Here is a 57671-nt window from a genome sequence, read left to right on the forward strand (position 1 = left end):
CGAATGCGGTGTGTCAGGCAATGCAAATGTTGTCTGGCACACCGCTTTCGCGAGCAAGCCCGCTCCCACATTTTGACCGCACACAGCCATGGTTCAGCTAACCTGTCTGTCTGCTGAACACACCTGCGAAACACTACGTCGCAGAAAATGACCGTTGAAACCACCGCCAACCTGCCCCATCTAAGACCCATACCCATTGCGCAGGTGCCCCCATGAGCGACCAGCAGGAATTCCCCGAAGACCCGAGCGAATACGCCGATCCGGAAAACGCCCAGCAGCACAAACCTGGCAAAGGCCTGGCCCTGCCTGGCCAGAACCTGCCGGACAAGGTCTACGTCATCCCGATCCATAACCGACCGTTCTTCCCGGCCCAGGTGCTGCCGGTCATCGTCAACGAAGAACCGTGGGCCGAAACCCTCGATCTGGTCAGCAAATCCGATCACCACTCCCTGGCCCTGTTCTACATGGACACGCCCCAGGAAGACCCGCGCCACTTCGACACATCGGCCCTGCCGCTCTACGGCACGCTGGTCAAGGTGCACCACGCCAGCCGCGAAAACGGCAAGCTGCAGTTCGTCGCCCAGGGCCTGACCCGCGTACGCCTCAAGACCTGGCTCAAGCACCACCGCCCGCCGTACCTGGTGGAAGTCGAATACCCGCACCAGCCCACCGAGCCGACCGACGAGGTCAAGGCCTACGGCATGGCACTGATCAATGCGATCAAGGAACTGCTGCCGCTCAACCCGCTGTACAGCGAAGAGCTGAAGAACTACCTCAACCGCTTCAGTCCCAACGATCCGTCGCCGCTGACCGACTTCGCCGCCGCGCTCACCTCGGCCACCGGCAGCGAGTTGCAGGAAGTGCTCGACTGCGTGCCGATGCTCAAGCGCATGGAAAAAGTCCTGCCGATGCTGCGCAAGGAAGTCGAAGTCGCGCGCCTGCAAAAAGAGATTTCCGCCGAAGTTAACCGCAAGATCGGTGAACATCAGCGCGAGTTCTTCCTCAAGGAACAACTCAAGGTTATTCAGCAGGAGCTGGGGTTGACCAAGGACGACCGCAGCGCCGACCTCGAACAGTTCGAGCAGCGGCTGGTGGGAAAAGTCCTGCCGGCGCAGGTGCAGAAACGCCTCGAAGAGGAAATGAACAAGCTGTCGATCCTCGAGACCGGCTCGCCGGAATATGCGGTGACCCGCAATTACATCGACTGGGCGACCTCGGTGCCGTGGGGCGTGTACGGCGAGGACAAACTCGACCTCAAGCACGCGCGCAAGGTGCTGGACAAACACCACGCCGGCCTCGATGACATCAAGGACCGTATCCTCGAATTTCTCGCGGTCGGCGCCTACAAAGGCGAGATCAGCGGCTCCATCGTATTGCTGGTGGGCCCGCCGGGCGTGGGCAAGACCAGCGTCGGCAAATCCATCGCCGAATCCCTGGGCCGGCCGTTCTATCGCTTCAGCCTCGGCGGCATGCGCGACGAAGCCGAGATCAAGGGCCATCGCCGCACCTACATCGGCGCGCAGCCGGGCAAACTGGTGCAGGCGTTGAAAGACGTCGAAGTGATGAACCCGGTGATCATGCTCGACGAAATCGACAAGATGGGCCAGAGCTACCAGGGCGACCCGGCCTCGGCGCTGCTGGAAACCCTCGATCCGGAACAGAACGTCGAGTTCCTCGACCACTACCTCGATCTGCGGATGGACCTGTCGAAAGTGCTGTTCATCTGCACCGCCAATACCCTGGATTCGATCCCCGGCCCGCTGCTGGACCGGATGGAAGTGATTCGCCTGTCGGGCTACATCACCGAAGAAAAAGTCGCCATCGCCAAGCGTCACCTGTGGCCCAAGCAGCTTGAGAAAGCCGGTGTATCCAAGGGCAGCCTGAGCATCAGCGACAGCGCGCTCAAGGCGCTGGTCGACGGTTATGCCCGTGAAGCCGGCGTGCGCCAGCTGGAAAAAAACCTCGGCAAACTGGTGCGCAAAGCGGTGATGAAACTGCTCGACGAACCGAAAGCCGTGATCAAGCTCGGGCCGAAAGACCTGGAGGCTTCACTCGGCAAGCCGGTGTTCCGCAACGAGCAGGTGCTGGCGGGGGTCGGCGTGATCACCGGGCTGGCCTGGACCAGCATGGGCGGTGCAACCCTGCCGATCGAAGCCACGCGCATCCACACCCTCAACCGTGGGTTCAAGCTCACCGGGCAATTGGGTGATGTGATGAAAGAGTCAGCGGAAATCGCCTATAGCTATGTCAGCTCGCACCTGAAGTCCTATGGCGGCGATCCGAAATTCTTCGACGAAGCTTTCGTCCATCTGCACGTGCCGGAAGGTGCAACGCCAAAAGACGGCCCGAGCGCCGGCGTGACCATGGCCAGCGCCCTGCTGTCGCTGGCACGCAATCAGCCACCGAAAAAAGGCGTGGCCATGACCGGCGAACTGACGTTGACCGGGCATGTGCTGCCGATTGGCGGGGTGCGGGAAAAGGTGATCGCAGCGCGACGGCAGAAGATTTTCGAGCTGATTCTGCCGGAGGCCAACCGCGGGAATTTCGAGGAGTTGCCGGAGTATCTGAAGGAAGGGATTAGCGTGCACTTCGCCAAGCGGTTTGCGGATGTGGCGAAGGTGTTGTTCTGATATATCGCTAGCGCCTGCTCCATCGCCTTCGCGAGCAAGCCCGCTCCCACATTTGATCGCGTAATAAGCAAGTCACTCGGTCTAATGTGGGAGCGGGCTTGCTCGCGAAGGCGTCAGTACTCAATACGCCAATTCCCGTAGCTGTCACACTTTGTCTCATCTCGGTTATGCTCGCCGTTCGTCGTGAACGCCGGAGCCACTGACCTTATGTCCCCCATTCGCCTGTTTGTCCCCCTCGCCCTCGCCCTGCTGGCCGGATGCGCCACGCAACCTGCGCACAACGTGACAGTGGAAAAACAAAGCGAATGTCCGGTGCAGCTCAGCAACGGGCAAAACCTGATCCTGACCCTGCCGAGCAATCCGACCACGGGTTATCGCTGGGCGATCCAGGATTCGGCCGGCGGTGTGTTGCACGCCCTGGGCCCAGAGGTTTATCGAAATCCGGAAGATGCTGGCATCGTCGGCGCGGCCGGGGTCTCGACCTGGCGCTTTCAGGCTTTCGCGCCCGGCACCGGACGCTTGCGCCTGACCTCGCAACAGCCATGGGCGCCGGAAGTGCTGCCGGTGGATTCGTTCGACTGCGCGATCTCGGTCAACTGACCGTGGGCTGGCTGATTCTGGCGCTGATGGGCGCAGTGACCTTCCTTTATGGCCTGAGCGTGCATGCGTCCCTGCTGTGCCTGCTGGTCAAGCCGCTGCCGGTGCTGGCCCTGCTTGGCTGGTTGCATGACGCACCGCCAGGCGAATATCGGCGCTGGATCAGCCTGGGGTTGATTTTCTCCCTGGTCGGCGACGTGTTGCTGGCATGGCCGGGGGATTTGTTCGTGTTCGGCCTTGGGGCGTTTCTGGTTGCGCATCTGGCCTATCTGAAAGCGTATTTGAGCGATTGCCGGCGGCTGGCATTGCTGCCACTGGTGCTGGCCCTCGGTGTCGGCGCCGTCCTGTTGGGAATTCTGATTTCCAACGGCCTCGGGCCATTGTTGGTGCCTGTGATTGTCTATGGCACGGCGATCAGCGCCATGCTCTGGCGCGCCCTGGCCCGACTCGGGACCGACGTGCCCAAACGCTCTGCGCTACTGGCGGCGGCGGGCGCAGTGGCATTCGTGTTCTCCGACAGCGTGATCGGTATCAGCCGGTTTGTGGTGCCGTTCGACGCGGCGCCGTACGTGATCATCCTCAGCTATTGGCTGGGGCAATGGGGCATCACGGCATCGGCGTTCACTCAGAAACCGCGCTGACCCCATCGCGAGCAAGCTCGCTCCCACAGGTATTGCACAGCCCTTGTGGGAGCGAGCTTGCTCGCGATAGCAATATCACTGAACACACAGACTTTGCAGGCTGCTTGGCGGTTTATCAGACAACCCGCGCATCCCCGCGCCAACTTGGCTAAAATGCCGGCCTTTTCCACCTACACCGCTGGAACCGCCGTGAGCAAAGAACCCGATCGCCTTTTCGCCCAGCCTCTGGCCCAGGTGCCTGACTTCGCCTTCAACGAGGACGTGGTGCGGGTGTTCCCGGACATGATCAAGCGCTCGGTGCCGGGTTATCCGACCATCGTCGAAAACCTCGGCGTGCTCGCCGCGCAGTTCGCCCAGCCGGGCAGCGTGCTGTACGACCTGGGCTCGTCGCTGGGTGCCGTGACCCAGGCCTTGCGCCGGCACGTGCGCACCGATGGCTGCCGGGTGATCGCTGTGGATAACTCGGCGGCGATGGTCGAACGCTGCCGCGAGTACCTCAACGGTCAGGACTCGATGTTCCAGGAGTTGCTGCCGGTGGAGGTGATCGAAGGCGACATCCTGGCGCTGGAGTTCCAGCCGGCCTCGGTGGTGGCGCTGAATTTCACCCTGCAATTCATCGCCCCCGACCAACGCACGGCATTGCTGTCGCGCATCCGTCAGTCGCTGTTGCCCGGCGGCGCCCTGATCCTCTCGGAAAAACTGCGTTTCGAAGACGAGCAGGAACACGCGTTGCTCACCGACCTGCATATCGCCTTCAAACGCGCCAACGGCTATAGCGAACTGGAAATCGCCCAGAAGCGCAGCGCCATCGAAAACGTCATGAAGCCCGACAGCCTCGAAGAACACCGCGAACGCCTGCTGGCCGCCGGGTTCTCGAAAGTCGTGCCGTGGTTCCAGTGTCTTAACTTTGCCTCGTTGATTGCCTTGCCATGATTGATCTGTCCCCCCTCGCCCGCCGTCTGGCCGGCACGCCGCTGGCCGAATGGGCCAACACCCTGCAAGCGCAACTCGACAAGAAAATGGAAAAGGGCCATGGCGACCTGGAACGCTGGCAAAGCGCGCTGGACGCCCTGCCGAAGATCCAGCCGAGCGAAGTCGATTTGCTCAATGGCTTGAAGCTCGATACCGATTGCAGCGACGAGACCCGCGCGCAAATGCGCACCGCGCTGATGGGCCTGTCGCCATGGCGCAAAGGGCCGTTCGACCTGTTCGGCGTGCACGTCGACACCGAATGGCGCTCGGACTGGAAGTGGTCACGGGTCGCCCCGCACCTGAACCTGAAAGGCAAGCGCATCCTCGATGTCGGCTGTGGCAACGGTTATTACATGTGGCGCATGCTTGGCGCCGGCGCGGACAGCGTGATCGGTGTCGACCCGAACTGGCTGTTCTTCTGCCAGTTCCAGGCGGTGCAACGCTACCTGTCCGAGCCGAACGCCTGGCACCTGCCCTTCCCGTTCGAAGACCTGCCGCCGAACCTCGAAGGGTTCGACACAGTGTTTTCCATGGGCGTGTTCTACCACCGCCGTTCGCCCATCGAACATTTGCTGGCGCTGAAGGATTGCCTGGTCAAGGGCGGTGAGCTGGTGCTGGAAACCCTGGTGGTCGAAGGCGACAAACATCAGGTGCTGGTGCCGGAGGACCGCTACGCGCAGATGCGCAACGTGTGGTTCCTGCCGTCGGTGCCGGCGCTGGAGTTGTGGTTGCGACGTGCCGGGTTCACGGACGTGAAGTGTGTGGACGTGAGCACCACCACGGTCGAGGAACAGCGCGGGACGGAGTGGATGAAGTATCAGTCGCTCAGTGACTTCCTCGATCCGGAAGATCACAGCAAGACCATTGAAGGGTTGCCGGCGCCGATGCGGGCCGTAATCGTCGCCAGAAAGTAACGCAAGAACCTGTAGGAGCGAGCTTGCTCGCGATGGTGTGTCAGTCGACACCACTTAGCCTGACACGCCATCGCGAGCAAGCTCGCTCCTACAGGGGGCGGTGTTCAGTCTGAAGGTTTTGCGCGCCGGGCCTTGAAGAATTCGCTGAGCACCGCCCCGCATTCCTCCGCCAACACCCCACCTTCATGCAGTACCCGATGATTCAGGAAGCCCTGGGTAAAGAACTGCCCCTGGCTCTGCACGATCCCCGCCTTGGGCTCCAGCGCGCCGTACACCACCCGGGCAATCCGCGAGTGCACGATCAGGCCCGCGCACATGCTGCACGGCTCCAGTGTCACGTAAAGCGTACTGCCGGTTAGCCGGTAATTGCTGACGGCCTGGGCGGCGGCGCGGATCGCGACCATTTCGGCATGGGCGCTGGGGTCGTTGCCACTGATCGGGCAGTTGAAGCCGCGACCGATGATTTCCCCATCCTGGACCAGTACCGCGCCCACCGGCACTTCGCCGAGGGCCGCGCCTTGGGCCGCCAGTGCCAGGGCCTCACGCATGAATTCGCGATCACGACTGCGGTCGATGATGGCGGCGGGACGAATCTGACGCATCACGCCACCTCGATAGCGGCCATCAGGCCGGTTTCCATGTGGTCGATCACATGGCAGTGGAACATCCATACACCCGGATTATCCGCCACCAGCGCTACCTGCGCGCGCTCGTTCTTGCCCAGAAGGTAGGTGTCGGTGAAATACGGAATGACCTTGTGCCGGTTCGAGGCGATGACCTTGAAACTCATGCCGTGCAGGTGAATCGGGTGCTGATACTGGGTCATGTTTTTCAATTCGAAAATGTAGCTCTTGCCCTTTTCCAGTTTGGCGATCGGACGGTCGGCGCAAGTCTTGTCGGTGATGTCCCAGGCCTTGCCATTGATCTGCCACAGGCTTGGCGGCTTGCCATTATCGACGTTCACCGACACCGAACCGACCCATTCGAAATTGAAGTTGAGTTTCTCGGCATTGGCCAGGTCCGGCTCGGCCACCGGGTTGGCGGGCAGCGCGGGCGGCCACACGGTCGGGGCGTCGGTGTTGGCCACCGAACGCAGCGTACCCAGGCGCACCGGGCCGTTGCGCAGGGACAACTCTTCACCGGCCGGCGGAGCCTTGATCGCCAGGCAGATACGCATGCCGGGGCCGAGCCAGTATTCCTTGCCGAGCGGGCGCGGTTCGATGGGGTTGCCATCGAGCGCATAGATCTGCGCTTCGACGCCGGGAATATTCAGGCGATAGGTCAAGGTGTTATCGAGGTTGAGCAAACGTACACGGGTGATCTGCCCGGCCGGCAAATCAATCACCGCTTGCGCGATGCCGTTGATGGTCGACAGACGCCCCGCCGTGCCGCCACGGGCCGCTTCCCGGGGAATACTGAAGTCGACGAAAGCGCCCTGCTCATCGATGTGCCAGTTCTTCAGGCTCAAGGTTTTTTCGTACTTGAAGCCGGTGGGCTCACGCTCCTCGACAATCAGCGGGCCGACCAGGCCGCGACCGAGTTCCTCGCTGCTGCTCACATGGGGGTGATACCAGTAGCTGCCGGCATCGGGCACGCGGAATTTGTAGTCGAAATATTCACCCGGCAACACCGGTAGCTGCGAGACGTAGGGTACGCCGTCCATTTCCAGTGGCAGGCGGATGCCATGCCAGTGAATGGTGGTCGCGACCGGCAGGTGGTTGATGAAGCGCACCCGCAGCCATTCACCCTGGCGCACCCGCAACTCGGTGCCCGGCGCCGACGGGCCGAACGCCCAGGCCTGGGTGTTGTGCCCGGCTACCAGTTCCACGTCCAACGGCGCTGCGATCAGCTCGTAGTCGTGGCCCGCCTCGGCGTCGGCCATCTTGCCCAGCCAGTAGCGCGACGCGCCCCCTGCACCGACACCAACGACAACAAGACCGGCCAGGCCACCGAGGATTTGGCGACGGGTAAACGGCATGAACTCAACTACCTCACGTATCAGCGACAGGCCCGGGGCCTGCAAAAGGCGAATACGATACACCTGCAACTGCGAAACGGTAAGGGTGACCTGTGGCCGCACATCAGCTGTGGGCATAACTATGTAGTGCACTTGCCTTGAAAAAACCGGCCATCCTCGACATCCCGTTTTCTCAAGGAAAGAGAGTGCATGAACCCGAACGAAACACGCCCGCTGCCCAATGCCGCCGACAAGGCCGCGCTCAAGGCGATCGCCACCACCGTCATCCAGACTTGCCCGAGCCTGCAAGACACGGCGCACGAAGTCGCCAGCGACTTACTGAAAAAATCCGGCATTACCGACCTCGATCCGGATCAGGTGTACTTCCACCGCTTCGACACAGCCGAAAGCAGTTCGAAAACGTTCACCGGTTGGGAGCATGTCAAAGCAACGCCGACGTCAACCACGACCCTGACGCAGCTGGTGATCCAGCGCTTTCGCGCCAGCGATCAGGACAACGCCGACCTGCTGGACGTCTATGCAGGCTTTTATACCGCCGGCCCGAACGCCGGGAGGTTCAACGAAACCAACGAAGTACGCCTGCACGGCAACGAGGTGTTGAAGGAGTTCTGGAACATCGATTTCAGCTCGTTCTATACCGACAAGCTGACCGCGTTCTGGAAGCAGTCCGGCACCGACTTCCGAACCCTGGCCAAATGCAATTTTCTGATACAAGCCGTAAAGGCCAGGGACAAACGGCAGTTGAGCGACGATGACTTCCAGTTCGTCACGAATGCCGTAATGGGCCCGATCAACTGGCCCGTCGACCTGCAGATGCTGCGGGCTCAGCACCCTTGCACTGACATTGTTCGAGCTCTGGACGTCGACGGGTACCTTGCCACCAACATCCTGCGTTTCGTCGCACCCAAGGGGCGCCAGATCGTGTACCTGCCCGGTGAAAACGTCGCTTTCAAAGTGCTGGAAACCGCGACGGACATGCACTACTGGATGTTGCAGCAGATGAACGAAGAAGAGGCTCGCCGAGGCTTCATGACGCATTTTTCCTTGGCCGATCGTCAAACCATCGACAAGAACATCACCGATATCATGAACCGGCTGGTCAGCACCTGGGGCAAGTACGACCATCACCTGATCAATCAAAAAAACCAGGTCATCACCGGCGACGCATTCAGTTGGTTGAGCAACTCGACCCAAAACGCAATGTTTGCCGAAGCCGAACTCTCGCTGACGTCCAATGGCGATCTGCGCAAAAAACTCTGGATCGGTTACCTCAGCGCCGGTTTAAAAGTATTCGGCCCCATGGCGGTGGTCGGTTGGCCGATTGCCCTGCCGGTGGTCGGTTGGCCGATTGCCCTGCCGGTGGTCGGCGCCAGTATTGCCAGCCTGGGTTTGAACATCGATCAGGCGGTCAATGGCAAAACCGCCGGGGAGCGCAAAGCCGCCGTTCTTGGCGCCGTGCTCAGCGGTATCGATTTGCTGTTCAACCTCCTGGTGCTCAAAGGTCCGGGATCGCTGGAGGAAATCGGCCCGGACATCGACGCCGCCGAAGCCAAAGAAATGGCCGATCTGATTGAATCAACCACACCCGCCGAAACCGCCGGGTCGAAGGTCGGAACCATCGAAGGAGAATCAGAGGCTGTCACGGGCTCGACTGATGGCAGGCCAGCGTCATCAGTGCCGGACGCCTTCAGGATTAATGATGTGCCCGGCGATGACGCCCTGGTTCGTGAGTCAGGCAAGTTCCAGGGTACATATCGGCTCGCCTCGAATCCTTCGTCCGCGATCAAACTCAACGGCAACGCCTATTACGTGCGTTATGAAAACAGCCTCAACGGGCGTGGGTACTGGGCAATCATCGACCCGGCCAATCCCGACTCTTTCGCGGATTCGATTCCAGTACGGTTTATGAATGATTCGGGAGAATGGGAGGTCGTTCCCAAACTGGGCCTCAGAGGCGGGATGCAAGCAGCGGCCGTCTCCTCCCCCGCCGTCGAGGAGTGGTCACAACGGCCAGGCGTTCATGTGCCGGGCCTTGAGGACCCTGAAATGCGGGCATGGGCGCTGGGTGGACCCGACGTACGCAGCCCGTTCAGACGGATCTGGTCAGTGGCAGGCATCGATGTCCACAGCGTACTCATGTCGGATACCGGCCAAGAGGTCATCACGCTCAGCGAATTCGAGATGGCCCAGGAAGAACCCCGTCGCAACCTGATCAGCGACGCCAGGGCCTGGTACGAGCTTCACCCACCGACGCCGAGCCAACCGGCGTCCTCTGCACAAGCGTTCGCCACGCCAGGCGAGCTGCTTGAAACGGTCTACGCGGAAAAACCGGGCCTGGTTGTCGGCGAGAGCCGGGGCAGCATCGGCAGCAAACAGTTCCTGATCGAAAACATGCCAACGCTCGCGCAACATGGCGTCAAGACCCTGTACTTGCAGGAGCTGCTGGCCAACGTCAATCAACTCGAACTGGACACCTTCGCGCGCACCGGTGAAATGCCCGCCGAGCTGGAAAACTACCTGAACAAACTCGACATCAAGGCCGGCAACGACCCAACAGGCCAATTCAATCTGCTGGCGCTGGTCAAAGCCGCCAATGCCCAACAGATCCGGGTTCAGGCCCTCGACATGTCGACGACCTACAACATCAACAAAGAAGCGACTGACTGGGAATCCAACTACCAGATGGCCAGGAGTTTTTTTGCCAGCGAGGTCATCCGGTTCAACGAAGCATTGAAAGAACCGGGCAAATGGATTGCCTTGGTCAATCAGGAAAACATGGCGACGTTCAGAGGCTATCGCGGCATTAGCGAACAGACCGATGCCCTGAGTATTCGTATCGATGACGTAGCGCCGGGGCAAGCGCAACCCATCGACTCCGATCCAGGGTTGGCCGTGGAGCATGCGGACTATCCGGATTCCCCTGTTTATTACGAATCTGATGGCATGGACTTCGACAGCGTCCATGCACTGATCAAAGGCGACGTGCGCGTGCAGATGGAAACTCCATGGGCATACAGGACCCCGCAACAACTGCGAGCGCTGTTGCCTGAACCGGGGATGTTCACCTTTCAGCGCTACCGCAGCAGCGTCCTTGTGGTTTATCGCAATGCCAACAACGGGATGGCGGACAGCGTCATCAGATCCACGCCGGGTGGACGGCTGAATCTGGATACCCCGCTTCGACCAGCCTACGAGTCCATGACAGTGGACAACCTCGAAGAACTCAAGCAAGCGTTGGTTGCAAAGGGCATGAAGCCCATGGGTTGGCCCGTCGAGCTGGCAAGTGAACTCGATTCCCCTTTGTCGCAAGCCTCTCCACACATCGAAATACCGGACAACTGGCAAGCCAATGAACTGCTCGAGGGGCGGACACCCGCGAGCGAAGCCGGAAAATTCCAGGGCATCTATCAACTCGACTCCAACCCCGCCACCGCGATCTTGCTCGATGACAGGGCCTATTACGTGCGCTACGAAGCCGATCCCAACGGAGGCGGCACCTGGGCCATCATCGATCCTGAAAATCCCAACGCGTTTTCAGGTTCACTCCCTGTGCGTCTCAATGCCGAGGGTGAATGGGAGCTGACACCCAGAGCCGGGCTCAGGGGTGGTGGAAACCGGCATCCGGGCGGGTCCCGCGTTCCGCCGTCTACATCTGCTCCGGCCTCTGCGTCTGCCTCTGTTCATGAGCCAACACAGGCCATCCTGCGCCGCCCTGCTACGCAATACGATGCAACTAACCGATTCAGTATCAGACTACTGGCGATGGGCGAGAGAGAAACCCATATCAAACTGGTCCGTCAGCCAGACGGAAGCTTTCGCGCAGAGACCACTTACGCACGATACGTCGCGGCCCCGCGCGCCACGCTGTCACAAGACGCCCGTCAATTCTTTTCCCGCAGTGGATTTTTCGCTTCATTACCCCCTCGCCCGCTGCTTCCTGTCGTGACGCCATCAACCACTGCCGCAGAACTGCTTCCGAAGATATTTGAAGCGGCACCAGGCCTGGTCATCGGTGAAAGCCAGGACCGCATTGCCAGCATGCGGTTTCTCATCGAGAACATGCCGAGCCTTGCCCAACAGGAAGTCAAGACGATCTATTTCCATCGCCTGCTCAACGATTTCAACCAGGTGGAACTCGATCAATTCTTCAAGACCGGGTCAATGCCTGATGATCTGAAGGAATATTTGCAAAAGCTGAAAAGCGATCCCACCGGGAGATTCACCCCGCTTGAAGTGGTCAAGGCGGCTCAACAAAATGGTATTCGGATTCAGGCAACCGACTGCCTGGCCAGTTATCGTTTCCCCGGCCCATCACTTCCCGACATGCATGAGCAAGCCATCAAGACCTACCTCACCCACACCATCATGGAGGCCGATAGAACACTCAACGGAGCGGGAAGATGGGTGGTGCTGACGGATCAGGAAAACATCAACACCTTTCGTGGAATGTCCGGCATCAGCGAAATGCAGGGCGGTATCGGTTTGCGCATCGAAGAAGTGCTGCCTGAAGAAAGCCTGCTGATTGAAACGGATCGAGGCATTGAGGTAGGCCGCGGATTTATCACCCAACCCGAATCAGCCGACGGAAACTTCGACACCTTGCACGCTGACTTGAGCTTGCAGATGCCATTGCCGTTGCTTGAAAAGACACCGGAAGCACTCGATCGGCTGCTGTATCGGCAAGGCATGTTCACTTTCGAGAAGTCGAACGGAAACTGGACACTGATCCATCGCAGCAGAGTCGGTCAACTGGCAAGAACACCGGTCGAGCGCACGGCTGACGGCAACTACCTGATCAATCGCCCCGCATGGACCGAAGTGCATCAGGTGCCTTACGCCAGCATCGACGAGCTGTCCTGGGGGCTCAGCCGTATGGGCATGAACCTCGAAGGGCGCTTGCCGGTGTAAACAAACCTGCTCGCGACGGCGGCTTGTCAGGCGCGGGAGATGTTGGATGTGCTGGCCTCATCGCGAGCAAGCTCGCTCCCACAGGGGATTTGGGGCGAACACAACTGAAACGCAAGAAGCCCCGGGTCTCACAACCCGGGGCTTCTTTTTGTCGCTATCGTTTTGAGCCTGCGTTCACAGGCTCATACGATCATTCCCACTCAATGGTCGCTGGCGGCTTGCTCGACACGTCGTAGGTGACGCGGGAGATGCCTTCGATTTCATTGATGATGCGGCCGGAAACGGTTTCCAGCAGTTCGTAAGGCAGATGAGCCCAACGCGCGGTCATGAAGTCGATGGTTTCCACGGCACGCAGGGCCACGACCCAGGCGTAACGACGGCCATCACCCACCACGCCAACCGATTTCACCGGCTGGAACACTACGAACGCCTGGCTGACCTTGTGGTACCAGTCGGCCTTGCGCAGTTCTTCGATGAAGATGTGGTCGGCGCGACGCAGCAGGTCGGCGTATTCCTTCTTCACTTCACCGAGGATGCGCACACCCAGGCCAGGGCCCGGGAACGGGTGACGGTAGACCATGTCGTACGGCAGGCCCAGTTCCAGGCCCAGACGACGGACCTCGTCCTTGAACAGCTCGCGCAGGGGTTCAACCAGCTTGAGGTTCATTTCTTCCGGCAGGCCGCCCACGTTGTGGTGCGACTTGATCACGTGGGCCTTGCCGCTTTTCGCGCCAGCCGACTCGATCACGTCCGGATAGATGGTGCCCTGGGCCAGGTACTTGATGTTGTCCAGCTTGCAGGATTCGGCATCGAACACGTCGATGAAGGTACGGCCGATGATCTTGCGCTTCTTCTCCGGGTCGGCTTCACCGGCCAGGTTACCGAGGAACTGCTCTTCGGCGTTGGCGCGGATCACCTTGACACCCATGTTCTCGGCGAACATGGCCATCACTTGCTCGCCTTCGTGCAGGCGCAGCAGGCCGTTGTCGACGAACACGCAGGTCAGTTGGTCGCCGATGGCTTTGTGCAGCAGCGCGGCAACCACGGACGAGTCCACACCGCCGGACAGGCCGAGCAGGACGTTGTCGGTGCCGACCTGGGCGCGAACCTGGGCGATGGCGTCTTCAGCGATTTTCGACGGGGTCCACAGGGCTTCACACTCGCAGATGTCGAGGATGAAGCGCGACAGGATGCGACCGCCCTGCTTGGTGTGGGTCACTTCCGGGTGGAACTGCACGCCGTAGTAACGACGCTCGTCGCTGAACATGCCGGCGATCGGGCAGCTCGGAGTGCTGGCCAGGATGTGGAAGTCTTCCGGCATGCGGGTGACCTTGTCACCGTGGCTCATCCACACGTCGAGGCCGAACAGGCCGTCAGCGTCGATGTGGTCTTCGATGCCGTCCAGCAGGCGGCTCTTGCCGACTACATCAACGCGGGCATAGCCGAACTCACGCAGCTCGGAACCTTCAACCTTGCCGCCCAGTTGCTCGGCCATGGTCTGCATGCCGTAGCAGATACCGAAGACCGGCACGCCCAGGTCGAAAACGGCTTGCGGGCAGCGAGGGCTGTTGGCTTCGTGAACCGACTCTGGGCCGCCGGCGAGGATGACGCCTTTAGGAGCGAATTCGCGGATCGCATCTTCGTCCATGTCGAACGGGTGCAGTTCGCAGTACACGCCGATTTCACGCACGCGGCGGGCGATCAGCTGGGTGTACTGGGAACCGAAGTCGAGGATCAGGATGCGGTGAGCGTGAATGTCGAGGGCCATGATTCAGTCTCGTCTAAAAAATTCGGAAACAGTCGTGATTCAGAAACAACTCGGGGCTGAATAAAACAGCCCCGGTTGCTTAGCTTGTTGCTTGAAGGCTCAACCTACGCGGTAGTTTGGCGCTTCCTTGGTGATCTGCACGTCGTGAACGTGGGATTCGGCCATGCCGGCGCCGGTGATCCGCACGAACTCAGGCTTGGTGCGCATCTCTTCGATGTCGGCACTGCCGGTGTAGCCCATCGAGGAGCGCAGGCCGCCCATCAACTGGTGGATGATCGCGCTCAGGGTGCCCTTGTACGGAACACGCCCTTCGATGCCTTCCGGAACCAGCTTCTCGGCGCCTGCCGAGGAGTCCTGGAAGTAACGGTCGGAGGAACCCTGGGCCTGGGACATGGCGCCCAGCGAACCCATGCCGCGATAAGCCTTGTACGAACGGCCCTGGAACAGTTCGATCTCGCCCGGCGCTTCTTCGGTACCGGCGAACATCGAGCCCATCATCACGCAGGAAGCACCGGCCACGATGGCCTTGGACAGGTCACCGGAGAAACGGATGCCGCCGTCGGCGATCAACGGTACGCCTGTGCCTTCAAGGGCAGCGGCGACGTTGGCGATGGCGCTGATTTGCGGCACGCCGACACCGGCGACGATACGGGTGGTGCAGATCGAGCCAGGGCCGATACCGACCTTGACTGCGTCGGCGCCAGCTTCGGCCAGGGCCTTGGCGGCGGCGCCGGTGGCGATGTTGCCGCCGATGACCTGCACTTCAGGGAAGTTCTGCTTGACCCAGCGAACGCGGTCGATCACGCCCTTGGAGTGACCGTGAGCGGTGTCGACCACCACCACGTCAACGCCGGCGGCGACCAGTGCGGCAACGCGATCACCGGTGTCTTTACCGGTACCGACTGCAGCACCCACGCGCAGACGACCTTGATCGTCCTTGCTGGCCAGCGGGTAAGCCTTGGCTTTTTCGATGTCGTTGACGGTCATCATGCCCTTGAGGGCGAATTTGTCGTCGACGATCAGCACGCGTTCGATGCGGTGCTTGTGCAGCAGTTCACGCACATCGTTCTTGTCGGCGCCTTCCTTGACCGTGACCAGACGCTCTTTAGGCGTCATCACTTCACGGACAGTGGCTTCCAGACGGTTCTCGAAACGCACGTCACGGGAGGTGACAATGCCGACCAGGTCGCCATTGTGCAGCACCGGAACGCCGGAGATGTTGTGCATGCGGGTCAATTCGAACAACTCGCGCACGGTGGCGTCGGCGACGATGGTGATCGGGTCTTTGACCACACCAGCTTCGTAACGCTTGACCTTGCGGACTTCGGCAGCTTGCTGCTCGATGGTCATGTTCTTGTGGATGATGCCGATACCACCTTCCTGAGCCATGGCGATTGCCAGACGGGCTTCAGTGACGGTGTCCATGGCAGCGGAAACCAGTGGAATATTCAGCTCGATGCCACGGGTAAGGCGGGTCTTGAGACTGACTTCGTTAGGAAGCACCTCGGAATAACCGGGTACTAGGAGAATGTCGTCGAATGTCAGAGCTTCTTGGCTGATACGCAGCATCGCGGGGGCTCCCGAGCGGGAAAATGGAAGCGCGCCATTATAGTCAGACACCCCTTCGGGTTCAATGTAAAACTCTGTCTATTATTGGCATTACTGACATACGGGGATTACGGCGTTACGGATTGCTGCTTTTTTGTGGGAGCGAGCTTGCTCGCGATGGTCGTGAACGATGACGCGTGCTTTCTGGAAACCAACGTCGCCTTCAAGTTCATCGCGAGCAAGCTCGCTCCTACAACTCGACTTTCACCCAACTGACCGGCTGATCCAGCCAATCGGCGAATTCATCGATAAAGCTCTGTTTGAACCCGGCTTCGGCCCAGTTATTGAAGATGAAACCGAGATTGGAGAAGCCGCACTCCTGCAGGAACAGGAAGCCATTGATGTCGTCTTCATGCCCGCATTCGGGACAGGTGAAGTTGTCGGTACGCCCCGGCATCCAGTCTTCCAGGCTTTCGAACAAGGCTTCACCCACTTCCTTGCGGCACTCGGCGCAGCCCGCTTCGCCAAGAAAACCCTTGGCCGGCGTATAGATGCAGCGCTTGGTGATGATCTCCAGGCCATTGACCGGCTCGCCGAATGGCAGCGCGTCCGGGTGCAGGACCACCTCACGGGCACCCTCGGCGATCGCATGGCCCATGCGATTGCCGGTGCGGCCGCACGTGGTCAGTTCTTCCTGGATGATGTTCTTGCGCACCAGCCAACGCACGACGGCCCGGGCCCGGGGTTCGTGTACCGGCAGGGTGGAGATTTTCGGGACGATGATGCTTTGGGAATTCATGGGGTACAGGCCTGGAACATTGATAAAGGGTCTTGGGCACCCCCAAATTATAGAGACTGAACACCGGACCTGTGGGAGCGGGCTTGCCCGCGAAGAGGGAGTGTCAGTCAACATTGATGTGTCTGACACACCGCTTTCGCGAGCAAGCTCGCTCCCACAGGGATACGGGCTGGTCCGCGAGGGTGTTTACAGTTCTACGACCACCGCCTGCGAAGCACGGGTCGCCTTGGCGCGGGCGGCTTCGATCGATTCGTCGCGCGCCAGGGCCACGCCCATGCGGCGCTGGCCGTTGACTTCAGGCTTGCCGAACAGGCGCAGCGCGGTATCCGGCTCGCTCAAGGCAGCACCCAGGTTGGCGAAAGCGGTCTGGGTCGACTGCCCTTCCACCAGGATCACCGCCGAGGCCGAAGGTCCGAACTGACGGATCAACGGGATCGGCAGACCGAGAATGGCCCGCGCGTGCAAGGCGAACTGCGACAGGTCCTGAGAAATCAGCGTGACCAGGCCGGTGTCATGCGGGCGCGGCGAGACTTCGCTGAACCACACCTGATCACCCTTGATGAACAGCTCGACACCGAACAGACCACGGCCGCCCAAGGCTTCGGTCACGGCTTTGGCGACACGTTCGGACTCAGCCAGGGCAACCGGGCTCATGGCTTGCGGCTGCCAGGATTCCTGGTAGTCGCCTTTCTCCTGACGGTGACCGACCGGCGCGCAGAAGGTGGTGCCGCCGACGTGGCGCACGGTCAGCAGGGTGATTTCGTAGTCGAAATCGATGAAGCCTTCGATGATCACCCGACCTTTACCGGCACGGCCACCTTCCTGGGCGTAGTCCCAGGCCTTCTGCACGTCATCGACGCTACGCAGCAGGCTCTGGCCCTTGCCCGAAGAACTCATGACCGGCTTGACCACGCACGGGAACCCGAGGTCTTCAACGGCTTTGCTGTAATCCTCGAAGGTGTCGGCGAAGTGGTACGGCGAGGTTGGCAGGTCCAGCTCTTCAGCGGCCAGGCGACGGATGCCTTCACGGTTCATGGTCAGCTGCGCAGCACGGGCGGTCGGGATAACGGTGAAGCCTTCGGCCTCCAGTTCCACCAGGGTCGCGGTGGCGATGGCTTCGATTTCCGGCACGATGAAGTGCGGCTTTTCGGCTTCGATCACGGCACGCAGGGCAGCACCATCTAGCATGTTGATCACGTGGCTGCGGTGCGCCACCTGCATGGCCGGCGCATTCGCGTAGCGGTCCACGGCAATCACTTCAACGCCCAGGCGTTGCAGCTCGATCACCACTTCCTTGCCCAACTCGCCACAGCCACACATCAATACGCGGGTCGCGGTAGGCGACAATGGAGTTCCGATACGGCTCATCTGAAGGTCCTCAAGAAGCGGATCATCGAGGATACGGCGCAATAGGCGCGATCCATGGGGAGAAAGCGCGGCATTTTACATGAACTTCAGCCGACGACAGCCTGTTTGCGCAGGCGCCAGGCCATGATCAGCCACACGGCGGTGACCCCGGCGAATTTCGAGCCCAGGGCGGTGAGGATAACGCCCGGCGTCAGGGCGTCGATCATGCCGAAAAAGATAAAGGTATCGAGGGGAATGCTCAGGGCCGAACTTATCCACAGGCGATCGTGCAGCGGACGCCGGGTGATGCTGAACACCAGCCAGTCGATGCACTCGGAAACCGCGAACGCCGTGGCGCTGGCCAGGGCGATGGACGGATCGGAGGTGACATAGGACAACACCAGCGCCACCAGCATCGCTGCGAGGGCGCCATGCCCGAATCGGGCTTGCACCATGTCGCGCAACACAAACACCAGCCCGCCCCAGGCCGACCAGATGATGTCCAGGTGCGGGGCGGTGGAAAAGGCGTAGTTGATCAGCACGACGCTGCTGATGTAGGCGATCAGGAAGAGCATGGGCGTGGAAGTACCTGTAAGTTTGCCGCACAGGATACTGTAGGAGCGAGCTTGCTCGCGATGGTCGTTAACGATAACGCGGGACGTCTGGCTCCCCGCGGTGCTCTTGAGTCCATCGCGAGCAAGCTCGCTCCCACAATCAAACGCATCCCCATGTAGGAGCGAGCTTGCTCCTACAATCAAACGCATTCCCATGTGGGAGCGAGCTTGCTCGCGATAAAGTGCGAAGCACTTTCTGGGGGCGATTCAGTTATCGGATTTGGAAGGCAACATCCAGATCAACCCACTGGCCTTGGCCCGCTCATGACACAACCCCAACACCGTGCGGCGCTCGTCGTTGGTCATGCGGCTCCAGCGGGTAATCTCCTCCACCGTGCGTTGGCAACCGGTGCAGATGTCATCGTCGTCCAGCGCACAGATATTCACGCAAGGCGATGCAACCGGGCGTTCGCTGGCAGTCATTCTTCCTGCTCGGCCAGGTCGCGGGCATAGCGCTGCGAGTTGTGCACGTAGTGAGCAGCGCTGGCCTCCAGCATCCTGATTTGCGGCTCGGTCAATTCGCGCACCACTTTGCCGGGCGAGCCCATGACCAGCGATCCGTCCGGAATCTCCTTGCCTTCGCCGATCAGCGAGTTGGCGCCGATGATGCAGTTCTTGCCGATCTTCGCACCGTTGAGAATCACCGCGTTGATGCCGATCAGGCTGTAGTCGCCGACGGTGCAGCCGTGGAGCATGGCGTTGTGGCCGATGGTCACGCCGGTACCGATGGTCAGTGGGTAGCCCATGTCGGTGTGCATCACGGTGCCGTCCTGGACGTTGCTGTTCTTGCCGATCAGGATCAATTCATTGTCGCCGCGCAATACGGCGTTGAACCAGACGTTGGCGCCCTCTTCCAGCTTGACCTTGCCCACCAGCACGGCATTGGGTGCGACCCAGCTCTGTGGATGGGTTTCGACGCGGGCGTCGCCCAGGCGGTATTTCATTGTTGTATTCCTCAAGGCTCAGGCAGGCTTTTTTTCAGCAAAACCAGGATTCAGGCCATTCGAACGATGGCTTCAGATATTGATAAAGCTTTTGGGAGGCTGATGCAGGCTGATTTTGGCGTCATACAGCAGGTTGATCAACTCGACGATCATGATCGCCGTCAGCCCCCAGATCTTGTATTCGCCATAGCGATAGCTCGGCACGTACCAGCTGCGGCCCTGATAGTCGATGCGGTGGGTATGTTCGCGAGGGTCTTTACGGAAGAATTCCAGGGGCACGCTGAACACCGCGGCGATCTCGGCGTCGTTGGCCCGGTATTCGACAAAATCCGGGATCACACCGACATAGGGCGTGACCTTGATGCCATGCAGGCTGATCAGCGGGCTGAGCGGTCCGATCACCTCGACCAGCCCCGGCGGCAGGCCGATCTCTTCTTCGGCTTCACGCAGGGCGGTGAAAATCAGGTCGGGGTCTTCGGGGTCACGGCGCCCGCCGGGGAAGGCAACTTCGCCGCCATGGGTCGACAGGCCGCTGGCACGCAGGGTCAACACCAGCTCGGGCTCGTCACTGCGGGTGATGGGCACCAGCACCGCGGCCTCGGGAAAACGACGATCGGTCTCCAGTGTGCGTGGAGTGTGGTTACTAACCCGATGCAGTAGCTCGTCCAGCATGAGTGTTCTCGATTTGTGCCTTACCCGGCATCATGCACCAATCGCTGCGGTCGCCCAACCCCCGTAACCGCCCCATGTCGCGAAACGACAACTTGCCGACCGGCACTGCCGCACGCCAAGATAGGCGCAGCATTCAGGAACCCCAGCATGAAATTTTGCAGCCAGTGCGGTAACCCGGTGACCCAACGCATTCCCGAAGGCGATTCGCGCCTGCGCTTTGTCTGCGACAGTTGTCACGCCATTCACTACCAGAACCCCAACATCGTCGCCGGCTGCGTGGCGACCTGGGGCACCCAGGTATTGCTGTGCCGGCGGGCCATCGAGCCGCGACGCGGTTACTGGACCCTGCCCGCCGGCTTCATGGAGAACGGAGAAACCATCGAACAGGCCGCCATTCGCGAGACGGCCGAGGAAGCCTGCGCCCGGGTGCGCAACCTGAACATCTATACCCTGATCGACGTGCCGCACATCAGCCAGGTGCACGTGTTCTTCCGTGCCGAACTGGTGGACCTGGACTTTTGCGCCGGCCCCGAGAGCCTGGAAGTGCAACTATTCGACGAAGCGGACATTCCATGGGATGAGCTGGCTTTCCGCACGGTGGGCCGTACCTTAGAATGCTTCTTCGCTGACCGGCGGACCGAAATCTATCCCGTTCGGTCTGAATCGATCCCGCCGCTTGCTCAGCCTGCCATTATCTGATGTCATCTCGGCATCACCGGGAGGCGCCGAAAGATTGTCCGAATGCGGCCCGAGCCAGCGGCAGCTCCTGCAAAAACTTCTATACATAAATAGTCGCGACACCTCCTGGGGAATCGTTTCAATGCGCTGGTTGCTTGCCCTGTTCTGTTTGTCGTTTGTCACGGTGTCCCAGGCTTCTGCCGTGGAAACCCTGGACGGCAAGGTCATCGAGAAAATCCTGATTCTCAAGTCTTCCCATCAATTGCAATTGATCAATGACGGCAAGCCGCTCAAAACCTATCGCATTTCCCTGGGCAAGCGTCCCAAGGGGCCGAAGCTGATGGAAGGCGACAAGCGCACTCCGGAAGGCTTCTACTGGGTCGACTGGCGCAAGATCAGCGACCGTTTCAACCTGGCGATGCACATTTCCTACCCGAACATCAGCGACTCTGCACGCGCCCGTCGTGAGGGCGTCGAGCCCGGCGGCATGATCATGATCCACGGCACCCCGGACACCGAGGACACCCCGGAAGACCTGTTCCACACCCTGGACTGGACCGACGGCTGCATCGCCATGCGCAACATGGACATGCGCGAAGTCTGGAACCTGGTGCCGGACGGCACGATGATCGAGATTCGTCCGTAGTCCTTTGGCCGCCTGTTAAAACGCCATTGCTGGCAAGCCAGCTCCTGCATTGAATTGCGTAATGCACAATCTGTAGGAGCTGGCTTGCCAGCGATGAGGTCCTTCCGTGCAAAAAAAACCCACTGACGAATCAGCGGATTTTTAATTGAGCGATGGGAAGATCAGAAATCTTCCAACCGCCACACCTCATAAGCCGGTGTCTCGTAGGGATGGCTGTATTTCAGAGCCGCCACTATCGGGCGAATCAACTCATCCGCTACTACTTGGCTCATACATTACTATTCTACGGTGAACTCAAACACATCACTTGGCTTACTAGTCTTTCCCCCGATGGTTTGCGTTACACGTACATGCTTGGAGCCTTTTGTGAACTCGCGGTAATAAACCCAAGTATTGCCCACAACCACCGCACTTTCTGGATCCGCCTCTCCCATAATCCAAATTTTAACTAGCGCATAATAATCGCAAACTCCTGAAAGATAAATTCCACCTGCGGGATGCGTACTTCCGGCAAGGGGAAAAACAATTTTTGGCGGTACCATTTCAAATGATATACGAACGGGCCGGCTCCATGGAGAAAAGGAATTGCCTATCCATTGCTGCGCATCTAACAAGACAAATTCCGGGTACCTATTCATTCCCAAGATCACCTGCCGGTTCCATTCTGTCCCATCAACTTCAGCACTAGCGGTTGAGCTCCCCGGACCATAACTTTCGAAATAGTATTGAGCTGAAGCGAGAACAGTTGCCCCCTCAAGGCAAGTACCCGATAGCTCAATGGCTTGCCCCAAAAGAAAAGAAGTTCCCTCCTTGGGCCAGGTTACAGTCGGCTCAGGAAGACTCTGAACCGTGCTAATCAAATTATCGCGGGTGCCTCCGAAAACCTCATCAATAAAAAAATTTTCCTGTGTATTTGAGCAACCAGAATCTGAATAATGTACTGCATCACTTGCACCTGAAAAGAACTCACTGTTCTCACTCGAGATTGGCGTTGTCGAGGCTGGCGACGCCTCTACCCCCCCTATTTTCACTGCTTTAACCTGGGCAAGGGAGGAGGGTAGGCCATCGATATACTGACGCACCGCGATGGTTATGATATCCGCGCCACGCCCGATCCACCCGTACCAAGCATTTACGAGCATTCCGGGTGGATATGCTTCTTCACCCCACACTCGACAATAAAACCAATGATCATTGACCACCACAGCATCACCAAGTTTGCCTTTACTAGTCAGCACTACAACAGCGGCTCCCCTTTCACAGGTTCCCGTAATAATTAGATGACCTGCAGGATTGGAAGAATAGGCACGCGGTGCAAGAATTACGGGTGGTGGCGGTAACCGGTCAATTTCGTAATTCGTTTGTTGCTCAGTAAAACTCTCATCCGCCGAAGCAATAAATGGCTTGCCGCCAGACTCTTCAAGATCGTTCGACATTGTTCCATCCTCTATCTTTTTCCAAGCACAATCGCCTGTGACACCAATGTTTTAATGAAAAGTAGCGAGCAAAACACCTGTCATAAATGACAGACCTGATGAACGGCAGACTGAAATGAATTACTAATTGGTCCCGTCACGAGATTCCAGCTAAGCGATAACGACGACGAAGCAACCGACGTTTAACAGCTCATTGAGGATTCTGCGCTCGTAGGAGCTGCCGCAGGGGGAGCGTGAAAGGCAATAAAAAACCCGCTGAAATCTCTTTCAGCGGGTTTTTCATTTCAGCACCGGAGAATCAGAAATCCTCCAGCCGCCACACTTCATAAGCCGGTGTCTCATAGGGATGGCTCTGTTTCAGAGCCGCCACTACCGAGCGAATCAACTCATCGGCCACCACCAGCTCAACCTTCCATTCCTCGACCTGTTCGACCTGCCCTGCCTCGCCAATGAACGGCTGGCTGCCGTCCAGTGGACGAAACTGGCCAGTGCCCAACACTTGCCATGAACAGTGGTCATAAGCACCGATTCGCCCACCACCGGCGGCGAATACGGCGCTTTTGACCACCTCGACATGACTGTCGGGAACAAAAAAGCTGAGCTTGTACACGGCGCTTAGTTTACCCACACACGAGCGTTACGGAACATACGCATCAACGGAGCATCTTCGTTCCAGTCATCCGAGCGCCACGAGTTCTGCACGGCGCGGAACACACGTTCCGGGTGCGGCATCATGATGGTCACGCGACCGTCGCGGCTGGTCAAACCGGTGATCCCGCGCGGCGAGCCGTTCGGGTTGGCCGGGTAGCTCTCGGTGACCTTGCCGTGGTTGTCGACGAAACGCATCGCCACGCAACCCGACAGATCGGCTTCCAGCAGTGCTTCTTCGCTGGCGAACTCGGCATGGCCTTCACCGTGAGCAATGGCGATCGGCATGCGCGAACCGGCCATGCCTTGCAGGAAGATCGAGTTCGACTCCTGGATCTGCACCATGGCAACACGGGCTTCGAACTGCTCGGAGCGGTTGCGCACGAAGTGCGGCCAGAACTCGCTGCCCGGGATCAGCTCGTGCAGGTTGGACATCATCTGGCAACCGTTGCACACGCCGAGGGTGAAGCTGTCGTTGCGTTCGAAGAAGCCCTGGAACGCATCGCGGGCACGGCTGTTGAACAGCGCGGATTTCGCCCAGCCTTCACCGGCACCCAATACGTCGCCGTAAGAGAAGCCGCCGCAAGCGACCATGCCCTTGAACTCGTTCAGGTCGACCCGGCCGGCCAGAATGTCGCTCATGTGCACGTCGATCGCGTTGAAACCGGCGCGGTCGAACGCGGCAGCCATTTCCACCTGACCGTTGACGCCCTGCTCACGCAGTACGGCAACCTGTGGGCGAATGCCTTTCTTGATGTAAGGCGCGGCGATGTCCTGGTTGATGTCGTAGCTCAGCTTGACGCTCAGGCCCGGGTTTTCTTCTTCCAGCAGCACGTCGAACTCTTGCTCGGCGCAGTCGGCGTTGTCACGCAGACGCTGGATCTGGTAGCTGGTCTCGGCCCACTGGCGTTGCAGCAGACGACGCTGGCCTTCGAACACAGTGTCACCGTTGAAGGTGATGCCGATCTCGCCATTGTTGATTGGCTGACCGATCACCGACACGCAGTCACCCAGGCCGGCAGCGCTGAACTGCGCGAGGATGTCCGGGGTGGCGTCCTGGCGAACCTGGATCACAGCACCCAGTTCTTCGTTGAACAGGATGGCGGCGATATCGGCAGAAGTTTCTGCCAGACCGTCGAGGTTCAGGCTCAGGCCACAGTGACCGGCGAACGCCATCTCGACAACGCTGGTCAGCAGACCACCGTCGGAACGGTCGTGGTAAGCCAGCAGGTGGCCGTCGGCGTTGAGGCCCTGGATCACCGCGAAGAAGGCTTTGAGGTCTTCGGCGTCGTCGACGTCCGGAGCCTGCTTGCCGAGCTTGCCGTGAACCTGCGCCAGGATCGAGGCGCCCATGCGGTTCTGGCCGCGGCCCAGGTCGATCAGGATCAGGTCGGTGGTGCCCTTGTCCATGCGCAGTTGCGGGGTCAGGGTCTGACGGATGTCAGTCACTGGCGCGAAACCGGTCACGATCAGGGACATCGGCGAAGTCACGGACTTGTCCACGCCTTCATCGTTCCAGCGCGTAGCCATGGACATCGAGTCCTTGCCCACCGGAATGGTGATGCCCAGCTCAGGGCACAACTCCATGCCGACCGCTTTCACGGTGTCGTACAGGCGTGCATCTTCACCCGGGTGACCGGCAGCCGACATCCAGTTCGCCGACAGTTTGATGTCGGAGATCTTGCCGATGCGCGAGGCCGCGATGTTGGTCAGGGTTTCGCCGATGGCCATGCGGCCCGACGCCGGAGCGTCCAGCAGTGCCAGCGGAGTGCGCTCGCCCATGGCCATGGCTTCACCGGTGTAGACGTCGAAGCTGGTGGCGGTGACGGCAACGTCGGCCACCGGAACCTGCCACGGGCCGACCATCTGGTCACGGGCCACGAGGCCGGTGATGGTGCGGTCGCCGATGGTGATCAGGAAGCTCTTGCTCGCCACGGCCGGGTGATGCAGGACGCGCTCGACGCAATTGGCGATGTCGAGGGTCGACGGATCGAAATCGTCGCCCAGTTCGTTTTCACGAACCACCGAACGGTGCATGCGTGGAGCCTTGCCCAGCAACACTTCCAGCGGCATGTCCACCGGGCTGTTGCCGAAGTGGCTGTCGGTGACGGTCAACTGCGGTTCGGCAGTGGCTTCGCCGACTACGGCAAACGGGCAACGCTCACGCTCGCAGATCGCCTTGAAGCGTTCGAAATCCGCCGGGCCGACGGCCAGAACGTAACGTTCCTGGGATTCGTTGGACCAGATTTCGTGCGGGGCCATGCCCGGCTCGTCGTTTGGAATGTTGCGCAGTTCGAAACGGCCACCGCGGTCGCCGTCGTTGACCAGTTCCGGGAAGGCGTTGGACAGACCGCCCGCACCCACGTCGTGGATGAAGCTGATCGGGTTCTTGTCGCCCAGTTGCCAGCAACGGTCGATGACTTCCTGGCAGCGACGTTCCATTTCCGGGTTTTCGCGCTGTACGGAAGCGAAGTCCAGGTCTGCCGAGCTGGTGCCGGTGGCCATGGAGGAAGCCGCGCCGCCGCCCAGGCCGATCAGCATCGCCGGGCCGCCGAGCACGATCAGCTTGGAGCCGACGACGATCTCGCCTTTCTTGACATGTTCTTCACGGATGTTGCCCATGCCGCCAGCCAGCATGATCGGCTTGTGGTAGCCGCGAACTTCGTCACCGTGCGGGGTGGTGATCGATTGTTCGAAGGTACGGAAGTAGCCGGTCAGTGCCGGACGACCGAATTCGTTGTTGAACGCAGCGCCGCCCAGCGGGCCTTCGATCATGATGTCCAGCGCGGTGACGATGCGCTCGGGCTTGCCGTACGGCACTTCCCACGGCTGTTCGAAGCCCGGGATCTGCAGGTTCGACACGGTGAAACCGGTCAGGCCAGCCTTCGGCTTGGCACCGCGACCGGTGGCGCCTTCGTCACGGATCTCGCCACCGGAACCGGTGGATGCGCCCGGGAACGGGGCAATCGCGGTCGGGTGGTTGTGGGTCTCAACCTTCATCAGGATGTGCACCGGCTCCTGCACCGCGCCGTACTGGCGGGTCTCAGGGTCCGGGAAGAAGCGACCGGCCACGGAGCCAACGATCACCGAAGCGTTGTCCTTATAAGCCGACAGAACGCCTTCGCTGTGCATCACGTAGGTGTTCTTGATCATGCCGAACAGGCTTTTTTCCTGGCTCTGGCCGTCGATGTCCCAACTGGCGTTGAAGATCTTGTGACGGCAGTGCTCGGAGTTCGCCTGGGCGAACATCATCAGTTCGATGTCATGCGGGTTGCGCTTCAAACCGACGAAGGCGTTGACCAGATAGTCGATCTCGTCTTCGGCCAGGGCCAGGCCCAGCTCGGTGTTGGCTTTTTCCAGCGCGGCGCGGCCGCCGCCCAACACGTCGATGGCGGTCAGGGGTTTCGGTTCGGCGTGACTGAACAGGCCGGCGGCCTGCTCGAGGTTGCCAAGGACGATCTGGGTCATGCGGTCGTGCAGACCGTCGGCGATCAGCTGGGCTTCAGCGTCGCTGAACTGGCCGGCCACGTAGAACGCAATGCCGCGCTCCAGGCGCTGGATTTTCGCCAGGCCACAGTTACGGGCGATGTCGCTGGCCTTGCTCGACCACGGCGAGATGGTGCCGAAACGCGGCAGCACCAGAAACAGACGACCGGTCGGTTCCTGTACCGGAACGCTTGGACCGTACTTCAGAAGGCGCGCTAGCACCTGCTGTTCGTCGCCGGTCAGGACGCCGGTAACTTCGGCGAAGTGAGCGAATTCAGCATACAGGCCGCTGACAGCCGGAACCTTCTGGCTCAGTTGCTCAAGGAGCTTGCTGTGGCGAAAGGCAGAAAGGGCAGGAGCGCCGCGCAGGATCAACATCTTCGGGACAGCCTCGGGAAGGGGTGTGCTTTGAGGCCGTGCATTCTAGCCTAAACAGCCCGCGACATCACCCGAAACGCTACGCACGGTTGCACTCGGGCGTCGATCTGTGTTTCTGCCTCGAAAGTCAGGTTAACCGGGCGTGCAGCAACAGCTTATTTTTACTGTAGCAAAATGCAGGCAAGGCCCATTCCTGCGGGGTTTCGGCCGGTTTTGTGATCTCTAGCAGACAAGCCCCTCACTGTCGAGATATGGCGCTCGTGGTCCTTTGCGTATACTGCGCAGATGTTTTTCCCAACGGCTTTGCGTCCGCGGTACGCCAAATGGCTGATCGCAACCGGACTCTTCCTGATGCTCGGTGGCTGTGTTGATAAACCCAACACGCTCGAGCGCGTAAAGGAGGATGGTGTGCTGCGGGTGGTTACCCGAAACAGCCCCGCCACCTACTTTCAGGATCGCAACGGTGAGACCGGCTTCGAATACGAGCTGGTGAAGCGCTTCGCCGACGATCTGGGGGTCGAGCTCAAGATCGAGACCGCCGACAACCTTGATGACCTGTTCAACCAGGTCGGCAAGCCCAATGGCCCGGTGCTGGCGGCTGCCGGCCTGGTCAGCAGCGAAGAGCGCAAGAAGCAGGTGCGCTTCTCCCACTCCTATCTGGAAGTCACCCCGCAGATCATCTATCGCAACGGCCAGTCCCGGCCAACCGATGCGAAGGATCTGGTGGGCAAGAAGATCATGGTGCTCAAGGGCAGCACCCACGCCGAACAACTGGCGCAGCTGAAACAGAAGTTTCCCGGCATCGAATACGAAGAGTCTGACGCGGTCGAGGTCGTCGATCTCCTGCGCATGGTGGATGAAGGTCAGATCGACCTGACCCTGGTCGACTCCAACGAAGTGGCGATGAACCAGGTGTACTTCACCAACATCCGGGTCGCCTTCGACCTCGGCGACGCCAGCAACCAGAGCTGGGCCGTCGCCCCGGGCGACGACAACAGCCTGCTCAACGAAATCAACGATTACCTCGACAAGGTCAAGAAGAACGGCACCCTGCAACGCCTCAAGGACCGCTACTACGGGCATGTCGACGTCCTCGGCTACATGGGCGCCACCACGTTTGCCCAACACTTGCAGCAACGCCTGCCCAAGTACGAACAGCACTTCAAGGCCTACGCCAAGAAGGAGAAAGTCGACTGGCGCCTGCTGGCGGCCATCGGGTACCAGGAGTCGTTGTGGCAACCGACGGTCACGTCCAAGACCGGCGTGCGCGGCCTGATGATGCTGACCCAGAACACCGCGCAGGCCATGGGCGTGTCCAACCGCCTGGACCCCAGGCAGAGCATCATGGGCGGCGCCAAGTACCTGGCCTACATGAAAGACCAGCTCGACGACTCGATTCAGGAGCCGGACCGGACCTGGTTTGCCCTGGCGGCCTACAACGTCGGCAGCGGCCACCTGGATGACGCACGCAAACTGGCGGCCAAGGAAGGGTTGAACCCGGACAAATGGCTGGACGTGAAGAAGATCCTGCCGCGCCTGTCGGAAAAGAAGTGGTACAGCAAAACCCGTTACGGCTACGCCCGTGGCGGCGAACCGGTGCATTTCGTGGCGAACATCCGTCGCTACTACGACATCCTGACCTGGGTCACGCAGCCGCAGCTTGAAGGCGACCAGGTCGCCGAGGGCAAACTGCTTGTTCCGGGGATCGACAAGAGCAAGCCGTCGCAGGAACCTGCACCGCTCTGACAATCACCACCAATCAAATGTGGGAGCGGGCTTGCTCGCGAAGGCAATTTATCATCCAACATCTCTGTTGGCTGATACTCCGCTTTCGCGAGCAAGCCCGCTCCCACATTGGTTTTTGTGTTCGGCTTAGGCTTTTGCGGCAGCCGCCAGAATCAACGCCTTCATCTCCGAAACAGCCGACTTGAAGCCAACGAACAGCGCATGGGCCACCAGCGCATGGCCGATGTTCAGTTCGTTGATGCCCTTGATCGCCGCCACGGCTTCAACGTTGTGATAGTGCAGGCCATGGCCGGCATTGACGATCAGGCCCTGGGCCAGACCGAAGGCCACGCCATCGGCTACACGCTTGAGTTCTTCGGCGACTTCGGTCGGCGTCTCGGCATCGGCATAACGCCCGGTGTGCAACTCGATGGCTGGCGCGCCGACACGACGGGAGGCTTCGATCTGGCGCTCATCGGCGTCAATGAACAGCGACACTTCGGAGCCGATCTTCGACAGACGCTCGACCGCCGCCTTGATCCGCGCCTCCTGCCCCGCCACATCCAGGCCACCTTCGGTGGTCAGCTCCTGACGGGTTTCCGGCACCAGGCAAATGTGCGCCGGGCGGATGCGCTCGGCGAACAACATCATTTCTTCGGTGACCCCCATTTCGAAGTTCATGCGGGTTTGCAGCACGTCCTTGAGCAGCAGAACGTCGCGCTCCTGAATGTGCCGACGGTCTTCGCGCAGGTGCACGGTGATGCCGTCGGCGCCCGCCTCTTCCGCGTCCAGTGCAGCCTTGACCGGGTCCGGGTAACGGGTGCCCCGGGCCTGACGCAGGGTGGCAACGTGGTCGATGTTCACGCCAAGAAGAATACGGGTGCTGGTGGTCACGGAAGCGCTCCAGAAGAAGAGAAAGTTCGGTGCACAGCATACGGTGTGATCAGGGCTTGCGAAACAGCTCGCGACTGACAAGTGGACGGCCGCCCAGGTGAACGGCCAACGCCTGGCGCATCAAGCGCTTGGCGGCAGACAGAGCGCCGGGGGCAGACCAGTCGGCTTCAGCCATGGCCAGCAATTCGGTGCCGTTGAACAGGCCCGGCTGCAGCAGGTAGACCCGCTCCAGCCCGGCATCCACTTGCAAACGGTAGAGACCGTCCGGCGCGATGGGTTGATCATGAATATCAGTCGTCAGGGAAAAACCGTAGCCGAGGTCATCGAGCAAGCGCCACTCGAAGGAACGCAGCAAGGGCTCCAGAGCACGACCTTCAGCCAGCGCCAGCAAAGTCGCAGCATAGTGATCGAATACGCCGGGATGAGGATCTTCGGCGGGCAACAGGCGAATCAGCAATTCATTGAGGTAAAGACCGCTGAACAGCGCCTCGCCATTGAGCCAGGTGGAGATGCCAGCACTCTCCATGCGCCCGACATTCTTCAGCTCGCCCTTGCCCCGGAACTCGACTTCCAATGGCACGAACGGCCGCGCCAGTGTCCCGGCCTTGCCCCGTGCACTGCGCAACACCGCCCGCAGCCGACCTTGCGGCGTAAGGAAGTCCACCAGCGCGCTGTTTTCACGGTAGGCGCGGGAGTGCAGGACATAGGCGGGTTGGGCGGGAGGCGGACTTTGCGACATGAATTTCTCGATGAAAGAGCGCAACTTTACAAACAACCCAAAACCAATGTGGGAGCGGGCTTGCTCGCGAAAGCGGTGTAACAGTCAACATCAAAGCTGAATGTTACATCCTCTTCGCGAGCAAGCCCGCTCCCACAGTAGATCTATGTGCTGCCTGATGTTTTACAGGTCGCCGTAACCCAACGAACGCAATGCACGCTCGTCATCGGACCAGCCACCCTTAACCTTGACCCACAGGTTGAGCATGATCTTGGAGTCGAACAGCAGCTCCATGTCCTTGCGCGCTTCGGTGCCGATGCGCTTGATGCGCTCGCCCTTGTCGCCAATGATGATTTTTTTCTGGCCATCGCGCTCGACGAGGATCAAGGCATGAATGTGCAGGGTCTTGCCCTGCTGCTTGAATTCTTCGATTTCAACGGTGATCTGGTACGGCAGCTCGGCGCCCATCTGGCGCATGATTTTCTCGCGCACCAGTTCGGCGGCGAGGAAACGGCTGCTGCGGTCGGTGATCTGGTCTTCCGGGAAGAAGTGATCGTTTTCCGGCAGGTGCTCGGCAATCACGCGTTCCAGTGCATCGAGGTTATGCCCGTGCTGTGCGGAAATCGGGATGATCTGCGCATTCGGCAACTGCTCCTGCAACCAGCTCAGGTGCGGCATCAGCTCGGCCTTGTCTTCGATGCGGTCGGTCTTGTTCAACGCGACGATCAACGGGCCGGTCACGTACTGCACGCGCTCGAGAACCATCTGGTCTTCTTCGGTCCACTTGGTGCGGTCGACCACGAAGATAACCACGTCGACGTCTTTCAGCGCCGCCGAAGCGGTCTTGTTCATGTAGCGGTTCAGGGCCTTTTCGCCGCCCTTGTGCATACCAGGGGTGTCGACGTAGATCGCCTGCACATCGCCCTCGGTCTTGATACCGAGCATGTTGTGACGGGTGGTTTGCGGTTTGCGCGAGGTGATCGCCAGCTTCTGACCCAGGATGTGGTTCAGCAACGTGGACTTGCCCACGTTCGGACGGCCGACGATGGCAACATAGCCACAGCGAGTTGCATTTGTATCAGTCATTGCCATTCTCCACACCCAGGGCAATCAGTGCTGCGGCGGCCGCTACCTGTTCGGCAATACGACGACTCACACCCTGACCTCGGCTTTTTTCATTCAGTAAGATGATTTCGCATTCGACGAAGAACGTCCGGCAATGCGGCTCACCCTGGATATCCACCACTTCGTAACGCGGCAGCTCACAACCACGGGACTGCAGGAACTCTTGCAGGCGGGTCTTTGGATCTTTGTTGGTGTCGACCAGCGTCAAGCCTTCGAACTCGCCGGCCAGCCAGGCGAGCACACGCTCGCGGGCCATTTCCATGCCAGCATCGAGGTAGATCGCACCGATCAGCGCTTCGAGGGCATCGGCCAGAATCGACTCGCGACGGAAACCGCCGCTTTTCAGCTCGCCCGAGCCCAGGCGCAGGTATTCGCCCAGATCGAAACCACGGGCCAGTACGGCCAGGGTCTCACCTTTGACCAGACGCGCGCGCAAACGCGACAACTGGCCTTCGCGAGCCAGCGGGAAGCGCTCGAACAACGCCTCGCCGGCGACGAAGTTGAGAATGGCGTCACCGAGGAATTCCAGGCGTTCGTTGTTACGCCCGGCAAAGCTGCGGTGAGTCAGGGCCAGGACCATCAGTTCCTGATCCTTGAAGGTGTAGCCGAGCTGACGCTCTAGACGACTTAAGGAGACGCTCACGGTTTACCCACGCTGAGTTCGTGGCTGGATTCCACCGCCATCGCCGTAAGTTGGCGCAGGCTTGGGACAATTAAAGCTGTGTTCAAAAATAACGTCCTGAATATCATTGTTTTCATGCCTCTGGCGCCCATTGTGCCGGCTCCAGAAATGCATTCGGCGCTGTGTTCAACAGCGCCGTGTCTGATTACTTGATCAGGCCAACCCGCGAGAAATTCGGCAGGTGGCTGAGTTTGGGTTCCGGCCAGCTCATCCAGACCGCAAAGGCCTTGCCGACGATATTCTTGTCGGGAACCATGCCCAGCAGATCCTTGGGAATGTTCGGATCATCCCAGTAGCGACTGTCGTTGGAGTTGTCGCGGTTGTCGCCCATCATGAAGTAGTGCCCGGCCGGCACGGTCCACGAATGGTCCGGCATTGCGCGGTAGCGGCTCATTTCCTTGCGGATCATGTGCTCGGCCACACCGAGTTTTTCCTTGTAGAGCTCAGCGCTGCCCAGCGTGCCCGGCTCGGAGCCGACCAGTTGCTCGGCAATCGATTGACCGTTGACGAACAGGCGCTTGTCGGCGGTGTAGCGAACCGTGTCGCCCGGCAATCCAACCACACGCTTGATGTAGTTGACGTTCGGGTCGCTCGGGTAGCGGAACACCATCACATCGCCGCGCTGCGGATCACCGACTTCGATGACTTTCTTGTCGATCACCGGCAAGCGGATCCCGTAGGAAAACTTGCTCACCAGGATGAAGTCGCCGACATCCAGGGTTGGCTTCATCGAACCGGAAGGAATCTGGAACGGTTCCACCAGGAACGAACGCAGCACCAGCACGATGAACAACACCGGGAAGAACGACTTGCCGTATTCAACCAGCAGCGGCTCTTTGTTCAGCTTCTCGACCACGACCATGTCAGGCTGGCTGACGCTGCCCTGATAGGAAGCGATGGCGGCACGCCGACGCGGGGCCAGGATCAACAGATCGAGCAACGCCAACAGGCCGCAGACGAACACGGCGATGACCAGCAACAGCGGGAAATTTAGCGACATAGGACCTAACTATCCAACCTGAGCACTGCAAGGAAGGCTTCCTGTGGAATCTCCACGTTGCCGACCTGCTTCATGCGTTTCTTACCGGCCTTTTGCTTCTCCAGCAGTTTCTTCTTACGGCTGACGTCACCACCGTAGCATTTGGCCAATACGTTCTTTCTGAGCGCCTTGACGGTTGTCCGCGCCACAATCTGCCCGCCAATGGCGGCCTGGATTGCCACGTCGAACATCTGCCGCGGAATCAGTTCTTTCATCTTCTCGGTCAACTGGCGACCTTTGTAGTGCGAGTTGTCACGGTGCACGATCAGCGCCAGAGCGTCGACCTTGTCACCGTTGATCAGCACGTCCAGTTTCACCAGGCTAGCCGATTGATAACGATCGAAATGGTAGTCCAGCGAAGCATAGCCGCGGCTGGTGGATTTCAGGCGGTCGAAGAAGTCCAGCACCACTTCGTTCATCGGCAGGTCGTAGGTCACTTGTACCTGGGAGCCGAGGAACAGCATGTCAACCTGCACACCACGTTTTTCGATGCACAGGGTAATGACGTTGCCCAGATGCTCTTGCGGCACAAGAATATTGGCCCGCACGATCGGCTCACGCATGTCTTCGATCGAGGACAGGTCCGGGAGCTTCGACGGGTTATCGACGTAGATCGTCTCGCCGGTCTTGAGCAGCAGCTCGAAGATTACCGTCGGCGCCGTGGTGATCAGGTCCAGGTTGTACTCGCGCTCCAGGCGCTCCTGGATGATTTCCATGTGCAGCATGCCGAGGAAGCCGCAACGGAAGCCGAAGCCCAGTGCGTCAGAGCTTTCCGGCGTGTATTGCAGCGACGAGTCGTTCAGGGTGAGCTTTTGCAGCGCTTCGCGGAAATCTTCGAAGTCGTCGGAGCTGACCGGGAACAGACCGGCGTAAACCTGCGGCTGAATACGTTTGAAGCCTGGCAGTACATCAACGTCCGGCGTCGAGCTCAAGGTCAGGGTGTCGCCCACTGGCGCACCGTGAATGTCCTTGATGCTGGCGATGATGAAGCCCACTTCACCGGCCTTGAGGTCAGCGGTAGGGGTGTGCTTCGGGTTGAATACACCGACGCTGTCTACCAGATGGATCTTGCCGGTGGACTTGACCAGGATCTTGTCGCCCTTCTTCACACGACCGTGGCGCACGCGCACCAGGGAAACAACACCCAGGTAGTTGTCGAACCAGGAGTCGATGATCAACGCTTGCAGCGGATCTTCGTAGTTGCCGGTCGGTGCAGGAATGGTGGCGACCAGGCGCTCGAGCACTTCGTCGACACCCAGGCCGGTCTTGGCCGAGCACTCGACCGCATCGGTGGCATCGATGCCGATGATTTTTTCGATTTCTTCTTTAACACGGTCCGGATCGGCCTGTGGCAGGTCGATCTTGTTCAGCACGGGCATCACTTCCAGGCCCTGCTCGATCGCGGTGTAGCAGTTGGCAACCGACTGCGCTTCAACGCCTTGACCGGCATCGACCACCAGCAGCGCGCCTTCACAGGCAGCCAACGAACGGCTCACCTCATAGGTAAAGTCAACGTGGCCGGGGGTATCAATGAAGTTCAGCTGGTAGTTGATACCGTCGCGAGCCTTGTAATACAAGGTGACGCTGTGCGCCTTGATGGTGATCCCGCGTTCACGCTCAAGGTCCATGGAGTCCAGGACCTGGGCTTCCATTTCGCGCTCGGCGAGGCCGCCACACATCTGGATGAAGCGATCGGCCAGCGTCGACTTGCCATGGTCAATGTGGGCGATGATGGAGAAATTGCGGATATGACTCAAATCACTCACGGATCAACACTCAAAAAGGCTGCAGGCATAGCCCGCCGAAAAATAGCCGGGAATTGTACCTGATCCACGGCGCAAGCGTCACGTTCGCAGGTCAGACGGCGCCTACAAAAACGCCCCGGTCTTGCGACAAGGGCGTCTTTTAGCGTCAAAGCGGTCGAAAAATGCCCGCCATCAACCTGCTCGACGCAACAGCCAGAGCCCCGCCACGGCACAAACACCCGCCGGCACCAGCACCGAAAGCAACGGCGGGAAGCCGAACACCTGGCTCGAAGGCCCCAGCAGATCCTGAACGATGCGGAAGGTGAAGCCCACCAGCACGCCGGTGAACACCCGCTGACCCAGGGTCACCGAACGCAGCGGACCAAAGATGAAGGAAATCGCCATCAACACCAGAGCGGCAGTCACCAGCGGCTGCAACACCTTGACCCAAAATGCCAGCCAGTAGCGGCCATTGTTCAGCCCCTGGTCCGCCAGATAGTGGATGTAACTCCACAGGCCACTGATCGACAGCGACTCGGGCACCATGACCACGGTGTTCAGCAACTGCGGACTCAACGCAACGTCCCAGCGCTCTTGCGGGGTCGAAACCACTTCGGTGCTGCGCTCGTGGAACAGCGTGGTCGTGACATCCGACAACTGCCAGTGATCGTTTTCGAAGTTGGCACGCTTGGCGAAACTCGCCGACAGCATGTGCCGCTCTTTGTCGAAGCGATAACGGGTCACGCCATACAGGATCCCGTTGGGTTGTACCGAGTTGACGTGAATGAACTCATCGCCCTGGCGGTGCCACAAGCCGTGCCTGGCGCTTTGTGCATCACCGCTGCCCTGGGCCAGCGAGCGATTGGCCTGCGCGGCGGTTTCAGCGGGCGGAGCGACGTACTCGCCGACCAGCACGCCGGCCAGCATCAATACCAGCATCGGCTTCATGACCGCCCAGACGATCCGGCCGATCGACACGCCGGCGGCGCGCATGATGGTCAGCTCACTGTTGCTGGCCAGGCTGCCCAGACCGATCAGGCAGCCGATCAGCGCAGCCATCGGCAGCATTTCGTACATCCGGCGCGGAGCGGTCAACAACACATAACTCAGCACATCGACCAGGGTGTAGGTATCGCTGATGTCCCCCATCTCGTCGATGAAGGCAAACAGTGTCGCCAGACCAAGAATGATCCCGAGCACCGCCAGGATCGCCATGAACACACTGCTACCAATGTAGCGATCAAGCTTAACCACGGGCCACCTCCAGCGCGCTGCGGCGACTCGCCCTCTTCAAGCGCAAGGGCTCCCAGTAGAGCAAGCCCAGGCCGATGGACAGGAAAATCCCGTGCACCCACCACAAGCCAAACACCGCAGGGATCTTGCCCTTGTCGAGGGCACCGCGGGCGGCGATCAAAATGGTCAGGTAAGCCATATAAAGAAGAATCGCCGGCAGTAACTTGAGGAATCGGCCCTGACGCGGGTTGACCCGTGACAGCGGCACCGCCATCAAGGTCACGATGAACACCAGCAACGGCAGAGACATGCGCCATTGCAGCTCGGCGCGCATGCGAATGTCGTCACTGCCGATCAATGTACGGGTCGGCATTGCATCACGGTCGGTGACTTCGTCACTGACTTCCGGTTTTGGCAGCAACACACCGTACTCGTCATACTTGATCGCCCGGTAGTCGGCCTGCCCCGGACTACCGTCATAGCGATAGCCGTTATCAAGGATCAGGTAGCGGTTGCCGTCCGGACGAATTTCCTGGCGGCCCCTTTCCGCCACCAGCACAGAAATCCCGCGATCCTTGTTATTGGAACTGATGTTCTTTTGCGAGATGAACACACCACCCAGATTGACGCGGTCATCGGACATGCTCTCGGTGTAGGTGACCCGGGTGCCGTCACGCAAAGCCTGGAAACGCCCTGGCTCCAGGGTATCGAATTCGGTCAGGGCATCCTGCTTGTTCAGCAGCAACTGAAACTGATTGGCCCCCTGTGGCGCCAGGCTCAGGCTCAGCCACGCCACGACGAGCGCAACCAGGGTGGCCGGGAACAGCGTCATGCAAAACAGCCGCTGTTGGCTCATGCCCGTGGCCGAGAGCACGGTCATTTCGCTTTCGAGGTACAGGCGCCCGTAGGACAACAGGATCCCGAGAAACAGCCCCAGCGGCAGGATCAGCTGGAGGAAGCCCGGCAGGCGATAGCCCATGATCAGGAACAACGACCCCGGATCCAGCAGGCCCGAAGCCGCCTGGGCGAGGTATTTGATGAAGCGACCGCTCATGATGATGACCAGCAGCACGGCACTGACGGCGCTCAAGGTCAACAGGACTTCGCGGGATAGATAGCGGAAGACGATCAAACCAGACACTCCAGGGTTGTCAGGCTAAGGCGGCCAAACAAGCAAACGTATCGGACAGCCCGCAAGGCAGAGCCGCCGAAAAAAGATGGCGCATTATCCTGTGATTGGGTGCGCCTGTCACTGCGCAATGCATCCCCCCCTTGTAGGAGCGAGCCTGCTCGCGATGGTCGTCAACGATAACGCGGGGAGCCTGACACCCTGCGTCACTCTTGGGTTCTTCGCGAGCAGGCTCGCTCCTACATTCGTGCGGCCGAGGGTTGTCAGGCGCAGCTGGCGAGGTTCAAACTGCGGCCTTTGTCGCCGGTCGATCCTGGCGCCTTTCTGTTTATAAGCAATCGACGCACATAAGGTGTCGGGCGCATGCGTGATAACCATCAATTCAGGGACCCGGACATGGAACTGGTTGTAAAAAGCGTCAACCCCGAAACGTTGAAGACCGCCACTCTCGTGGTCTCCGTTGGCGAAGGCCGCAAGCTCGGCGGTGTTGCCAGACAACTCGACGAACTGAGCGGCGGCGCAATCAGCACTGTGCTCAAGCGCGGCGACCTGGCCGGCAAGGTCGGCCAGGGCCTGCTGCTGCACAGCCTGCCGAACCTCAAGGCCGAGCGTGTGCTGCTGGTGGGCGTTGGCAAGGACGACGAACTGGGTGACCGCCCGTTTCGCAAGATCATCGCCGGTATTCTCAATACCCTCAAAAGCCTGGGCGGCAGCGATGCAGTGCTGGCCCTGGATGAAGTGGTCGTCAAAGGCCGCGACAGTTATGGCAAGACCCGCCTGCTGGCCGAAACCCTGGTGGACGGCGAGTACAGCTTCGACCAGTTCAAGAGCCAGAAAGCCGAACCTCGCGCGCTGAAGAAAATCACCCTGCTGACCATCAAGGCCGCCCAGGCTGAAGTGCAACGCGCCGTGACCCACGCCACCGCCATCGCCAACGGCATGGCCTTCACCCGTAACCTGGGTAACCTGCCGCCGAACATCTGTCACCCGACCTTCCTCGGTGAGCAGGCCAAAGACCTGGGCAAAGAATTCAAGGACCTGAAAGTCGAAGTCCTCGACGAGAAGAAGATCAAGGCCCTGGGCATGGGCTCGTTCTACGCCGTCGGCCAGGGCAGCGCCCAGCCTCCGCGCCTGATCGTCATGCAATACAACGGTGGCAAGAAATCCGAGAAGCCGTACGCGCTGGTCGGCAAAGGCATCACCTTCGACACCGGCGGCATCAGCCTCAAGCCGGGCGCCGGCATGGATGAAATGAAGTACGACATGGGCGGCGCCGCCAGCGTGTTCGGCACCCTGCGTGCCGTGCTCGAGCTGAAGCTGCCGATCAACCTGGTGTGCATCCTGGCCTGCGCCGAAAACATGCCGAGCGGCAACGCTTCGCGCCCGGGGGACATCGTCACCACCATGAGCGGCCAGACCGTGGAAATCCTCAACACCGACGCCGAAGGCCGTCTGGTGCTGTGTGACGCCCTGACCTACTCCGAGCGCTTCAAGCCGCAAGCGGTCATCGACATCGCGACCCTGACCGGCGCCTGCGTGGTTGCCCTGGGTTCCCACACCTCGGGCCTGCTGGGCAACAATGACGAACTGATCGGCCAACTGCTGAGCGCCGGCAAAGCTGCCGACGACCGCGCCTGGCAACTGCCGCTGTTCGATGAGTACCAGGAACAGCTGGACAGCCCGTTCGCCGACATCGCCAACATTGGCGGCCCGAAAGCCGGCACCATCACTGCGGCCTGCTTCCTGTCGCGCTTCACCAAGAACCTGAACTGGGCGCACCTGGACATCGCCGGCACGGCCTGGACCAGCGGCGGCAAGGACAAGGGCGCCACTGGCCGTCCGGTTCCCCTGCTGACCCAATACCTGCTGGACCGCGCCAAAGCCTGAAACCGTTGATGGGCGGCGGCGTCACTTTTCGGTGACGCCGCTTGCCGCTCTGGAACTGCAATGACCAAAGTCGACTTCTATATCCTGCCCAGCGCCGATCCTTCGGCACGCCTGGACTTTGCCTGCAAGCTCACCGAGAAAGCCTGGCGCATGGGCCACCGCATCTACCTGCATTGCAGCGACGCGGCCCAGCGTGACGATCTCGATGCGCGGCTGTGGGCGTTCAAGGGCGAAAGCTTCGTGCCCCACGGCCCCGCCGACACCGAGCCTGAGGGTTTGATTGTCCTGGGGTTGGGCGATGACTGCGGTCAACATCAGGATTTGCTGGTCAATCTCGACCTGAAAGTCCCGGCCTTCGCCAACAGGTTCGCCCGGGTGGCGGAAGTGGTGGTGGAGGATCCGACGATCAGAGCGGCCGCGCGGGAGAGTTTCCGTTTCTACCGCGAACAGGGCTATCCTCTGCAAGATCACCGTTTACAGCGACTCTGAGCCTTCCAATGGACACTCCAAAACCGCTGCAACAGTCCGCGCACCTGCTGGACGACCTTGAGTCGATCCGCCAATTGCTCGGCGATGACAACCTGCAACCGCCTCTGCTGACCGACACGGTCGAGGAAGGTGATCAGGAACAGATTCCCATGTTGTTCGACGCCGTGGGCGAGCCTTCGCCACCCGTCGTACCGACAACGCCTGCCCCGATCGTTGAACCCGTCACCGCGGCGACGTCGGCGCCCGCCCCCAGCAAGAACCCGGATGACTTGCTGCACCTGGACAGCGAATTGCGCGCTGCCGCGCAATTGATCATGCAAGACGTGATCGACGATTTCGCCCCGCACATCGAGACCGAAATCAAACGCCGCCTCAGTGCACGACTGGAGCGTTTGTTGAGCCAGTACAACGACTGACCACAACGCATATGGCTCTACTGTAGGAGCGAGCTTGCTCGCGAAGGACGTTAATGATTACGCGCGTTGTCTGGATAAACGCGTCGTCCTCCAGTCTTTCGCGAGCAAGCTCGCTCCTACAGAAGAAGCAGCGTTCAGGTGCTCAAGTAGCGTCCGATCAACGCGATCCCGCTGGCCAGCACCAGCCACGTCACCAGGCGCACAAACGCCTCGCGGGACAAGCGCATGGTCAACCTCCGGCCAACCCACAGCCCCAGCACCATCGCCGGCAACAGACAAACCGCAAGCACCAGCAACGGCAAATCGGCATACACACCGGCGATTGCAAACAGGCTCAAACGCACCACCGTACTGCAACTGATCAGCGCACTCTGGGTGGCCCGGGCCGCCTCCTTGGGCAACCGGCTGTTCAAATAGATCGCATAGAGAAAGCCGCCGCTGCCAAACAACGCGCCAAACATTCCACCCACCGTCCCCATCGGCAGCGCCCACGCGGCAGACAACTGCGCCGGACGGACCTTTATCCACAGGCTGTAAATTGCATAGGCGCTGATAAACAGCCCCATCAGCAGCAGCAACAGGTCGGATTTCAGGTTCAGCAGGAATATCACGCCAAGTGTGCAGCCCACCGCCATGCACGGCAGCAACCGCAACAGCTCCGGCCTCGCCACATCGCGCCGCGAAGGCAACAGATTGCCGAATGCCGCGACAAAATCCAGCAACACCAGTAAAGGCACGATCTTCGACAGCGGCATGAACAGAATCAGAATCGGTCCCGCCACCAGCGCGGTGCCGAAACCGGCGATACCGAACACGATGTAGGCCAGGGCGATGCCCGCACCGATTACCAACCAGTCCAGCGGGCCAAAGGGCCATTGGTTCAACATTTCAAACACATTCATCCGAACATCTTCCTTGATCACATGAGGCGACTTTACCTCTGTGGGAGCGAGCTTGCTCGCGATGGCGCTCTGTCTGGCAAATCAATGCTGAATTTGCGGGCCCCATCGCGAGCAAGCTCGCTCCCACATAAATGCCCTCAATGGATTTGTGAGCAGTCGTGGAGATTGCCAGGCAAATGCCTTTAAACTGCGCCCCATGATTAAAGATCCCTTTGCAAGACTCGGCCTGGACCGCGAAGTCCTGACCGTCAGCCAGCTCAACGGCCGCGCGCGGGTGTTGCTTGAAGACGTGTTCAGCAACATCTGGGTCGAAGGCGAAATCTCCAACCTCGCCCGCCCGGCTTCCGGCCACGTGTATTTCACCCTCAAGGACAGCGGCGCCCAGGTGCGTTGCGCATTGTTCCGGCAGAACGCGGCACGGGTTCGCCAGGCCTTGAAAGACGGCCTGGCGGTCAAGGTCCGTGGCAAGGTCTCGCTGTTCGAGGGACGCGGTGATTATCAGCTGATCCTCGACACCGTGGAGCCGGCCGGCGACGGAGCCTTGCGTCTGGCGTTCGATGCACTCAAGGAAAAGCTCAGCGCCGAAGGCCTGTTCAGTGCCGAGCGCAAGGTGCCGTTGCCGGCGCATCCACAACGCATCGGCATCATCAGTTCGCCCACTGGGGCGGTGATCCGCGACATCATCAGCGTGTTCCGCCGTCGTGCACCGCAGGTGCAATTGACCCTGATCCCTACCGCCGTACAGGGCCGCGAAGCCACAGCGCAGATTGTCCGCGCCTTGAAACTGGCCGATGCCCGCGGTTTCGACGCGCTGATCCTGGCCCGGGGCGGTGGCTCGCTGGAAGATCTCTGGTGCTTCAACGAAGAAGCCGTGGCCCGCGCCGTAGACGCTTGCGTGACGCCGATTGTCAGCGCGGTCGGCCATGAAACCGACGTGTCGATCAGCGACTTCGTGGCCGACGTGCGCGCGCCCACCCCTTCCGCTGCCGCCGAATTGCTGGCACCGGACTCCAGCGACCTGATGCGTCGGGTCGAAAGCCTGCACCGACGGCTGGTGATGCGCATGCGTGACCGCTTGATGCGCGACCGCCTGCGCCTGGAAGGCGTTTCCCGACGTCTGCGCCATCCCGGCGAGCGCCTGCGCCAGCAAGCGCAACGCCTGGATGACCTGGACATGCGCATGCGCCGCGCGTTCGAGCGCAGCCTCAACACCCGCCGCGAACGCTTGATCCGCCTGGAAACCCGTCTGGCTGCACAACATCCGGGCCGGCAACTGGCAATGCTTCGCCAGCGCCTCGACAGCCTGGCCGAACGCCTGCCGCGCGCGATCCGCGAAGGGCTGAAAAACCGTCGCCTGCAGTTGCACAGCCAGATGCAAACACTGCATGTGGTCAGCCCGTTGGCGACCCTCGGCCGTGGCTACAGCATCTTGCTGGACGAGCGCGGCAACGCGATCCGCAACGCCGCGCAAACCCATACCGGCCAGCGCCTGAAGGCCAAACTGGGCGAAGGCGAACTGCAAGTGCGGGTCGAAGACAATCACCTGACGCCCGTCACCCTTTCTTTACTGGATTGATCCATGCCGCGTTTCTTTGCTCCGTTGCTGTTGCTGCTCCTGACCTTCAACGCCCATGCCGACAGCTACATTACTCGCCAGTTGAACAAACCGGTGCCGGGAGGCGTTGCGGTGGTGGACCTTGGCACGTCCGCCCAGGCGCCAAAAGCCACTTATCAAGGCAAACCGGTGCTGGTAGTGAAGGAACAGAACAACTGGCTGGCCATTGTCGGCCTGCCGCTGACGGTCAAGCCGGGGGTTCAATCGGTCAGCAGCGGCGGCCGAAATCTGAATTTTACGGTTGGCAACAAGAAATACCCGGAACAGCGCATCACCCTGAAGAACACCCAACAGGTCAATCCGGACCCGGAAAATCTCAAGCGCATCGAGCGTGAACTGGCTGAGCAGATTACTGCCTACCGCACGTTCAGCCCCAACACCCCGAGCAACCTGCTGCTGGACAAACCGGTGAGCGGGCCGCTGTCGAGCAAGTTCGGCGTGCGGCGCTTTTTCAACGGTGAAGAACGCAACCCCCACTCAGGCCTGGACTTCGCCGTACCCGGCGGTACGCCAATCAAGACCCCGGCCGCCGGCAAGGTGATCCTGATCGGCAACTACTTCTTCAATGGCAACACAGTGTTCGTCGACCATGGCCAGGGCTTTATCAGCATGTTCTGCCACATGTCGAAAATCGACGTGAAGGTGGGGCAGCCACTGGCCCGTGGTGACGTGGTCGGCAAAGTCGGCGCGACCGGCCGCGCGACCGGACCGCACATGCACTGGAACATCAGCCTGAACGATGCGCGGGTCGATCCGGCTATCTTCATTGGTGCGTTTCAGCCCTGAATCCTAGCCGAGGCCGATAGCCTCTTCGCGGGCAAGCCCGCTCCCACAGGGATTGCGCTGTACCTGTGGGAGCGGGCTTGCTCGCGATGGCAATATCACAGACACCGAAAGCAGTCCGGCAGTGTCACATCATCAATTGCGCACCACTCAAACCTCGCGCAAACAACAAAACAATCACTGCCAATCGCAGCAATAAAATCTCGATAAATACCCGCTCACGAGTATTCCTCTCAATTTTTTTCGACTGCTTGCCATCTTTCCCCCCCAAGGTTAGGGTTGAAGGCATGAAAACCTCTCACACCCTCATTCAGCTCCGCCAGCACCGCAGCCTGTGCCTTGTCAGTGCACGACTGCCGGGCTGAATCGTGGTGCCTCGTCCCAAGCGTTAGTCCAAGAACTTTTGATCCACCGGCAGGCCGCCTTTTTTCGGCCAACACAATAAGGATTTCCTGATGAGCATGCTCAAAGACCCGTCTTCGAAATACCGCGCGTTCCCGACCATCGACATTCCGGACCGCACCTGGCCGTCGAAAACCATCACCGCCGCGCCGATCTGGTGCAGCTCCGACCTGCGCGACGGCAACCAGTCGCTGATCGAACCGATGGACGCCGTCAAGAAGCTGCGTTTCTGGAAAACCCTGGTGCAGGTCGGCGTGAAGGAAATCGAAGCGTCGTTCCCGGCCGCCTCGCAAACCGACTTCGACTTCGTCCGCACCCTGATCGAAGGCAACCACATCCCGGACGACACCACCATCCAGGTGCTGACCCAGGGCCGTGAAGACCTGATCGAGCGCACCTTCGAATCCCTGCGCGGCGCGAAGAAAGCCATCGTTCACCTGTACAACGCGACCTCCCCTTCCTTCCGCCGCATTGTCTTCAACCAGGACAAGGACGGGGTCAAGGCCATCGCCGTGAACGCCGCCAAGCTGTTCGTCAAATACGCGGCCATGCAGCCGGACACCGAGTGGACCTTCGAATACTCGCCGGAAACCTTCAGCGCCACCGAAATGGAGTTCGCCAAGGAAGTCTGCGACGCGGTGATCGAAGTCTGGAACCCGACGCCCGAGCACAAGATGATCCTCAACCTGCCGGCCACGGTGGAATGCGCGACGCCGAACATCTATGCCGACCAGATCGAATGGTTTGGCCGTCACATCAACCGTCGTGACAGCGTGATCATCAGCCTGCACACCCACAACGACCGTGGCACCGGCGTTGCCGCCACCGAACTGGGCCTGATGGCTGGCGCCGACCGTGTCGAAGGCTGCCTGTTCGGCAACGGCGAGCGTACCGGTAACGTCGACCTCGTGACCGTGGCGTTGAACCTCTACACCCAGGGCGTGAACCCTGAGCTGGACTTCTCCGACATCGACGGCGTGCGCAAAGTCGTCGAAGAGTGCAACCAGATCCAGGTGCACCCGCGTCACCCGTACGTCGGCGACCTGGTGCATACCGCGTTCTCCGGCTCGCACCAGGATGCGATCCGCAAGGGCTTTGCCCAGCAGAAACCGGACGCACTGTGGGAAGTACCGTACCTGCCGATCGACCCGGCCGACATCGGCCGCAGCTACGAGGCGGTCATCCGCGTCAACAGCCAGTCGGGCAAGGGCGGTATCGCCTACCTGCTGGAACAGGAATACGGCATCAGCCTGCCGCGTCGCATGCAGATCGAGTTCAGCCAGGTCGTGCAGCGTGAAACCGACCGCCTGGGCCTGGAAATGACCGCCCAGCAGATCCACGCATTGCTGCACAGCGAGTACTTGCAGGCCAACACCCCGTACGCGCTGGTCAGCCATCGCCTGCAGGAAGAAAACGGTCACAGCGCCGTCGAAGTGGAAGTGGCCAGCCAAGGCCAGGGCGAGACTAACCTGCACTGGCGCGGCAAGGGCAACGGCGCCCTGGAGGCGCTGGTGGCCGGCTTGCCGGTACCGGTGGAAATCATGGATTACAACGAGCACGCCATCGGCGCTGGCACCAATGCCAAGGCTGCGGCCTACATTGAACTGCGAGTGAACGGCGAACGCGCGGTGCATGGCGTCGGCATCGACGAAAACATCACCACCGCCAGCTTCAAGGCCCTGTTCAGCGCACTGAACCGTTCGCTGAGCCAGCCGGAAGCGAAAGCGGCGTAAGCTGTCAGCCGAAAAGCAAAAGGCCCCGGGGTGTGAACCTCGGGGCCTTTTTGTTTGCCTGCAGATTTTTGTGGTGTCGTTGGGGGCCCTATCGCGAGCAGGCTCGCTCCCACATTGGATCGGTGTGAACACGGAAACTGTGGGAGCGAGCCTGCTCGCGAAGAGGCCAGGTCAGGCGGCGACGATCTCAGGTGAACTCGAAGGTATCGGCATCCAGATTCGCCGGAAACCGCGTGCGATACGCCGCCAGTTCCGCCGCATCCAGCACCACCTTGAACACCCCGTCAGCCTCTCCGGCACTGAGCAGCGTCTCGCCCTGGAAATCCAGGACCTGGCTGTCACCGGTATACGCAAAACCTTTGCCATCCGTGCCAATACGGTTCACCGCCGCCACATAGCACAGGTTCTCGATCGCCCGCGCCGGCAGCAAACGGTTCCAGTGCTGGCGCCGCGCACCAGGCCAGTTGGCGGTGTACAGCAGCAGGTCGGTGTCCTGGGCGTCACGGCTCCACACCGGGAAGCGCAGGTCGTAGCAAATCAACGGCCGTACTCGCCAGCCCTTGAGCTCGAACTGCACCTGGCGCTCGCCGGGGGTGTAGTGGTTATGCTCACCGGCCATGCGGAACAGGTGACGCTTGTCGTAATGCCACACCTCGCCATCCGGGCGTGCCCACAACAGGCGATTGCGATGACTGCCGTCGGCGGCCTGGACGATCACGCTACCGGTGATCACCGCATCAAGCCTCAAAGCCTGAGCCCGCAGCCATTTGCTGGTAGGCCCGTTTTCCGCTTCGGCGAGGGCTTCCGACTCCATGGAGAAACCGGTGGTGAACATCTCCGGCAGAATGATCAGGTCGGCGCCGCGAGCCTGCTCCAGCAACGGTTCGAAATGCTCAAGGTTGGCCTGGCGGTCGTGCCAGGCCAGGGACGTCTGGATCAGCGCAACGGTCAGTTTCGGCAATGCACTCAGATCACGCATAGTTTTTCCGCCGCTTCACGCAGGGTCTCCTCACGCTTGGCGAAGCACAGCCGCACCAGGCGTTGGCCGGCCGGTGGCGTCTGGTAGAACACCGAGATCGGGATACTGGCCACGCCGTGCTCGCGAGTCATCCACAGGGCCATCTCGACGTCATTGAGGTCCGGGCGGATCTGCGAGTAATCGACCAACTGGAAATAGGTGCCGGTCACCCGGGTGAAACTGAAACGCGACGGTGCCAGCAGATCGCAGAACAGATCACGCTTGGCCTGATAGAAAGCAGGCAGCTCTTCGACGTGCTCGGGATGCTCGGCCATAAAATCGGCCAAGGCATATTGCAGCGGCGTCACACCACAGAAATTGACGTACTGGTGCACCTTGCGCAATTCCGCCGTCAGGGCCGGCGGTGCGATCACATAACCGGTTTTCCAGCCGGTGACGTGGTAGGTCTTGCCGAACGAACTGACCACGAATGCACGCTGATACAGCTCTTCATGGGCCAGCACGCTGACGTGAGGCACGCCGTCATACACCAGGTGCTCGTAGACTTCGTCGCTGATCACATAGATATCGCGATCACGGATTAACGTCGCCAACTGGTCGAGTTCGTCACGGCTGATCAACGCACCGCTAGGGTTGTGCGGGGTGTTGAGAATGATCATCCGCGTGCGCGGGCTCAGTGCCTGAGCAAGCTTCTCGAAGTCGATACTGAAATCGTTCAGACCCAGTTGCACATGCACGCAACGGCCGCCTGCCAGCTCCACCGAAGGTTCGTAGCTGTCGTATGCCGGGTCAAACACAATGACTTCGTCACCGCTGTGGATAATCGCCTGAATGGCACAGAAAATCGCCTCGGTCGCGCCGGGGGTAACCGTCACTTCAGTATCCACATCCACCTGCACGCCATAACTGCGGGCGATCTTCGCCGCGATCTGCTGACGCAACACCGGCAGCCCGGTCATTGGCGAATACTGGTTATGGCCGCTGGCGATATGCCGGCCGACCGCATCGCACAGGGCCAGCGGGGCCGCGAAATCGGGAAAGCCCTGGGACAGATTGAGCGCGCCGGTCTGAGCCGCGAGCTGAGACATCTGAGTGAAGATAGTGATGCCGACATTCGGCAGCTTGCTGGTGATCATCGGTGGTTCCCTGCTCTACACCCGGCTCTACGGCGGCGCGGGGGAGTCCGAGGATAGCCCAAACGGCTGGCATGAAAAAGGGCGCCATTGGCGCCCTTTCCATCCCACGGGAAAAACCTCGATCAGCGCTTGTCGCGACGCTTCTTGTCGGCCTTCTTGTGGTGCGACATCAAGCGACGCTTCTTGTTGACCTGACGGTCGGTGAGCGTGTTCTTGTTGCCTTCGTACGGGTTCTCGCCACCCTTGAACTCGATGCGGATCGGCGTACCGACCAGCTTCAGCACACGGCGGTAGGTGTTTTCCAGGTAACGCACGTAGGACTTCGGCACCTTCTCGATCTGGTTGCCGTGGATCACGATGATCGGCGGGTTCGCGCCACCAAGGTGAGCATAACGCAGCTTGATCCGGCGGCTGTTGACCATCGGCGGCTGGTGTTCGCTGACCGCGTCTTCCAGGATCTGGGTCAGGCGGCTGGTCGGCCAACGGGTAACCGCGGACTTGAACGAGTTCTGTACCGACGCGTAGAGGTTGCCCACGCCGGTGCCGTGCAGTGCCGAGATAAAGTGAATATCGGCAAACTCGACGAAAAACAGACGACGCTGCAACTCGATCTTGACGAAGTCGCGCTCGCTCGGCGTCATGCCGTCCCACTTGTTGATCGCGATGACCAATGCACGACCGGCCTCAAGGGCAAAGCCCAGCAGGTTGAGGTCGTGATCCACCACGCCTTCGCGTGCGTCCATCACGAAGATCACCACGTTGGCGTCTTTGATCGCTTGCAGGGTTTTGACCACGGAGAACTTTTCGACTTCTTCGTGGATCTTGCCGCGCTTGCGCACACCGGCGGTGTCGATCAGCGTGTACTTCTCGTCGTTACGCTCGAACGGGATGTAGATACTGTCGCGGGTGGTGCCGGGTTGGTCATAGACGATTACCCGGTCTTCCCCGAGCATGCGGTTGACCAGGGTCGACTTGCCGACGTTCGGACGGCCGATGATGGCGATCTTGATCCCGTCTTTTTCGCTTGGACCAGGAATGCGCTTGGCTTCCTCGCCTTCGGCTACATCTTCTTCCTCGCCTTCTTCCAGCTCGTCTTCGTCTTTCGGGAAGTCACTCAGTGCGATTTCCAGCAACTGGGTGATACCACGGCCGTGGGCACCGGCGATCGGGATCGCGTGGCCCATGCCCAACGGGGCGAATTCGGCGCGGGCCATTTCCGGGTCGATGTTGTCGACCTTGTTGGCCACCACGTGGGAACGCTTGTTACGTTTGCGCAAATGCTCGGCGATCATCTGGTCGGCGGCGGTGAAGCCGGCCTTGGCATCTACCAGGAACAGAACGACATCCGCTTCTTCAATGGCCAGCAGCGACTGCTCGGCCATTTTTTCGTCCATACCGTGCTCGTCACCGGAGATACCGCCGGTGTCGATCAGAATGTAGGAACGCCCTTGCCACTTGGCCTCACCGTACTGGCGATCACGGGTCAGACCGGACAAGTCGCCGACGATGGCGTCACGAGTCCTGGTCAGGCGGTTGAACAAGGTGGACTTGCCGACGTTCGGTCGGCCCACCAGGGCGATTACGGGAACCATGCGGCTCTCCACTTCGTTATTTCAGAAAATACAAAAGCCGCTGCGAGGCAGCGGCTGGTGCTCGGGGCAATCACCGTGTGTTTTTTTGCAGGAGCGAGCTTGCTCGCGAAAAACGCAAAGACACCGCGTTTATCCAGATTGCCAACGTAATCGTTGACGTCCATCGCGAGCAAGCTCGCTCCTACACTCTTACAAACGGTGAAGCAGCCTGGGGGGTTAACCCCAAGCATAGTCAAACCTTTACTTAATGGTCAGGGCTTCCAGTTTGCCGCTGTTGCCATATACATAAATCGTGTCACCCACCACCAGCGGACGGGCACGCAGACCGTCGCTGTCGATGCGCTCGCGGCCGACGAAACGACCGTCCACCTGACTCAGCAGGTGCAGGTAACCTTCCAGGTCACCGACTGCAACGTAGCTCGAGAACACTTCCGGAGCCGACAGTTGACGGCGGGCCAGCGAGTCGTTGCTCCACAAGGCTGTGGTGGAACGCTCGTCGACGCCTTCAACGGTGCCCGAAGACAGGGTCACATAAACGGTACCGAAACCCTGGGCGACACCGGCATAGCTGGAAGCATCACGCTGCCAGAGCTGACGGCCGCTTTGCAGGTCCAGAGCAGCAACGCGCCCCTGATAGCTGGCGACATACAGCGTCTCGCCCGACAGCAGCAAGCCACCGTCGATGTCGACCACGCGCTCCAGCTCCGAACGACCTTGCGGGATCGCTACGCGCTGTTCCCACACCGGTACGCCGTTGGAGATGTCCACGGCAACCACTTTACCGGTCGACAGGCCAGCCACCGCGAGGCGGTTGGTCACGATCGGCGCACTGGTGCCACGCAGGGTCAGTACCGCAGGCGTGCTGTCATAGATCCAGCGACGGTCACCGGTGGAGGCATCCAGGCCGATCAGACGATCGTCCTGGGTCTGAACCACCACGACGTCACCGTTGTTGGCTGGCGGCGCCAGTACTTCGCTGGACACGCGAGCGCGCCACTTTTCTTCACCGTTGATCGCGTCCAGGGCAACGATTTCACCCTTGATCGTACCAATGGTGACCAGACCGTAACCTACGCCAACGGCGCCGGAAACAGGCAACTCGAGTTCTTTCTTCCATTTGACGTCGCCGGTGTTGCGGTCCATCGCCATCAACACGCCAGTGACGTCGGCGGCATAGATGGTATCGCCATCGATGGCCGGAACCAGCATGTTGTAGGTTTCGCCCTGACCGTCACCGATCGAACGACTCCACTGCTTGTGCAGAACCACTTCTTCCTTGAAGTCGACCAGTTCGGCCGGAGGCAGTTCTTTTTTGCTGTTGCTGCTGCAACCCGCGGCCAAAATGGCCAGGGCCAGCAATGCTGCATGTTTCCAACGAATCACGTCACGCATCCCCTTTGGCCAGGTCGTCCAGCTTGATTTGCAGGCCACCGACCGCCGCTTCATCCGACAGTGCCGCCTTGGCTTTTTGATACGCCGCGCTCGCCTCGTCGGTACGACCCAGCTGCACCAGCAGGTCACCCTTGAGCTCTTCGCGAGTGGCCAGGAATGCCTTGTCGGCATCGCCTTCGAGCAGCTTCAGTGCTTCGTCGGCCTTGTTTTGCGCGCCGAGTACCTGGGCCAGACGCTGACGGGCGATTTCGCCCAGCGCCGGGTTGGCCGGTTTGGCGACAATGGCCTTGAGCTCGGTGACCGCGTCGTCCAGCTTGCCGCTGTCGACCGCTACCTTGGCCACGAACAGGCTGCCGTACTGCGCATAGGCGCTGCCGCCGAACTCGCTGTTGAGCTTGCCGGCCAGGTCCGAAACACGGGCCGCATCAGGCTTGCCGTCAGGCGTCAGCGTGGTTTCGAGCAATTGCTGATAGAGAATCGAGGCGCCTTGCGACTGATTGCTCTGATACTTCTGGAACGCCTGCCAGCCGAACACGATGACCAGCGCCAACAGGCCGCCAGTGACCAGGGGCTTACCGTTGCGTGACCACCATTCCTTCAATTCCATCAAATGTTCGTCTTCGGTACTCGACACCCCAATACTCCTTAATCGCTAATTCGGCTGTTTAGACAGCTTCAACCCTGCACGACGCAGGTGGCCAGGTGTGCTGCAAGCGCATCCCAGGCAATGCTTTGTTGTTCGCCCTGGCCACGCAGGGGTTTGAAACCTACCACTTGCTGGGCCATTTCGTCGTCACCGAGGATCAGCGCGTACAGCGCGCCGCTCTTGTCGGCCTTCTTGAACTGGCTTTTGAAACTGCCGGCGCCGGCATTCACTTGCAGGCGCAGGTTGGGCAACTGGTCACGAACGCGCTCTGCGAGGGTCAGACCGGCCAGTTCGGCGGCTTCACCGAAGGCGCAGAGGTAGACGTCGACCTGACGGGAGATCTCTTGCGGGATCTGCTCCAGGGTTTCGAGCAACAGCACCAGGCGTTCGATGCCCATGGCAAAGCCAACGCCGGCGGTCGGCTTGCCGCCCATCTGCTCCACCAGACCGTCGTAGCGACCACCGGCACACACGGTGCCCTGGGCGCCAAGTTTGTCGGTGACCCATTCGAAAACGGTCTTGCTGTAGTAGTCCAGCCCGCGAACCAGCTTCGGGTTGATCACATAAGGAATGCCGGCGGCGTCCAGACGAGCCTTGAGGCCCTCGAAATGCACGCGGGATTCTTCGTCGAGGTAGTCGGCCATTTTCGGCGCATCGACCAGAATCGCCTGCGTCTCGGCGTTCTTGGTGTCCAGGACCCGCAACGGGTTGGTCTTCAGGCGGCGCTGGCTGTCTTCGTCCAACTTGTCCAGATGCCGGGACAGGAACTCGACCAGTGCCTCGCGATAACGACCGCGAGACTCGCTGGTGCCCAGGCTGTTGAGCTCGAGCTTGACCGCATCGCGGATGCCCAGTTCGCCCCACAGGCGCCAGGTCAGCACGATCAACTCGGCGTCGATGTCCGGACCGTCGAGGTTGAACACTTCGACACCGATCTGGTGGAACTGGCGATAACGGCCTTTTTGCGGACGCTCGTGGCGGAACATCGGACCGATGTACCAGAGTTTCTGAACCTGGCCGCCGCCGGTGATGCCGTGCTCCAGCACCGCGCGCACACAGGCCGCCGTGCCTTCAGGGCGCAGGGTCAGGGAGTCGCCATTGCGGTCGTCGAAGGTGTACATCTCTTTTTCGACGATGTCGGTCACTTCACCGATGGAACGCTTGAACAGTTCGGTGAACTCGACGATCGGCATGCGGATCTGCTTGTAACCGTAGTTATCCAGCAGGCGCGAAACGGTGCCTTCAAAATGACGCCACAGGGGAGTCTGTTCGGGCAGGATGTCGTTCATGCCACGAATGGCTTGCAGAGACTTGCTCACTTAAATTCCTTAATTCGTTCGGCTCTTTTTAGCCAGGCTTAGCCGCGCGCAATAACGGCAGCTTCAGCTTCGACCTTTTCGGCCGCTTTCTGGCGGATCAAGCGTTCAAGCTCATCCACCAGATTGTCATTCGTCAGCTTCTGCGACGGCTTGCCGTCGATGTAAATCAGGTTCGGCGTGCCGCCGGTCAAGCCGATATGGGCTTCCTTGGCTTCGCCCGGGCCATTGACCACGCAACCGATAACCGCGACATCCAGTGGCACCAGCAGATCCTCGAGGCGCCCTTCCAGCTCGTTCATGGTCTTGACCACATCGAAGTTCTGCCGCGAGCAGCTCGGGCAGGCGATGAAGTTGATGCCACGGGAACGCAGGTGCAGGGATTTGAGAATGTCGTAGCCGACTTTCACTTCCTCGACCGGGTCGGCCGCCAACGAGATGCGAATAGTATCGCCAATCCCTTCGGCGAGCAGCATACCGAGGCCCACGGCAGATTTCACCGTGCCGGAACGCAATCCACCGGCTTCGGTGATGCCCAGGTGCAGCGGCTGGACGATTTCCTTGGCCAGCAAGCGGTAGGCTTCGACGGCCATGAACACATCGGAGGCTTTCACGCTGACCTTGAAGTCCTGGAAGTTCAGGCGCTCAAGGTGCTCGACGTGGCGCAAGGCAGACTCGACCAGCGCTGCCGGGGTCGGCTCGCCGTATTTCTTTTGCAGGTCTTTTTCCAGGGAACCGGCGTTCACACCGATACGGATCGGGATCCCGCGGTCACGGGCGGCATCCACCACCGCACGCACACGGTCTTCGCGACCGATGTTGCCCGGGTTGATCCGCAGGCAATCGACACCCAGTTCGGCTACGCGCAAAGCGATCCGGTAGTCGAAGTGAATGTCGGCAACCAAGGGTACTTTGACCAGCTGCTTGATCTTGCCGAAGGCTTCGGCGGCGTCCATGTCCGGTACGGAGACCCGCACGATATCGACGCCGGCTGCTTCCAGGCGATTGATCTGCGCGACGGTGGCCGCAACATCGTTGGTGTCGCTGTTGGTCATGCTCTGCACAGCGATAGGCGCATCGCCGCCAACAGGCACGTTACCGACCCAGATTTTGCGGGATTCGCGACGTTTGATTGGAGATTCGCCGTGCATGACTTATTGACCCAACTTCAGGCGAGCAGTCTCGCCACTGGTGAACGGAGCGACATCAACCGGCTGGCCGTTGTAGCTGACCTGAGCGCCACGGGCAAAGCCCAGACGCACGGCAAACGGTGGTTTGCCATTTATTGCCAGGCTGTCGCCTTTGCGTTTGAGACCGCTGAACAGCACCTTGCCGCTACCGTCGGTCACTTGTGTCCAGCAATCGGAAGTGAACTGCACCTGAACCTGGCCTTGACCGGCCAGCGGCGCGGCTGCCGCTGGAGCCGGAGCCACAGGGGCTACCGGTGCAGTCGCCACCGGGGCCGGGACGGCAGGAGCTGCCGGAGCCGGAGCTGCCGGGGTCACCGGCGCTGCGACAACGGGCGCGGTGGTGTGCGCGGGTGCGGCTGGCGTGGTCGGCGCTACCGGGGCGGCTGGCGCAGTCGCCTGAGCCTGCTCTGGGGCTTCAGCCGGAGCGTCGGCCTGTGGCAGCGCGAGGGCGGTTACGCCTTCGCTCTGACCTTCCACGACGGCCTGGTCTTCCGGCTCGTCCAGCGGGTGAATCTGTGTCGTACCGTCGGCGCCTTCGACTTCTACGTGCTCTGGTGCCAGACCGATCAGGTCCTTGGTGCGCATCGAGGTCTGATCCTGCCACCAGACGAAACCGCCACCGATCACCGCGACCAGCAACAGCAGGCTGACGATTCGCAAAATGGTGTGGGAAACCCGGACCGGCTCTTCAATACGGCCCAGGCTGTGAACATTGCTGCCCTGGGAGTCGGTACCGGTGGATTGATCGAATTGCTGGACCAGAACGGCCTGGTCCATGCCGAGCAACTTGGCATAGGCGCGAATGTAACCACGGGCAAAAGTATGCCCGGGCAGCTTGTCGAAGGCGCCGGCTTCCAGATTGCTCAGGGAAGTGGTGGTGAGGTTGAGCTTGAGGGCCACTTCGGCCAGCGACCAGCCATTGCTTTCGCGGGCCTGGCGCAAAGTCTCACCGGGGTTTACGCGATTCGCTGCTACAACTTCGGGATGCGCCGCTTTCATCATTGCTCCGACAGGTATTGCTGATATTCCGGCGTACCGGGATAGAGTCTTTTTAGTTGCAGGCCTGCACTTGCGGCCTTGTCGCGGTCTTCGAACACTTTTGCCAGCCGAATGCCGAGCAATAGACTACGTGCATTTTGCTCCGAGAGCTGGCTAAAACGGTCGTAATAGTCACGCGCAGGCACATAATGCCTGTCTTCGTAAGACAACTCAGCCATTTCCAGCAATGCACGTGGTTGTTGGCGGTTCAGGCGCAGGGCTTTTTCCAGTTGCTGCCGGGCCAGATCGCGCTGACCGAGCATCGCTGCGGTCATGCCCAGGTTCTCGAACACCCGCGAACGCTCAGGATACAGGGTATCGGCAGCGGCCTGTTCAAAGCGCTCGTAGGCTTCGTTGTAACGCTTCTGCTCGAACAGGAAACTGCCGTAGTTATTGAGGATTCGTGCATCGCCGGGACGGGAAGCCAGCGCCTTGCGAAAATGCTCGTCGGCAAGTTCCGGTTCCATCTCGGCCTGGAACACCAGCCCCAGCGCCGCGTTGGCATCAGGGTCGGAACCATCCAGCTCCAATGCTTTCTTCAACGGAACCTTGGCGCGCTCGGTCATGCCTTGTTGCAAATACCCGATACCGAGTTGCACATAGGCCTCACGCGCTTCATCACGGCCCTTGCTGGTCTTCATCGGGTTGTAATCACCCGAAAGCACGCAGCCAGCACACAGGCTGGCCAACAGCAACAGCAGCGCAAAGCGCAGGGACATAGAGATCCTCTCTTGGTTATTTCGCGGCGTCTTGCGCTACATCGTTGTCGGCGTTGAGTTCACGCACGGCGATATAACGTTCGCTGCGACGGGTGCGATCCAGCACCTGCCCTACCAGTTGACCACAGGCCGCATCGATGTCTTCACCACGGGTGGTGCGGACGGTGACGTTGAAACCGGCATGATGAAGCTGATCCTGGAAACGACGAATGGCGTTGTTGCTCGGGCGCTCGTAACCGGAGTGCGGGAACGGGTTGAACGGGATCAGGTTGATCTTGCACGGGATGTTCTTGAGCAGCTCGATCATCTCCACGGCGTGCTCGACCTTGTCGTTGATATCTTTGAGCAAGGTGTACTCGATGGTCAGCACGCGCTTTTCGCCGAGATTCGACATGTAGCGCTGGCACGACTCGAGGAGCATCTTAAGCGGATACTTCTTGTTGATCGGCACCAATTGGTTACGCAATGCGTCATTCGGTGCGTGCAGGGACAACGCCAGGGAGACGTCGATGTGCTTGGAGAGCTCATCGATCATCGGCACCACGCCTGAGGTCGACAGGGTCACACGGCGCTTGGAAATGCCGTAGCCCAGGTCGTCCATCATCAAATGCATGGCCGCGACGACGTTGTCGAAGTTCAGCAGCGGCTCACCCATGCCCATCATCACCACGTTGGTGATGGCACGGTCGACGGTTGCCGGGACGCTGCCAAAGGATTTGTTGGCAATCCACACCTGCCCGATGACTTCGGCGGCGGTGAGGTTGCTGTTGAAGCCTTGCTTGCCGGTGGAGCAGAAACTGCAATCCAGGGCACAGCCTGCCTGGGACGAAACGCACAAGGTGCCGCGCTTGCCCTGGGGAATGTAAACGGTCTCGACGCAGCTGCCGGACGCCACGCGCACCACCCACTTGCGGGTGCCGTCGCTGGAGATGTCCTCGCTGACCACTTCCGGACCACGGACCTCAGCAACAACCTTGAGCTTTTCGCGCAAGGCCTTGCTGACGTTCGTCATGGCATCGAAATCATCGACACCAAAGTGGTGAATCCATTTCATTACCTGACCGGCACGGAAACGCTTCTCCCCGATTGAGTCGAAGAATTTTTCCATTTCCAGCTGGGTCAGACCCAGCAGGTTAGTTTTTACAGTCGATGTAGTCATGGATTCACCTTCACTCTTAAGCCAATGCTTAGCGAGTGGTTACTTCAGTAGCTGCGAAGAAGTACGAGATTTCGCGAGCGGCAGCGGCTTCGGAGTCCGAACCGTGTACGGCGTTGGCGTCGATGGAATCAGCGAAGTCAGCGCGGATGGTGCCGGCAGCAGCTTCTTTAGGGTTGGTAGCGCCCATCAGCTCACGGTTCAGAGCGATAGCGTTTTCGCCTTCCAGAACCTGAACGACAACCGGACCGGAGATCATGAAAGCAACCAGGTCGTTGAAGAAACCACGAGCGCTGTGCTCAGCGTAGAAGCCTTCAGCTTCGGCTTTGGACAGTTGCTTCAGTTTCGAAGCTACAACGCGCAGGCCAGCTTTTTCGAAACGAGTG

At 60.1% G+C, this 57671-nt stretch carries 50 protein-coding genes and 1 pseudogene (1 of these 51 running past the window's edge); 15 read left to right on the forward strand and 36 right to left on the reverse strand.

What is annotated here, in order from left to right:
- Window positions 1-212 precede the first annotated feature (212 nt).
- The 5 genes from lon to cmoB all read left to right on the forward strand — a co-directional run bounded on the left by lon (window position 213) and on the right by cmoB (window position 5754).
- Window positions 213-2630, forward strand: a complete 2418-nt coding sequence (lon, locus tag KGA98_RS02930; protein WP_223501012.1) for an endopeptidase La — start codon at window positions 213-215, stop codon at window positions 2628-2630.
- 207 nt (window positions 2631-2837) lie between these two features.
- Entirely contained in the window at window positions 2838-3230 is a 393-nt protein-coding gene (locus KGA98_RS02935; protein ID WP_150813643.1) for a protease inhibitor I42 family protein, read from the forward strand.
- Window positions 3231-3232: 2 nt separating this feature from the next.
- Complete coding sequence (locus KGA98_RS02940) at window positions 3233-3868, forward strand: lysoplasmalogenase (RefSeq protein WP_057716259.1); 636 nt, start codon at window positions 3233-3235, stop codon at window positions 3866-3868.
- Window positions 3869-4057: 189 nt separating this feature from the next.
- A complete protein-coding gene (gene cmoA / locus KGA98_RS02945; protein WP_008053199.1) occupies window positions 4058-4801 on the forward strand; it encodes a carboxy-S-adenosyl-L-methionine synthase CmoA in 744 nt (247 codons plus the stop codon).
- Window positions 4798-5754 (forward strand): tRNA 5-methoxyuridine(34)/uridine 5-oxyacetic acid(34) synthase CmoB, encoded by a 957-nt coding sequence (gene cmoB, locus KGA98_RS02950; protein WP_154947054.1) that lies wholly within the window; start codon window positions 4798-4800, stop codon window positions 5752-5754. Before cmoA ends, cmoB begins: the two co-directional genes overlap by 4 nt.
- 104 nt (window positions 5755-5858) lie before the next feature.
- Here the strand turns inward: cmoB and tadA are convergent, their stop codons facing one another.
- Together tadA and KGA98_RS02960 are read right to left on the reverse strand one after the other, a co-directional pair.
- Window positions 5859-6356 carry a tRNA adenosine(34) deaminase TadA gene (tadA, locus tag KGA98_RS02955; protein ID WP_057716262.1) on the reverse strand — a complete coding sequence of 166 codons (498 nt, stop codon included), beginning with the start codon at window positions 6354-6356 and terminating at the stop codon, window positions 5859-5861.
- Window positions 6356-7732 carry a multicopper oxidase family protein gene (locus KGA98_RS02960; RefSeq protein WP_223501421.1) on the reverse strand — a complete coding sequence of 459 codons (1377 nt, stop codon included), beginning with the start codon at window positions 7730-7732 and terminating at the stop codon, window positions 6356-6358. Before KGA98_RS02960 ends, tadA begins: the two co-directional genes overlap by 1 nt.
- 189 nt (window positions 7733-7921) lie before the next feature.
- Between KGA98_RS02960 and KGA98_RS02965 the strand changes: the two genes are divergently transcribed.
- Entirely contained in the window at window positions 7922-12640 is a 4719-nt protein-coding gene (locus KGA98_RS02965; protein ID WP_223501029.1) for a membrane-targeted effector domain-containing toxin, read from the forward strand.
- Between the two features lie 190 nt (window positions 12641-12830).
- On the opposite strand, the gene guaA is transcribed toward KGA98_RS02965, so the two are convergent.
- From guaA to KGA98_RS03005, 8 genes are all read right to left on the reverse strand, one after another.
- Complete coding sequence (gene guaA / locus KGA98_RS02970) at window positions 12831-14408, reverse strand: glutamine-hydrolyzing GMP synthase (protein WP_008053207.1); 1578 nt, start codon at window positions 14406-14408, stop codon at window positions 12831-12833.
- Between the two features lie 99 nt (window positions 14409-14507).
- Window positions 14508-15977 (reverse strand): IMP dehydrogenase, encoded by a 1470-nt coding sequence (guaB, locus tag KGA98_RS02975; RefSeq protein WP_008053208.1) that lies wholly within the window; start codon window positions 15975-15977, stop codon window positions 14508-14510.
- A 229-nt stretch (window positions 15978-16206) separates the two neighbouring features.
- Window positions 16207-16755, reverse strand: a complete 549-nt coding sequence (locus tag KGA98_RS02980) for a sugar ABC transporter ATPase (protein WP_154861742.1) — start codon at window positions 16753-16755, stop codon at window positions 16207-16209.
- Window positions 16756-16941: 186 nt separating this feature from the next.
- Entirely contained in the window at window positions 16942-18123 is a 1182-nt protein-coding gene (gene purT / locus KGA98_RS02985) for a formate-dependent phosphoribosylglycinamide formyltransferase (protein ID WP_223501038.1), read from the reverse strand.
- 86 nt (window positions 18124-18209) lie between these two features.
- Window positions 18210-18677, reverse strand: coding sequence for a VUT family protein (locus tag KGA98_RS02990; protein WP_095943066.1), 468 nt, complete (start codon window positions 18675-18677; stop codon window positions 18210-18212).
- A 246-nt stretch (window positions 18678-18923) separates the two neighbouring features.
- Window positions 18924-19139: a DUF1289 domain-containing protein gene (locus KGA98_RS02995; RefSeq protein ID WP_090453267.1), complete on the reverse strand. Its 216-nt coding sequence runs from the start codon at window positions 19137-19139 to the stop codon at window positions 18924-18926.
- Window positions 19136-19660, reverse strand: coding sequence for a gamma carbonic anhydrase family protein (locus KGA98_RS03000; RefSeq protein ID WP_057716270.1), 525 nt, complete (start codon window positions 19658-19660; stop codon window positions 19136-19138). The genes KGA98_RS02995 and KGA98_RS03000 overlap by 4 nt, the downstream gene beginning before the upstream one ends.
- Before the next feature lie 72 nt (window positions 19661-19732).
- Window positions 19733-20332: a CoA pyrophosphatase gene (locus KGA98_RS03005; RefSeq protein ID WP_150813638.1), complete on the reverse strand. Its 600-nt coding sequence runs from the start codon at window positions 20330-20332 to the stop codon at window positions 19733-19735.
- Window positions 20333-20479: 147 nt separating this feature from the next.
- Between KGA98_RS03005 and KGA98_RS03010 the strand changes: the two genes are divergently transcribed.
- Window positions 20480-21031, forward strand: a complete 552-nt coding sequence (locus tag KGA98_RS03010; RefSeq protein WP_057716272.1) for an NUDIX hydrolase — start codon at window positions 20480-20482, stop codon at window positions 21029-21031.
- A gap of 121 nt (window positions 21032-21152) precedes the next feature.
- Entirely contained in the window at window positions 21153-21656 is a 504-nt protein-coding gene (locus KGA98_RS03015) for a murein L,D-transpeptidase family protein (RefSeq protein WP_223501045.1), read from the forward strand.
- A 161-nt stretch (window positions 21657-21817) separates the two neighbouring features.
- Here the strand turns inward: KGA98_RS03015 and KGA98_RS03020 are convergent.
- From KGA98_RS03020 to purL, 4 genes and pseudogenes are all read right to left on the reverse strand, one after another.
- Window positions 21818-21919 (reverse strand): annotated as a pseudogene (locus tag KGA98_RS03020) (NGG1p interacting factor NIF3); the annotation flags it as partial.
- A gap of 15 nt (window positions 21920-21934) precedes the next feature.
- Window positions 21935-23092: a hypothetical protein gene (locus KGA98_RS03025; RefSeq protein ID WP_223501047.1), complete on the reverse strand. Its 1158-nt coding sequence runs from the start codon at window positions 23090-23092 to the stop codon at window positions 21935-21937.
- 298 nt (window positions 23093-23390) lie between these two features.
- Window positions 23391-23702 (reverse strand): YqfO family protein, encoded by a 312-nt coding sequence (locus KGA98_RS03030; protein ID WP_223501424.1) that lies wholly within the window; start codon window positions 23700-23702, stop codon window positions 23391-23393.
- A 5-nt stretch (window positions 23703-23707) separates the two neighbouring features.
- Window positions 23708-27604, reverse strand: a complete 3897-nt coding sequence (gene purL / locus KGA98_RS03035; RefSeq protein WP_223501057.1) for a phosphoribosylformylglycinamidine synthase — start codon at window positions 27602-27604, stop codon at window positions 23708-23710.
- Between the two features lie 285 nt (window positions 27605-27889).
- Here purL and mltF point away from each other — a divergent pair, with 285 nt between their 5' ends.
- Window positions 27890-29350 (forward strand): membrane-bound lytic murein transglycosylase MltF, encoded by a 1461-nt coding sequence (gene mltF / locus KGA98_RS03040; RefSeq protein ID WP_079246808.1) that lies wholly within the window; start codon window positions 27890-27892, stop codon window positions 29348-29350.
- 126 nt (window positions 29351-29476) lie between these two features.
- Here mltF and pdxJ read toward each other — a convergent pair whose 3' ends face one another.
- The 8 genes from pdxJ to lptF all read right to left on the reverse strand — a co-directional run bounded on the left by pdxJ (window position 29477) and on the right by lptF (window position 37897).
- Window positions 29477-30223, reverse strand: coding sequence for a pyridoxine 5'-phosphate synthase (gene pdxJ, locus KGA98_RS03045; protein ID WP_223501073.1), 747 nt, complete (start codon window positions 30221-30223; stop codon window positions 29477-29479).
- 49 nt (window positions 30224-30272) lie between these two features.
- Complete coding sequence (gene recO / locus KGA98_RS03050; protein ID WP_154861696.1) at window positions 30273-30962, reverse strand: DNA repair protein RecO; 690 nt, start codon at window positions 30960-30962, stop codon at window positions 30273-30275.
- 162 nt (window positions 30963-31124) lie between these two features.
- Complete coding sequence (era, locus tag KGA98_RS03055) at window positions 31125-32027, reverse strand: GTPase Era (RefSeq protein WP_007973959.1); 903 nt, start codon at window positions 32025-32027, stop codon at window positions 31125-31127.
- A complete protein-coding gene (gene rnc / locus KGA98_RS03060; protein WP_008053221.1) occupies window positions 32020-32709 on the reverse strand; it encodes a ribonuclease III in 690 nt (229 codons plus the stop codon). The genes era and rnc overlap by 8 nt, the downstream gene beginning before the upstream one ends.
- A gap of 184 nt (window positions 32710-32893) precedes the next feature.
- Window positions 32894-33748 carry a signal peptidase I gene (gene lepB, locus KGA98_RS03065; RefSeq protein WP_057716283.1) on the reverse strand — a complete coding sequence of 285 codons (855 nt, stop codon included), beginning with the start codon at window positions 33746-33748 and terminating at the stop codon, window positions 32894-32896.
- 5 nt (window positions 33749-33753) lie between these two features.
- On the reverse strand, window positions 33754-35553 hold the full coding sequence (lepA, locus tag KGA98_RS03070; protein WP_008053223.1) for a translation elongation factor 4: 1800 nt from the start codon (window positions 35551-35553) through the stop codon (window positions 33754-33756).
- Window positions 35554-35724: 171 nt separating this feature from the next.
- Window positions 35725-36786 (reverse strand): LPS export ABC transporter permease LptG, encoded by a 1062-nt coding sequence (gene lptG, locus KGA98_RS03075; protein WP_223501077.1) that lies wholly within the window; start codon window positions 36784-36786, stop codon window positions 35725-35727.
- Window positions 36779-37897 (reverse strand): LPS export ABC transporter permease LptF, encoded by a 1119-nt coding sequence (lptF, locus tag KGA98_RS03080; protein ID WP_150813632.1) that lies wholly within the window; start codon window positions 37895-37897, stop codon window positions 36779-36781. The genes lptG and lptF overlap by 8 nt, the downstream gene beginning before the upstream one ends.
- 393 nt (window positions 37898-38290) lie before the next feature.
- Between lptF and KGA98_RS03085 the strand changes: the two genes are divergently transcribed.
- The 3 genes from KGA98_RS03085 to KGA98_RS03095 are packed head-to-tail and all read left to right on the forward strand — an operon-like array spanning window position 38291 to window position 40686.
- Window positions 38291-39781, forward strand: coding sequence for a leucyl aminopeptidase (locus KGA98_RS03085; RefSeq protein WP_223501427.1), 1491 nt, complete (start codon window positions 38291-38293; stop codon window positions 39779-39781).
- 60 nt (window positions 39782-39841) lie between these two features.
- Window positions 39842-40270, forward strand: a complete 429-nt coding sequence (locus tag KGA98_RS03090) for a DNA polymerase III subunit chi (RefSeq protein ID WP_223501079.1) — start codon at window positions 39842-39844, stop codon at window positions 40268-40270.
- Between the two features lie 8 nt (window positions 40271-40278).
- Window positions 40279-40686 carry a DNA polymerase III subunit chi gene (locus tag KGA98_RS03095; protein ID WP_150813630.1) on the forward strand — a complete coding sequence of 136 codons (408 nt, stop codon included), beginning with the start codon at window positions 40279-40281 and terminating at the stop codon, window positions 40684-40686.
- Window positions 40687-40820: 134 nt separating this feature from the next.
- On the opposite strand, the gene KGA98_RS03100 is transcribed toward KGA98_RS03095, so the two are convergent.
- Window positions 40821-41588, reverse strand: coding sequence for a sulfite exporter TauE/SafE family protein (locus tag KGA98_RS03100; RefSeq protein WP_223501083.1), 768 nt, complete (start codon window positions 41586-41588; stop codon window positions 40821-40823).
- Between the two features lie 196 nt (window positions 41589-41784).
- Between KGA98_RS03100 and xseA the strand changes: the two genes are divergently transcribed.
- On the forward strand, window positions 41785-43164 hold the full coding sequence (gene xseA / locus KGA98_RS03105; protein WP_223501091.1) for an exodeoxyribonuclease VII large subunit: 1380 nt from the start codon (window positions 41785-41787) through the stop codon (window positions 43162-43164).
- 3 nt (window positions 43165-43167) lie between these two features.
- A complete protein-coding gene (locus KGA98_RS03110) occupies window positions 43168-43989 on the forward strand; it encodes a peptidoglycan DD-metalloendopeptidase family protein (protein WP_223501100.1) in 822 nt (273 codons plus the stop codon).
- 124 nt (window positions 43990-44113) lie between these two features.
- Here the strand turns inward: KGA98_RS03110 and KGA98_RS03115 are convergent, their stop codons facing one another.
- Complete coding sequence (locus KGA98_RS03115; protein WP_167362849.1) at window positions 44114-44275, reverse strand: hypothetical protein; 162 nt, start codon at window positions 44273-44275, stop codon at window positions 44114-44116.
- A 166-nt stretch (window positions 44276-44441) separates the two neighbouring features.
- Here KGA98_RS03115 and leuA point away from each other — a divergent pair, with 166 nt between their 5' ends.
- Complete coding sequence (gene leuA / locus KGA98_RS03120; protein ID WP_057716291.1) at window positions 44442-46121, forward strand: 2-isopropylmalate synthase; 1680 nt, start codon at window positions 44442-44444, stop codon at window positions 46119-46121.
- A gap of 187 nt (window positions 46122-46308) precedes the next feature.
- On the opposite strand, the gene KGA98_RS03125 is transcribed toward leuA, so the two are convergent.
- The 12 genes from KGA98_RS03125 to ndk all read right to left on the reverse strand — a co-directional run.
- Window positions 46309-47100, reverse strand: a complete 792-nt coding sequence (locus KGA98_RS03125; RefSeq protein WP_057716292.1) for an amidohydrolase — start codon at window positions 47098-47100, stop codon at window positions 46309-46311.
- Window positions 47088-48236 (reverse strand): pyridoxal phosphate-dependent aminotransferase, encoded by a 1149-nt coding sequence (locus KGA98_RS03130; RefSeq protein ID WP_223501108.1) that lies wholly within the window; start codon window positions 48234-48236, stop codon window positions 47088-47090. The genes KGA98_RS03125 and KGA98_RS03130 overlap by 13 nt, the downstream gene beginning before the upstream one ends.
- 122 nt (window positions 48237-48358) lie before the next feature.
- Window positions 48359-49828 (reverse strand): ribosome biogenesis GTPase Der, encoded by a 1470-nt coding sequence (der, locus tag KGA98_RS03135; protein ID WP_057716294.1) that lies wholly within the window; start codon window positions 49826-49828, stop codon window positions 48359-48361.
- Complete coding sequence (locus KGA98_RS03140) at window positions 49816-49992, reverse strand: hypothetical protein (protein ID WP_157858934.1); 177 nt, start codon at window positions 49990-49992, stop codon at window positions 49816-49818. The genes der and KGA98_RS03140 overlap by 13 nt, the downstream gene beginning before the upstream one ends.
- A gap of 76 nt (window positions 49993-50068) precedes the next feature.
- Complete coding sequence (bamB, locus tag KGA98_RS03145) at window positions 50069-51220, reverse strand: outer membrane protein assembly factor BamB (protein WP_223501120.1); 1152 nt, start codon at window positions 51218-51220, stop codon at window positions 50069-50071.
- The gene (locus KGA98_RS03150; protein ID WP_057716297.1) at window positions 51213-51854 is read right to left on the reverse strand and encodes a tetratricopeptide repeat protein; all 642 of its coding nucleotides are present in this window, start codon (window positions 51852-51854) and stop codon (window positions 51213-51215) included. Before KGA98_RS03150 ends, bamB begins: the two co-directional genes overlap by 8 nt.
- 41 nt (window positions 51855-51895) lie before the next feature.
- Window positions 51896-53185 carry a histidine--tRNA ligase gene (gene hisS, locus KGA98_RS03155; RefSeq protein ID WP_008053247.1) on the reverse strand — a complete coding sequence of 430 codons (1290 nt, stop codon included), beginning with the start codon at window positions 53183-53185 and terminating at the stop codon, window positions 51896-51898.
- Window positions 53186-53223: 38 nt separating this feature from the next.
- Window positions 53224-54333: a flavodoxin-dependent (E)-4-hydroxy-3-methylbut-2-enyl-diphosphate synthase gene (ispG, locus tag KGA98_RS03160; RefSeq protein ID WP_008057743.1), complete on the reverse strand. Its 1110-nt coding sequence runs from the start codon at window positions 54331-54333 to the stop codon at window positions 53224-53226.
- Between the two features lie 3 nt (window positions 54334-54336).
- The gene (locus KGA98_RS03165; RefSeq protein WP_223501122.1) at window positions 54337-55371 is read right to left on the reverse strand and encodes a helix-turn-helix domain-containing protein; all 1035 of its coding nucleotides are present in this window, start codon (window positions 55369-55371) and stop codon (window positions 54337-54339) included.
- Window positions 55371-56129 (reverse strand): type IV pilus biogenesis/stability protein PilW, encoded by a 759-nt coding sequence (pilW, locus tag KGA98_RS03170; RefSeq protein ID WP_154947367.1) that lies wholly within the window; start codon window positions 56127-56129, stop codon window positions 55371-55373. The genes KGA98_RS03165 and pilW overlap by 1 nt, the downstream gene beginning before the upstream one ends.
- A 16-nt stretch (window positions 56130-56145) precedes the next feature.
- Window positions 56146-57288: a 23S rRNA (adenine(2503)-C(2))-methyltransferase RlmN gene (rlmN, locus tag KGA98_RS03175; RefSeq protein WP_046040918.1), complete on the reverse strand. Its 1143-nt coding sequence runs from the start codon at window positions 57286-57288 to the stop codon at window positions 56146-56148.
- Window positions 57289-57316: 28 nt separating this feature from the next.
- A protein-coding gene (gene ndk / locus KGA98_RS03180; RefSeq protein WP_007903599.1) for a nucleoside-diphosphate kinase crosses the window boundary here: on the reverse strand, window positions 57317-57671 show its 3' portion. 71 nt of this gene lie beyond the right edge of the window; only the last 355 of its 426 coding nucleotides appear in the window; the start codon falls outside the window, past its right edge; the stop codon is at window positions 57317-57319.

This window comes from Pseudomonas sp. BF-R-24 (assembly GCF_019947335.1).
GTDB classification, from domain to species: Bacteria; Pseudomonadota; Gammaproteobacteria; order Pseudomonadales; family Pseudomonadaceae; genus Aquipseudomonas; species Aquipseudomonas jessenii.

What these genes read in the sequence shown, in the direction of transcription:
- lon (WP_223501012.1), top strand. Translation starts at nt 213, where the DNA reads ATGAGCGACCAGCAGGAATTCCCCGAAGACCCGAGCGAATACGCCGAT.
- KGA98_RS02935 (WP_150813643.1), top strand. Translation starts at nt 2,838, where the DNA reads ATGTCCCCCATTCGCCTGTTTGTCCCCCTCGCCCTCGCCCTGCTGGCC.
- cmoB (WP_154947054.1), top strand. Translation starts at nt 4,798, where the DNA reads ATGATTGATCTGTCCCCCCTCGCCCGCCGTCTGGCCGGCACGCCGCTG.
- tadA (WP_057716262.1), bottom strand. Translation starts at nt 6,356, where the DNA reads ATGCGTCAGATTCGTCCCGCCGCCATCATCGACCGCAGTCGTGATCGC.
- KGA98_RS02960 (WP_223501421.1), bottom strand. Translation starts at nt 7,732, where the DNA reads ATGCCGTTTACCCGTCGCCAAATCCTCGGTGGCCTGGCCGGTCTTGTT.
- KGA98_RS02965 (WP_223501029.1), top strand. Translation starts at nt 7,922, where the DNA reads ATGAACCCGAACGAAACACGCCCGCTGCCCAATGCCGCCGACAAGGCC.
- guaA (WP_008053207.1), bottom strand. Translation starts at nt 14,408, where the DNA reads ATGGCCCTCGACATTCACGCTCACCGCATCCTGATCCTCGACTTCGGT.
- guaB (WP_008053208.1), bottom strand. Translation starts at nt 15,977, where the DNA reads ATGCTGCGTATCAGCCAAGAAGCTCTGACATTCGACGACATTCTCCTA.
- KGA98_RS02980 (WP_154861742.1), bottom strand. Translation starts at nt 16,755, where the DNA reads ATGAATTCCCAAAGCATCATCGTCCCGAAAATCTCCACCCTGCCGGTA.
- purT (WP_223501038.1), bottom strand. Translation starts at nt 18,123, where the DNA reads ATGAGCCGTATCGGAACTCCATTGTCGCCTACCGCGACCCGCGTATTG.
- KGA98_RS02990 (WP_095943066.1), bottom strand. Translation starts at nt 18,677, where the DNA reads ATGCTCTTCCTGATCGCCTACATCAGCAGCGTCGTGCTGATCAACTAC.
- KGA98_RS02995 (WP_090453267.1), bottom strand. Translation starts at nt 19,139, where the DNA reads ATGACTGCCAGCGAACGCCCGGTTGCATCGCCTTGCGTGAATATCTGT.
- KGA98_RS03000 (WP_057716270.1), bottom strand. Translation starts at nt 19,660, where the DNA reads ATGAAATACCGCCTGGGCGACGCCCGCGTCGAAACCCATCCACAGAGC.
- KGA98_RS03005 (WP_150813638.1), bottom strand. Translation starts at nt 20,332, where the DNA reads ATGCTGGACGAGCTACTGCATCGGGTTAGTAACCACACTCCACGCACA.
- KGA98_RS03010 (WP_057716272.1), top strand. Translation starts at nt 20,480, where the DNA reads ATGAAATTTTGCAGCCAGTGCGGTAACCCGGTGACCCAACGCATTCCC.
- KGA98_RS03015 (WP_223501045.1), top strand. Translation starts at nt 21,153, where the DNA reads ATGCGCTGGTTGCTTGCCCTGTTCTGTTTGTCGTTTGTCACGGTGTCC.
- KGA98_RS03025 (WP_223501047.1), bottom strand. Translation starts at nt 23,092, where the DNA reads ATGTCGAACGATCTTGAAGAGTCTGGCGGCAAGCCATTTATTGCTTCG.
- purL (WP_223501057.1), bottom strand. Translation starts at nt 27,604, where the DNA reads ATGTTGATCCTGCGCGGCGCTCCTGCCCTTTCTGCCTTTCGCCACAGC.
- mltF (WP_079246808.1), top strand. Translation starts at nt 27,890, where the DNA reads ATGTTTTTCCCAACGGCTTTGCGTCCGCGGTACGCCAAATGGCTGATC.
- recO (WP_154861696.1), bottom strand. Translation starts at nt 30,962, where the DNA reads ATGTCGCAAAGTCCGCCTCCCGCCCAACCCGCCTATGTCCTGCACTCC.
- era (WP_007973959.1), bottom strand. Translation starts at nt 32,027, where the DNA reads ATGACTGATACAAATGCAACTCGCTGTGGCTATGTTGCCATCGTCGGC.
- lepB (WP_057716283.1), bottom strand. Translation starts at nt 33,748, where the DNA reads ATGTCGCTAAATTTCCCGCTGTTGCTGGTCATCGCCGTGTTCGTCTGC.
- KGA98_RS03085 (WP_223501427.1), top strand. Translation starts at nt 38,291, where the DNA reads ATGGAACTGGTTGTAAAAAGCGTCAACCCCGAAACGTTGAAGACCGCC.
- KGA98_RS03090 (WP_223501079.1), top strand. Translation starts at nt 39,842, where the DNA reads ATGACCAAAGTCGACTTCTATATCCTGCCCAGCGCCGATCCTTCGGCA.
- KGA98_RS03095 (WP_150813630.1), top strand. Translation starts at nt 40,279, where the DNA reads ATGGACACTCCAAAACCGCTGCAACAGTCCGCGCACCTGCTGGACGAC.
- KGA98_RS03100 (WP_223501083.1), bottom strand. Translation starts at nt 41,588, where the DNA reads ATGAATGTGTTTGAAATGTTGAACCAATGGCCCTTTGGCCCGCTGGAC.
- xseA (WP_223501091.1), top strand. Translation starts at nt 41,785, where the DNA reads ATGATTAAAGATCCCTTTGCAAGACTCGGCCTGGACCGCGAAGTCCTG.
- KGA98_RS03110 (WP_223501100.1), top strand. Translation starts at nt 43,168, where the DNA reads ATGCCGCGTTTCTTTGCTCCGTTGCTGTTGCTGCTCCTGACCTTCAAC.
- KGA98_RS03115 (WP_167362849.1), bottom strand. Translation starts at nt 44,275, where the DNA reads ATGCCTTCAACCCTAACCTTGGGGGGGAAAGATGGCAAGCAGTCGAAA.
- leuA (WP_057716291.1), top strand. Translation starts at nt 44,442, where the DNA reads ATGAGCATGCTCAAAGACCCGTCTTCGAAATACCGCGCGTTCCCGACC.
- KGA98_RS03125 (WP_057716292.1), bottom strand. Translation starts at nt 47,100, where the DNA reads ATGCGTGATCTGAGTGCATTGCCGAAACTGACCGTTGCGCTGATCCAG.
- KGA98_RS03130 (WP_223501108.1), bottom strand. Translation starts at nt 48,236, where the DNA reads ATGATCACCAGCAAGCTGCCGAATGTCGGCATCACTATCTTCACTCAG.
- der (WP_057716294.1), bottom strand. Translation starts at nt 49,828, where the DNA reads ATGGTTCCCGTAATCGCCCTGGTGGGCCGACCGAACGTCGGCAAGTCC.
- KGA98_RS03140 (WP_157858934.1), bottom strand. Translation starts at nt 49,992, where the DNA reads ATGGACGTCAACGATTACGTTGGCAATCTGGATAAACGCGGTGTCTTT.
- bamB (WP_223501120.1), bottom strand. Translation starts at nt 51,220, where the DNA reads ATGCGTGACGTGATTCGTTGGAAACATGCAGCATTGCTGGCCCTGGCC.
- ispG (WP_008057743.1), bottom strand. Translation starts at nt 54,333, where the DNA reads ATGCACGGCGAATCTCCAATCAAACGTCGCGAATCCCGCAAAATCTGG.
- KGA98_RS03165 (WP_223501122.1), bottom strand. Translation starts at nt 55,371, where the DNA reads ATGAAAGCGGCGCATCCCGAAGTTGTAGCAGCGAATCGCGTAAACCCC.
- pilW (WP_154947367.1), bottom strand. Translation starts at nt 56,129, where the DNA reads ATGTCCCTGCGCTTTGCGCTGCTGTTGCTGTTGGCCAGCCTGTGTGCT.
- rlmN (WP_046040918.1), bottom strand. Translation starts at nt 57,288, where the DNA reads ATGACTACATCGACTGTAAAAACTAACCTGCTGGGTCTGACCCAGCTG.